This window comes from Bradyrhizobium sp. HKCCYLRH3073 (assembly GCF_051167995.1).
Lineage (GTDB): Bacteria > Pseudomonadota > Alphaproteobacteria > Rhizobiales > Xanthobacteraceae > Bradyrhizobium.
The window spans coordinates 114,078-169,840 of sequence record NZ_JBNPUD010000001.1 but is presented as its reverse complement, the minus strand read 5'-3'; the positions used below and the strand labels follow the sequence as shown (position 1 = coordinate 169,840).

54 protein-coding genes (2 of these 54 cut by a window edge) are annotated in these 55,763 nt (G+C 65.3%); 24 read left to right on the top strand and 30 right to left on the bottom strand.

Features of this window, described 5'->3' with window-relative positions:
- Positions 1-891 carry the 5' portion of an NAD-dependent epimerase/dehydratase family protein gene (locus ACQR1X_RS00765; protein WP_434892938.1) on the bottom strand. It extends 81 nt beyond the left edge of the window, so only the first 891 of its 972 coding nucleotides appear in the window; it begins with the start codon at positions 889-891; its stop codon lies beyond the left edge, outside the window.
- A 175-nt stretch (positions 892-1,066) separates the two neighbouring features.
- Entirely contained in the window at positions 1,067-2,536 is a 1,470-nt protein-coding gene (gene hydA, locus ACQR1X_RS00760) for a dihydropyrimidinase (protein ID WP_434898152.1), read from the bottom strand.
- Between the two features lie 128 nt (positions 2,537-2,664).
- On the opposite strand from hydA, the gene ACQR1X_RS00755 reads away from it, so the two are divergent.
- Positions 2,665-3,324, top strand: coding sequence for an aspartate/glutamate racemase family protein (locus ACQR1X_RS00755; protein ID WP_315804446.1), 660 nt, complete (start codon positions 2,665-2,667; stop codon positions 3,322-3,324).
- 224 nt (positions 3,325-3,548) lie between these two features.
- Here the strand turns inward: ACQR1X_RS00755 and ACQR1X_RS00750 are convergent, their stop codons facing one another.
- Both ACQR1X_RS00750 and ACQR1X_RS00745 read right to left on the bottom strand, forming a co-directional pair.
- Positions 3,549-4,475: an N-carbamoyl-D-amino-acid hydrolase gene (locus tag ACQR1X_RS00750; protein ID WP_315804445.1), complete on the bottom strand. Its 927-nt coding sequence runs from the start codon at positions 4,473-4,475 to the stop codon at positions 3,549-3,551.
- 279 nt (positions 4,476-4,754) lie between these two features.
- The gene (locus tag ACQR1X_RS00745) at positions 4,755-5,984 is read right to left on the bottom strand and encodes an amidohydrolase family protein (RefSeq protein WP_434898151.1); all 1,230 of its coding nucleotides are present in this window, start codon (positions 5,982-5,984) and stop codon (positions 4,755-4,757) included.
- Positions 5,985-6,242: 258 nt separating this feature from the next.
- Between ACQR1X_RS00745 and ACQR1X_RS00740 the strand changes: the two genes are divergently transcribed.
- The 3 genes from ACQR1X_RS00740 (at position 6,243) to upp (ending at position 9,582) form a co-directional block, all read left to right on the top strand.
- Positions 6,243-7,499 carry a GTP cyclohydrolase II gene (locus ACQR1X_RS00740; protein WP_315804443.1) on the top strand — a complete coding sequence of 419 codons (1,257 nt, stop codon included), beginning with the start codon at positions 6,243-6,245 and terminating at the stop codon, positions 7,497-7,499.
- Between the two features lie 15 nt (positions 7,500-7,514).
- Complete coding sequence (locus ACQR1X_RS00735) at positions 7,515-8,729, top strand: URC4/urg3 family protein (protein WP_434898150.1); 1,215 nt, start codon at positions 7,515-7,517, stop codon at positions 8,727-8,729.
- A gap of 223 nt (positions 8,730-8,952) precedes the next feature.
- Positions 8,953-9,582: a uracil phosphoribosyltransferase gene (upp, locus tag ACQR1X_RS00730; protein ID WP_316238412.1), complete on the top strand. Its 630-nt coding sequence runs from the start codon at positions 8,953-8,955 to the stop codon at positions 9,580-9,582.
- Positions 9,583-10,670: 1,088 nt separating this feature from the next.
- Here the strand turns inward: upp and ACQR1X_RS00725 are convergent.
- The 7 genes from ACQR1X_RS00725 to ACQR1X_RS00695 are packed head-to-tail and all read right to left on the bottom strand — an operon-like array spanning position 10,671 to position 17,182.
- Positions 10,671-12,044 carry an amidohydrolase family protein gene (locus tag ACQR1X_RS00725; protein WP_434898149.1) on the bottom strand — a complete coding sequence of 458 codons (1,374 nt, stop codon included), beginning with the start codon at positions 12,042-12,044 and terminating at the stop codon, positions 10,671-10,673.
- A complete protein-coding gene (locus ACQR1X_RS00720) occupies positions 12,041-12,934 on the bottom strand; it encodes a polysaccharide deacetylase family protein (protein ID WP_434839161.1) in 894 nt (297 codons plus the stop codon). Before ACQR1X_RS00720 ends, ACQR1X_RS00725 begins: the two co-directional genes overlap by 4 nt.
- Entirely contained in the window at positions 12,921-13,739 is an 819-nt protein-coding gene (locus tag ACQR1X_RS00715; RefSeq protein ID WP_315804439.1) for an ABC transporter substrate-binding protein, read from the bottom strand. The genes ACQR1X_RS00720 and ACQR1X_RS00715 overlap by 14 nt, the downstream gene beginning before the upstream one ends.
- Before the next feature lie 4 nt (positions 13,740-13,743).
- A complete protein-coding gene (locus ACQR1X_RS00710; RefSeq protein ID WP_316217686.1) occupies positions 13,744-14,511 on the bottom strand; it encodes an amino acid ABC transporter ATP-binding protein in 768 nt (255 codons plus the stop codon).
- Positions 14,508-15,365, bottom strand: coding sequence for an amino acid ABC transporter permease (locus ACQR1X_RS00705; RefSeq protein ID WP_315804438.1), 858 nt, complete (start codon positions 15,363-15,365; stop codon positions 14,508-14,510). The genes ACQR1X_RS00710 and ACQR1X_RS00705 overlap by 4 nt, the downstream gene beginning before the upstream one ends.
- The gene (locus ACQR1X_RS00700; protein ID WP_434898148.1) at positions 15,362-16,183 is read right to left on the bottom strand and encodes an ABC transporter substrate-binding protein; all 822 of its coding nucleotides are present in this window, start codon (positions 16,181-16,183) and stop codon (positions 15,362-15,364) included. The genes ACQR1X_RS00705 and ACQR1X_RS00700 overlap by 4 nt, the downstream gene beginning before the upstream one ends.
- 24 nt (positions 16,184-16,207) lie before the next feature.
- A complete protein-coding gene (locus tag ACQR1X_RS00695; protein ID WP_434898147.1) occupies positions 16,208-17,182 on the bottom strand; it encodes an N-carbamoyl-D-amino-acid hydrolase in 975 nt (324 codons plus the stop codon).
- Positions 17,183-17,332: 150 nt separating this feature from the next.
- Between ACQR1X_RS00695 and ACQR1X_RS00690 the strand changes: the two genes are divergently transcribed.
- Complete coding sequence (locus ACQR1X_RS00690) at positions 17,333-18,268, top strand: LysR family transcriptional regulator (protein WP_434898146.1); 936 nt, start codon at positions 17,333-17,335, stop codon at positions 18,266-18,268.
- A 110-nt stretch (positions 18,269-18,378) separates the two neighbouring features.
- On the opposite strand, the gene ACQR1X_RS00685 is transcribed toward ACQR1X_RS00690, so the two are convergent.
- The 6 genes from ACQR1X_RS00685 to ACQR1X_RS00660 all read right to left on the bottom strand — a co-directional run bounded on the left by ACQR1X_RS00685 (position 18,379) and on the right by ACQR1X_RS00660 (position 23,621).
- Positions 18,379-19,176, bottom strand: a complete 798-nt coding sequence (locus ACQR1X_RS00685) for a creatininase family protein (RefSeq protein WP_434898145.1) — start codon at positions 19,174-19,176, stop codon at positions 18,379-18,381.
- A 301-nt stretch (positions 19,177-19,477) separates the two neighbouring features.
- Complete coding sequence (locus ACQR1X_RS00680) at positions 19,478-19,819, bottom strand: hypothetical protein (protein ID WP_410051440.1); 342 nt, start codon at positions 19,817-19,819, stop codon at positions 19,478-19,480.
- A 165-nt stretch (positions 19,820-19,984) separates the two neighbouring features.
- Positions 19,985-20,740 (bottom strand): hypothetical protein, encoded by a 756-nt coding sequence (locus tag ACQR1X_RS00675; protein ID WP_434898144.1) that lies wholly within the window; start codon positions 20,738-20,740, stop codon positions 19,985-19,987.
- A gap of 2 nt (positions 20,741-20,742) precedes the next feature.
- Entirely contained in the window at positions 20,743-21,489 is a 747-nt protein-coding gene (locus tag ACQR1X_RS00670) for a hypothetical protein (protein ID WP_434898143.1), read from the bottom strand.
- Positions 21,482-23,344 (bottom strand): hypothetical protein, encoded by a 1,863-nt coding sequence (locus ACQR1X_RS00665; protein ID WP_434898142.1) that lies wholly within the window; start codon positions 23,342-23,344, stop codon positions 21,482-21,484. Before ACQR1X_RS00665 ends, ACQR1X_RS00670 begins: the two co-directional genes overlap by 8 nt.
- Before the next feature lie 22 nt (positions 23,345-23,366).
- Complete coding sequence (locus ACQR1X_RS00660) at positions 23,367-23,621, bottom strand: hypothetical protein (protein ID WP_434898141.1); 255 nt, start codon at positions 23,619-23,621, stop codon at positions 23,367-23,369.
- Between the two features lie 127 nt (positions 23,622-23,748).
- Between ACQR1X_RS00660 and ACQR1X_RS00655 the strand changes: the two genes are divergently transcribed.
- From ACQR1X_RS00655 to ACQR1X_RS00645, 3 genes are all read left to right on the top strand, one after another.
- On the top strand, positions 23,749-24,255 hold the full coding sequence (locus ACQR1X_RS00655) for a very short patch repair endonuclease (RefSeq protein WP_434898140.1): 507 nt from the start codon (positions 23,749-23,751) through the stop codon (positions 24,253-24,255).
- Positions 24,164-25,690, top strand: coding sequence for a DNA cytosine methyltransferase (locus ACQR1X_RS00650; protein ID WP_434898139.1), 1,527 nt, complete (start codon positions 24,164-24,166; stop codon positions 25,688-25,690). The genes ACQR1X_RS00655 and ACQR1X_RS00650 overlap by 92 nt, the downstream gene beginning before the upstream one ends.
- Before the next feature lie 911 nt (positions 25,691-26,601).
- Positions 26,602-27,036 carry a DUF2267 domain-containing protein gene (locus tag ACQR1X_RS00645; protein WP_316217564.1) on the top strand — a complete coding sequence of 145 codons (435 nt, stop codon included), beginning with the start codon at positions 26,602-26,604 and terminating at the stop codon, positions 27,034-27,036.
- Between the two features lie 3 nt (positions 27,037-27,039).
- Here the strand turns inward: ACQR1X_RS00645 and ACQR1X_RS00640 are convergent, their stop codons facing one another.
- From ACQR1X_RS00640 to ACQR1X_RS00615, 6 genes are all read right to left on the bottom strand, one after another.
- Entirely contained in the window at positions 27,040-28,953 is a 1,914-nt protein-coding gene (locus ACQR1X_RS00640) for a nitric oxide reductase activation protein NorD (RefSeq protein ID WP_434898138.1), read from the bottom strand.
- Positions 28,954-28,956: 3 nt separating this feature from the next.
- Positions 28,957-29,766: a CbbQ/NirQ/NorQ/GpvN family protein gene (locus ACQR1X_RS00635; RefSeq protein WP_315804430.1), complete on the bottom strand. Its 810-nt coding sequence runs from the start codon at positions 29,764-29,766 to the stop codon at positions 28,957-28,959.
- 60 nt (positions 29,767-29,826) lie between these two features.
- Complete coding sequence (locus ACQR1X_RS00630) at positions 29,827-31,173, bottom strand: cbb3-type cytochrome c oxidase subunit I (protein ID WP_315804429.1); 1,347 nt, start codon at positions 31,171-31,173, stop codon at positions 29,827-29,829.
- Between the two features lie 37 nt (positions 31,174-31,210).
- Positions 31,211-31,663, bottom strand: coding sequence for a c-type cytochrome (locus ACQR1X_RS00625; RefSeq protein ID WP_315804428.1), 453 nt, complete (start codon positions 31,661-31,663; stop codon positions 31,211-31,213).
- A gap of 100 nt (positions 31,664-31,763) precedes the next feature.
- Entirely contained in the window at positions 31,764-32,027 is a 264-nt protein-coding gene (locus tag ACQR1X_RS00620; RefSeq protein WP_316177915.1) for a cytochrome C oxidase subunit IV family protein, read from the bottom strand.
- Positions 32,028-32,030: 3 nt separating this feature from the next.
- Positions 32,031-32,609 (bottom strand): cytochrome c oxidase subunit 3 family protein, encoded by a 579-nt coding sequence (locus ACQR1X_RS00615; protein WP_315804426.1) that lies wholly within the window; start codon positions 32,607-32,609, stop codon positions 32,031-32,033.
- Between the two features lie 116 nt (positions 32,610-32,725).
- On the opposite strand from ACQR1X_RS00615, the gene ACQR1X_RS00610 reads away from it, so the two are divergent.
- On the top strand, positions 32,726-32,881 hold the full coding sequence (locus ACQR1X_RS00610) for a hypothetical protein (protein WP_315717764.1): 156 nt from the start codon (positions 32,726-32,728) through the stop codon (positions 32,879-32,881).
- A gap of 53 nt (positions 32,882-32,934) precedes the next feature.
- Positions 32,935-33,123: a hypothetical protein gene (locus tag ACQR1X_RS00605; protein ID WP_315804425.1), complete on the top strand. Its 189-nt coding sequence runs from the start codon at positions 32,935-32,937 to the stop codon at positions 33,121-33,123.
- Positions 33,124-33,129: 6 nt separating this feature from the next.
- On the opposite strand, the gene ACQR1X_RS00600 is transcribed toward ACQR1X_RS00605, so the two are convergent.
- Positions 33,130-33,375, bottom strand: coding sequence for a hypothetical protein (locus tag ACQR1X_RS00600; protein WP_434839166.1), 246 nt, complete (start codon positions 33,373-33,375; stop codon positions 33,130-33,132).
- Positions 33,376-33,673: 298 nt separating this feature from the next.
- Between ACQR1X_RS00600 and ACQR1X_RS00595 the strand changes: the two genes are divergently transcribed.
- The 8 genes from ACQR1X_RS00595 (at position 33,674) to ACQR1X_RS00560 (ending at position 41,611) form a co-directional block, all read left to right on the top strand.
- Positions 33,674-35,092 (top strand): M20 family metallopeptidase, encoded by a 1,419-nt coding sequence (locus ACQR1X_RS00595; RefSeq protein WP_434898137.1) that lies wholly within the window; start codon positions 33,674-33,676, stop codon positions 35,090-35,092.
- A gap of 22 nt (positions 35,093-35,114) precedes the next feature.
- Positions 35,115-36,680, top strand: a complete 1,566-nt coding sequence (locus ACQR1X_RS00590) for an amidase family protein (RefSeq protein ID WP_434898136.1) — start codon at positions 35,115-35,117, stop codon at positions 36,678-36,680.
- 263 nt (positions 36,681-36,943) lie between these two features.
- The gene (modA, locus tag ACQR1X_RS00585; RefSeq protein ID WP_315804421.1) at positions 36,944-37,711 is read left to right on the top strand and encodes a molybdate ABC transporter substrate-binding protein; all 768 of its coding nucleotides are present in this window, start codon (positions 36,944-36,946) and stop codon (positions 37,709-37,711) included.
- A gap of 26 nt (positions 37,712-37,737) precedes the next feature.
- Positions 37,738-38,427, top strand: coding sequence for a molybdate ABC transporter permease subunit (gene modB, locus ACQR1X_RS00580; RefSeq protein ID WP_316177910.1), 690 nt, complete (start codon positions 37,738-37,740; stop codon positions 38,425-38,427).
- A complete protein-coding gene (modC, locus tag ACQR1X_RS00575) occupies positions 38,424-39,518 on the top strand; it encodes a molybdenum ABC transporter ATP-binding protein (RefSeq protein ID WP_316217571.1) in 1,095 nt (364 codons plus the stop codon). The genes modB and modC overlap by 4 nt, the downstream gene beginning before the upstream one ends.
- Before the next feature lie 208 nt (positions 39,519-39,726).
- Positions 39,727-40,590, top strand: a complete 864-nt coding sequence (locus ACQR1X_RS00570) for a xanthine dehydrogenase (protein ID WP_316217572.1) — start codon at positions 39,727-39,729, stop codon at positions 40,588-40,590.
- 11 nt (positions 40,591-40,601) lie between these two features.
- Positions 40,602-41,192: a DUF2478 domain-containing protein gene (locus ACQR1X_RS00565; protein ID WP_316217574.1), complete on the top strand. Its 591-nt coding sequence runs from the start codon at positions 40,602-40,604 to the stop codon at positions 41,190-41,192.
- Positions 41,189-41,611 carry a winged helix-turn-helix domain-containing protein gene (locus ACQR1X_RS00560; protein ID WP_434892929.1) on the top strand — a complete coding sequence of 141 codons (423 nt, stop codon included), beginning with the start codon at positions 41,189-41,191 and terminating at the stop codon, positions 41,609-41,611. The genes ACQR1X_RS00565 and ACQR1X_RS00560 overlap by 4 nt, the downstream gene beginning before the upstream one ends.
- Here the strand turns inward: ACQR1X_RS00560 and ACQR1X_RS00555 are convergent.
- Both ACQR1X_RS00555 and serA read right to left on the bottom strand, forming a co-directional pair.
- Positions 41,520-41,999 (bottom strand): TOBE domain-containing protein, encoded by a 480-nt coding sequence (locus ACQR1X_RS00555; RefSeq protein WP_434898135.1) that lies wholly within the window; start codon positions 41,997-41,999, stop codon positions 41,520-41,522. The two genes, ACQR1X_RS00560 and ACQR1X_RS00555, sit on opposite strands and share 92 nt — an antisense overlap.
- Positions 42,000-42,020: 21 nt before the next feature.
- Positions 42,021-43,268 carry a phosphoglycerate dehydrogenase gene (gene serA / locus ACQR1X_RS00550; RefSeq protein WP_315804414.1) on the bottom strand — a complete coding sequence of 416 codons (1,248 nt, stop codon included), beginning with the start codon at positions 43,266-43,268 and terminating at the stop codon, positions 42,021-42,023.
- 289 nt (positions 43,269-43,557) lie between these two features.
- Between serA and ACQR1X_RS00545 the strand changes: the two genes are divergently transcribed.
- The gene (locus ACQR1X_RS00545) at positions 43,558-46,212 is read left to right on the top strand and encodes an alpha/beta hydrolase fold domain-containing protein (protein WP_434898134.1); all 2,655 of its coding nucleotides are present in this window, start codon (positions 43,558-43,560) and stop codon (positions 46,210-46,212) included.
- A 190-nt stretch (positions 46,213-46,402) separates the two neighbouring features.
- On the opposite strand, the gene ACQR1X_RS00540 is transcribed toward ACQR1X_RS00545, so the two are convergent.
- Together ACQR1X_RS00540 and ACQR1X_RS00535 are read right to left on the bottom strand one after the other, a co-directional pair.
- Positions 46,403-47,044, bottom strand: coding sequence for a 2-dehydro-3-deoxy-6-phosphogalactonate aldolase (locus ACQR1X_RS00540; protein ID WP_315804412.1), 642 nt, complete (start codon positions 47,042-47,044; stop codon positions 46,403-46,405).
- Complete coding sequence (locus ACQR1X_RS00535) at positions 47,041-47,979, bottom strand: 2-dehydro-3-deoxygalactonokinase (protein ID WP_434898133.1); 939 nt, start codon at positions 47,977-47,979, stop codon at positions 47,041-47,043. The genes ACQR1X_RS00540 and ACQR1X_RS00535 overlap by 4 nt, the downstream gene beginning before the upstream one ends.
- A 122-nt stretch (positions 47,980-48,101) precedes the next feature.
- Between ACQR1X_RS00535 and ACQR1X_RS00530 the strand changes: the two genes are divergently transcribed.
- Positions 48,102-48,875: a DeoR/GlpR family DNA-binding transcription regulator gene (locus ACQR1X_RS00530; protein ID WP_434898132.1), complete on the top strand. Its 774-nt coding sequence runs from the start codon at positions 48,102-48,104 to the stop codon at positions 48,873-48,875.
- Between the two features lie 32 nt (positions 48,876-48,907).
- Positions 48,908-50,044 carry an MFS transporter gene (locus ACQR1X_RS00525; protein WP_434887344.1) on the top strand — a complete coding sequence of 379 codons (1,137 nt, stop codon included), beginning with the start codon at positions 48,908-48,910 and terminating at the stop codon, positions 50,042-50,044.
- A 90-nt stretch (positions 50,045-50,134) separates the two neighbouring features.
- Here the strand turns inward: ACQR1X_RS00525 and ACQR1X_RS00520 are convergent, their stop codons facing one another.
- Positions 50,135-51,097, bottom strand: coding sequence for a cation diffusion facilitator family transporter (locus ACQR1X_RS00520; RefSeq protein ID WP_434898131.1), 963 nt, complete (start codon positions 51,095-51,097; stop codon positions 50,135-50,137).
- A 124-nt stretch (positions 51,098-51,221) separates the two neighbouring features.
- On the opposite strand from ACQR1X_RS00520, the gene ACQR1X_RS00515 reads away from it, so the two are divergent.
- Positions 51,222-51,743 (top strand): nucleoside deaminase, encoded by a 522-nt coding sequence (locus tag ACQR1X_RS00515; RefSeq protein ID WP_434898130.1) that lies wholly within the window; start codon positions 51,222-51,224, stop codon positions 51,741-51,743.
- 52 nt (positions 51,744-51,795) lie between these two features.
- Here ACQR1X_RS00515 and ACQR1X_RS00510 read toward each other — a convergent pair whose 3' ends face one another.
- A complete protein-coding gene (locus tag ACQR1X_RS00510) occupies positions 51,796-52,917 on the bottom strand; it encodes a hypothetical protein (protein ID WP_315804406.1) in 1,122 nt (373 codons plus the stop codon).
- A 580-nt stretch (positions 52,918-53,497) separates the two neighbouring features.
- Here ACQR1X_RS00510 and ACQR1X_RS00505 point away from each other — a divergent pair.
- Together ACQR1X_RS00505 and ACQR1X_RS00500 are read left to right on the top strand one after the other, a co-directional pair.
- Positions 53,498-55,063 carry an ABC transporter ATP-binding protein gene (locus tag ACQR1X_RS00505; protein ID WP_316177892.1) on the top strand — a complete coding sequence of 522 codons (1,566 nt, stop codon included), beginning with the start codon at positions 53,498-53,500 and terminating at the stop codon, positions 55,061-55,063.
- A protein-coding gene (locus ACQR1X_RS00500; RefSeq protein ID WP_316177891.1) for an ABC transporter permease crosses the window boundary here: on the top strand, positions 55,047-55,763 show its 5' portion. The gene runs 375 nt beyond the window's last position; the window shows 717 of its 1,092 coding nt (coding positions 1-717); its start codon is at positions 55,047-55,049; its stop codon lies off the right edge, out of view. Before ACQR1X_RS00505 ends, ACQR1X_RS00500 begins: the two co-directional genes overlap by 17 nt.

Below are 55,763 nucleotides of genomic sequence, written 5' to 3'. Positions count from 1 at the left end.
CTCCTCGGCCAGCCGCGTCGTCGACAGCCGGCCGCGATTGGGCGCGAACACCGGCACCGTCGGCGTTTCCCCCTGCTCCTTGAGCCGGCAGGTGAATCCAGCTCGACCGGTCGCGAAGGCGCGGCCCCAGGTTTCGGCTGTGAACGTCGCCGCGTTGGAGATGTTGTAGAGCGCGTGCTGCGGCTTCTCAGCCTCCAACAGCAGACAGACAGCATCCGCGACGTCGACCGCGTAAACCCAGTCCTTGTCGCCCGGCTCGCTCAGCAGCGCAGGCTCGTTGCGCGCGCAGCAGGCGGCGATGAGCGCCTGCGGCGAGGGCGTGTCGCGCACGCCGCCGCCGCGCTCGTACGGGCCGAACACGGCGGACAGGCGCACGCTGATGACATCCGTCTTCCACAGATCGCTCAGCCGCGCGGCGACGCGCTCGGAGGCGAACTTGCTGATCGCATAGAGCGACACCGGCTCGCACGGCGTGGTCTCCTCCAGCACGGCAAAGCGCTGACCGCTCGCGCCATAGGACGCCGCCGAGGACAGGTTGATGACCCGGCGGATGCCGCTGCCGCGCGCCGCCCGCAGGATCGGCACCTGCGCCAGCAGATTGACCGCGAGGATGCGCTCGGGGTCGGCGGCATCGCGCTCGACTCCGGCGGTGATCGCAGCGCCCATCACGACGGCATCGCAGCCTTTGCCGATCGCGGCCGCCACAGCGCTCGCATCGGTGACGTCGCCCTGCACCTGGTGCAGACGCTCGCGATAGGGTTCAAACGCACGCTGCGCCGCCGCGGGCAGACCTGTTGCGTCGAAGATCGTCACGGCATGGCCGCGCTCCAGCAGGCCTTGCGCGATGTTGAGGCCGACGAAGCCGGCCCCGCCGAAGATCAGGACATGCATGCGAAACACGCCTCCCCGAGGGCCTCATGGTTCGAGACGGCTGCTGACGCAGCCTCCTCACCATGAGGGGACACGGCTCGCGCGCCGCGAACCTCGCCCTCGCTCCTCATGCTGAGGAGGGCGCGTAGCGCCCGTCTCGAAGCACGAGGCCACCGGCCGACGTGTGCTCGCGCCCTCACAACAGCGTCGCCCCGAAATTCTGCTCGGGGTCCATGTCCGCTACTAGCCGCCCCGTCGGCTTCGCCGCCTCGCCGCCGCTGCGGGCGAGGAACTGGCCCGAGCCGGGCTGCACCGACAGCTTGCCGTCATCGACGATGACGCGGCCGCGCGACAGCACGGTCACCGGCCAGCCCTGCACGCTGCGGCCGGCGAACGGCGTGTAGCCGGCAAGGTCGTGCATCGCGGCATCGGTGATCGTCACGCGCTTGTCGGGATCCCACAGCGCGATGTCGGCATCGGCGCCGATCGCGATCGCGCCCTTGCGCGGATGCAGATTGTAGATCTTCGCCGGCGCCGTCGCCGTCAGCTCGACGAACTTGTTGAGGCCGAGCCGGCCCTTCGACACCATCGCGTCGAACAGCAGCGGCAGCCGCAGCTCCAGGCCCGGCAGGCCGTTGGCGATCTGCTTGAAGTTCGGGTTCGGACCGGCGCGCAGCTTGCCGGTCTCGTCGAAGCGATACGGCGCGTGGTCCGAGGAGATCGTCTGCAGGTCGCCGAGCGACAGCGCCTGCCACAGCGCCTCCTGGTCGGGCGCGCGGCGCGGCGGCGGACTGCACATCCACTTCGCGCCCTCGATGCCGGGCTTGTCGAGATCATCAGCCGTCATGAACAGATATTGCGGGCAGGTTTCCGCGAACACCTTCAGCCCCTGCCCGCGCGCGTCGCGGATCACCTTGGCGCCTTCCGCGGTCGAGACGTGGAAGATCATGATCGGCTGATCGACCAGCGCCGCCATGCCGATCAGGCGGTTGAACGCCTCGGCCTCGGAAAAGCGCGCATGGCTGATGGCGTGATATTTCGGCGCGGTGTAGCCGCGTGCCAGCAGCCGCTTCACCATCCACGAAATGATGCCGTGATTCTCGGCGTGCGCGCACAGCATCGCGCCGCCCTCGCGCGCGGCGACGAGAATGTCGAGCAGCGGCTCGTCGTCGATCTTGAGCCGGTCATAGGTCATGAAGATCTTGATCGAACCGTGCCCCTGCCGGATCAGCGCCGGCAGGTCGCGCTCCAAGGTCTCCTTGGTCGGATCGGCAATGATCATGTGGAACGCGTAGTCGATCACCGCACCCTTGCGCGCCAGCGCGTGGTAGTCCTCGAGCACCTGCGGCAGCTGCATACCGACATGCTGCGCGGCGAACGAGATCACGCTGGTGGTGCCGCCGAACGCGGCGGAGGTCGTCGCGCTCTCGAACGTGTCGGCATTGACGATGCCGGCAGCCGAGAGCTGCTCGATGTGGCAATGGCTATCGACGCCGCCGGGAAGAACGTATTTGCCGCGCGCGTCGATCTCGCGCCTGGCGGGCCCGAGCGCGCGGCCGATCGCCGCGATGGTCTCGCCTGAAATAGCGACGTCGGCCTCGAACGTATCGGTGGTGGTGGCGACGCGCCCGCCTCGGATGATCAGGTCGTAGGCCGGCTCGGTCATCGCGATCTCCTAGTTCTGTCAAATGGAACGCCGTCGACGCGAGATGGCCGCATCGGCCCCATTGCGTCAGCCGTGGCATAGTGATTGCCTGTCACGCGCCGTCAACACTGAAGAAGCAGGTAGCTCCCATGTCCCGCCCGCGCATCACCGTGATCAACCCGAACTCCAACCAGGTGGTCACCGACGGTCTCGCGGCGGCGCTCAAGCCGCTGATGTTCGCGGAGGGGCCCGAGATCGTCTGCGAGACACTGAAGGAAGGCCCCTACGGCATCGAGAGCCAGAAGGACGCGGACAGCGTCACTCTGCCGCTGCGACGCTTCGTCGAGGGCGACAACGCCTCCAGCGCCTTCGTGATCGCCTGCTACAGCGACCCTGGGCTGCATGTCTGCCGCGAGGCCACGGCACGGCCGGTGCTCGGCATCGCCGAATGCGGCGTGCTCACCGCGCTGACCCGCGCCGATACGTTCGGCGTGCTCGCCATCGCGCAGCGCTCGATCCGCCGCCACATCCGCTATCTCCGCCAGATGGGGCTGATGGACCGCCTCGCCGCCGAGCGTCCGCTCGACATGACGGTGGCCGAGACGGCATCTGGTGAAGGCACCTTGGCGAAGATGATCGCGGTCGGCCGCGCGCTGAAGGAGGAGGACGGCGCCGGCGCCATCGTGATGGGTTGCGCCGGCATGGCGCGGCATCGCAAGAACCTGGAGGACGCGCTGGGCATCCCGGTGATCGATCCGACCCAGGCTGCGGTGACCATGGCTCTGGGCGCGGTGGCGTTTGCCAGCTGAGCGCATTGTTTGGTGGCAACACTCGCGCGGCGACCTCGGTGCACCTCGCCCCGCTTGCGGGGAGAGGTCGGATTGCATCGTCAGATGCAATCCGGGTGAGGGGGACTCTCCGCACGGTCGGTGCGCGTGGCTGCCCCTCACCCCAACCCTCTCCCCGTAAGAACGGGGAGAGGGAGCGCACCGAGATCCGCGCGAGGATTTCGCCTACAAACTACAACATTGGGTCACTCCGGCGGCACTGCGCCGGTGCGGCTGGTGATGAGCCCGTAATGCTCGACCCGGCGATGCCGCCCGAAGTCGAAGATCGTCTCCTTGCCGAACCGTGTCGCATCGAGATCGCAAGGTACGACCAGCACCTCGTCGCCCTCCGTCAGCGCTTCCGCGACGATCTCGCCGTCGGGATTGACGATCAGGCTGCCGCCGATCAGGTGATGACCGTCCTCGACGCCAGCCTTCGCGACCGCCACGACCCAGCACGAGTTCTGATAGGCGCCGGCCTGCGCGGACAGCCGGTTGTGGAACAGGCGCTGCTGCAGTCCCTCCGCTGACTTCAGCGAATTCACCGACGGCGTGTTGTAGCCGATCAGCACCAGTTCGACGTCCTGCAGGCCCATGACCCGATAAGTCTCCGGCCAGCGGCGGTCGTTGCAGATCGCCATACCGATGATGCCGCCGAGATTGCGCCAGACGGGAAAGCCGAGATCGCCCGGCTCGAAATAGCGCTTCTCCAGATGCTGGTGGCTGCGCTCCGGTTCAAACTCCTCGTGGCCGGGCAGATGTACCTTGCGATACTTGCCGACGATGTTGCCGGCGCGGTCGGTGAGAACTGCCGTGTTGTAGTGATGCCCATCCGGCGTCAGCTCGGCATAGCCGAGATACATCGCGATGCCGTGCTGCGCTGCGCGGTCGAACAGCGGCTGCACCGCGGCGTTGGGCATCTCGCGCTCGAACCAGGCATCGACATCGGCCTGATCCTCCATGTACCAGCGCGGAAAGAACGTGGTGAGCGCCAGCTCCGGATAGACGATGAGATCAGCGCCCCTGCGCTTGGCCTCGTCCAGCAGCGCGATCATGCGCGTGACGACGGCCTCGCGGCTGTCAGCGCGCTGGATCGGCCCCATCTGGGCCGCGGCAACGTTGATGATGCGCATGATGGAACTCCACAATCAGTTCGTATATGCGCCCTCTCCCCTTGTGGGAGAGGGCATGTATGACGTCTCGGCAAGCTCGGTTGGGTGAGGGGTCTGTCTCCACGAGCGGCACTCGTCGAACGAGACCCCTCACCCGACCGCGTACGCGGATGGCCGTACATGCCCTCTCCCACAAGGGGAGAGGGCGCTGCATCGGACAGCGCTGAGATGACCGGCGGCACCGAACCGATATCGAGAGAGCGGCGTGTGCCACTATGCCGAAAGTACCTGGTGCCGCCATCATCCCGGCCGATGCAGCACCGGGCGCGTGCGCGAGAACGACGGCCGCCCCCGCTTCAGGCCCCACAGCGGTTGCGCCAGCGTTACGACCGCCTCGGTCGGATCGGCGGCATCGATGCAGACGAGATCGGCCGGCGCGCCGACGGTGATGCCGTAGTTGCCGAGCCGCATCAGCTTCGCCGCATCATGGGTCACCATGTCGAGGCAGCCGGCGAGATGGTCAGGGCGCGAGACGTGGCAGACATTGGCGTAGAGGTTGGCCATCCGGATCAGCGAGCCGTCGCCATAGGGCGTGAACGGGTTGAGCACGTTGTTGGTCGAGAGCGAGCAGGTCACGCCCCTCTCGCGCAACGGCTCCAGCGGGACCACGCCGCGCGGGATCGCATGATCCTGCCGCCGTCCCATCAGATGCAGGTCGGTCGAGGGCAGCACGGTCACGGCGACACCGGCATTGGCGAGCTGCGCGGCGATCGCGTTGAAGCGTTCCGGCGGCAGCAGCGACAGCTGCGTGACATGGCCGACAGCGACGCGCCCGCCCCACTTGTACTCCTCGGTCTTGCGGCAGACATATTCGATCTGCATGTGGTCGAGCGTCTCGGCGAGATCGAGATGCATGTCGATGTCGACGTCGTGTTCGCGCGCGATCGCGAAGATGCGGTCGATCTGCGCCGGCGGGTTGGTGTCGAAATACGGGGCGGCGCCGATGGTGCGCGCGCCACGACGCAGTCCTTCGATCAGCAGCTCCTCGGTGCCCGGATAGTTCGTCAGGCCTTCCTGCGGGAACACGCAGATCTCGAGATCGAGCGCCCAGGCGTAGTCGCGCGCGAGCTGTTGGATGGCTTCGAACGCGATGAAGCCGATGCCGGGATCGAGCTCGACATGGGTGCGCATCCGCATCGTGCCATGGCTGACGCAGCGCTCAACGGTCTGCTTCGACCTGGCATAGACATCCTCCGGCGTGAAGTTGCGCTTGGCCGCCGCGGTCTCCCGCACCGCCTCGGCGACTGTCCCCTCCCGGATGCTGCAGCGGTCGAGGATGCAGGTCTTGTCGAGGTGGATATGGGTCTCGATGAAGCCGGGCACGACGAGACAATGTTCGGCGTCGCGCTCCTCCACCTCGGCCGGCAGCGCGGACTCGATGGCGGCGATGCGGCCTTTGGAAATTCCGATATCGGCGCGGCGCAGCTCGCCCTGCTGCGCCAGCACCGCGTTGCGAATGATCAGGTCCATGCCGCCTTTGCCGCCGAAGACTCCCTACGCGCGCCAAGCTGGCGGCGTCGCGTCCAAAAGGCAAGCGCCATGCCAGCGGGCGAGGCCGCGCTGCATTGCAAGCCGGCCGTCGTCACCATTCGTTTACAAATAGATGCCGCCCGGGATACCCTTGTTTGCTGCAGAAAAACTGCTATATTGATGCATGGAAAACGTGAACGCGTTCTGCTCAGGCCCGTCGTCAAGGCGGGCCGTTGCCGTTTTGGGGGTGGCTGTCCGATGACTCGCTCCAACCGCACGGATCATATCCGCCTGACCTCGCACCCGGTGCCAGGCGCCAAGCATAATTTCCCGCTCCACTGGGGCGCCGAGACCGCGCGCGAGCGCGGGCCGATCATCGGCACCGTGTCGCGGCCGCAGGACCGCAACGTGATCGGCAGCCATGGTGGCTCCTACACGGTCTACCGCGCGCTCGCGGTATCATCCGGTGCGCTCGATCCGATCCGCCGCCCCGATCTCACCAACACCCATCCCGCCGCCACGATCGGCCCGTTCGCGCAGTGGCGCGATCCGGCGAAGATCGTCGCGCTCGATCCCTGGGGCCATCTGGTGGCCGAGAATTTCGGCGGCGAGATCGCGGAAGGAATCGATATCCGACCGACCATCGCCGTGACCAAGGCGCGGATCGAGCTCCCTGAGCTGCATGCAGCGCTCGCGGCCAAGCGCCTCGTCCATGACGGCGACGTCGTGCATGCCAATGGCAGCGTCTCGGTGGTGAAGGTCGCGATCGACCCGGTGTGGTACCTGCCCGGCGTCGCCGCGCGCTTCGGCACCAGCGAGACCAGTCTGCGCCGCGGCCTGTTCGAGCAGACCGGCGGCATGTATCCGGAGCTGGTGACCCGGCCCGATCTGCAGGTGTTCCTGCCGCCGATCGGCGGCACCACGGTCTATCTGTTCGGCGACGTCACCAAGCTGAACGACGGCCGAACGAAGATCACGTGCCGCGTACACGACGAGTGCAACGGCTCCGACGTGTTCGGCTCCGACATCTGCACCTGCCGCCCCTATCTGATCCACGGTATCGAGGAATGCGTTGCGGCCGGGCAGAACGGCGGGCTCGGCATCATCGTCTACAACCGCAAGGAAGGCCGCGCGCTCGGCGAGGTGACGAAATTCCTGGTCTACAATGCGCGCAAGCGCCAGGAGGACGGCGACGCCGCAGCGGCCTATTTCGAGCGCACCGAATGCGTCGCCGGCGTGCAGGACGCCCGGTTCCAGCAGTTGATGCCCGACGTCATCCACTGGCTCGGCATCAAACGCATCGACCGCTTCATCTCGATGAGCGACATGAAGCACGACGCGCTGGTGGGCCAAGGCGTCGACATCGTCGAGCGCGTGCCGATCCCGGACGAGCTGATTCCCGCCGACGCCCATGTCGAGATCGCGGCCAAGAAGGCGGCCGGCTATTTCTCGCTGGAGCCGCAGAAACCCGAGGCGCTCGGCGACACCGTCGGCCGCCCGCTCGAGAAGTACTGAGCGCAGCAGCAGATCATGGACGACGTCTCATATCTCCTGTCGGCCCGCGCCGTGCGCGAGCGGTCGCATCAGCTGCTTGCGCTCGGTCTCGCCGACAAGCTGCCGCATTTCCGCATCGACATCGCCCGGCTCGACGCGATCGCCGAAGTCGTGCTTGATGTGACCCGCAAGGCCTATCCCGACGGCGAGGTGCCGTTCCACTCGCGCTGGCGGCATTTCGTGGTCGGTGGTGTCGATCGCTGGGCCGCGATCGCCGACAAAGTGAATTGGCCGAATGCGGCGTCGCGGGCGCGCGCCGAGTTCGATCTCGCCATCGCGAGCGTGCTGCTCGACGCCGGCGCCGGCGCGGCGTGGCGCTATCATGACGAAGCCAGCGGCTTCAGCGTCGGCCGCTCCGAGGGGCTGGCGCTGGCCAGCCTCGAGATGTTCGCAAGCGGCGCGTTCTCGTCCAATGCGAGCGATCCGCTGCGGGCCGATGCGGCGAGGCTCAGGCAGCTCACGGTCGCGGATCTCGAACGCGGTTTTCAGGTCGGTGCCGACAATCCGCTGGTCGGGCTCGAGGGGCGCGTGGAGTTGCTGCGGCGGCTAGGCGCCGTCGTGGCGGCAAGTCCCGAGGTCTTCGGTGCGAAGGACGGTCCGCGGCCGGGTGGCCTGTTCGATCGGTTGGCTGCTGGCGGCCGCATCGAGGCCCCTTCGATTTTGCAGCAGGTGCTGCGTCAGCTCGGCCCGATCTGGCCGTCACGCCTGACGCTGCACGGCACGGCGCTCGGCGATTGCTGGCGGCATCCATCATTGATCACCGATGACGCGACCACCGGTCTCGTCCCGCTGCACAAGTTGTCGCAATGGCTGAGCTATTCGCTGATCGAACCGCTGCAGCGCGCCGGCCTCGTGGTGGACAACATCGACGGCCTCACCGGCCTCGCCGAATACCGCAACGGCGGCCTGTTCGTCGACGGCGGCGTGCTGAGCTTGCGCGATCCCGCCGATGCCGCGCGCGTGCATGAGGTCGATTCTCCGCTGGTGGTGGAATGGCGCGCGTTGACCGTCGCCCTGCTCGACCGGCTGGCCGAACTGATCCGCCGGCGCACCGGCCAGACCGCGGAGCAGCTACCGCTGGCGCGCATCCTCGAAGGCGGCAGCTGGGCCGCGGGCCGCAAGCTCGCCTTCGCCCGCCGCCCGGACGGTTCGCCGCCGCTGACCATCCTCACCGACGGCACGGTGTTTTAAGGGGTTTGGGCCTGAGGTCGCCGACCTCGCGGTTCCGTCATTGCGAGCAAAGCGGGAAGGACGTCTGGATTGCTTCGTCGCTTCGTTCCTCGCCATGACGAAACTGATCAGTTGCGCGTACGGTGGGCAAAGCGCAGCGTGCCCACCATTCCAAGCTGAGCTAAGATCGCGGTGGGCACGGCGCGTCGCGCCTTTGCCCCCCACCGCTTCGGAGATGAAAGCCATGGAAGGCGTCACGGTCGTCGATCATCCGCTGGTGCAGCACAAGCTGACCCTGATCCGCGACAAGTCGATCTCGACCAAGTCGTTCCGCGAGCTCTTGAAGGAGATCGGCATGCTCCTCTGCTACGAGGTCACGCGCGACCTGCCGTTGACCGAGGTCGAGGTCGAGACGCCGCTGGCGCGGATGCAGTCGGCCAAGATCGCCGGCAAGAAGCTGGTGTTCGTGCCCGTGCTGCGCGCCGGCGTCACCTTCGTCGACGGCATGCTCGATCTGGTGCCGACCGCACGCGTCGCCCATATCGGCCTCTACCGCGAGCCGCAGACCTTCACCGCCGTCGAGTACTTCTTCAAGGCGCCGTCCGACCTGCAGGAGCGCCTCGCGGTCGTGGTGACCCCGGTGCTGGCAACCGGCAACAGCGCGGTCGCCGCGGTCGACCGGCTCAAGGAGCGCGGCGCCAAGGACATCCGCATGGTGTGCATGATCGCCGCCCCCGAAGGCGTCGAGCGCGTCCGCGGCCTGCATCCCGACGTCGCGCTCTGGACCGCAGCGATCGACGAAGGCCTCGACGACGACGCCTTCATCGTCCCCGGCCTCGGCGACGCCGGCGACCGCGCCTACGGGACGCGGTAGGGGCATTGGTTGGTAGACACCCATCCAAGGTCGAATCGCGCGACCTGAGTTTTACGCCACACCCTCTCCCTCCGTCATGGCCGGGCTTGTCCCGGCCATCCACGTCGTTCAGCGTCCTCGGATCGACGTGGATGCCCGGGACAAGCCCGGGCATGACGACGCGGAGAGATCCGGGTTCGATAATGACGACCGGAAGATCTCCAGGATTTGTCCTGAGCACGACTGTCACTCCTCATGGTGCGGGGCGCCCCGAGCCCAATCGAGCCATCGCCAACAGCCAGTATGGCAACGCATCTCCGGACGATGCTACGCATCGCCGGGGGAACCATGAGGCCAACGTCCGGGCCTCGCCCTTCGAGACGCCCGCCAAAACGGGCGGGCTCCTCAGAGGATGAGGGGATGAAGCGGTTCGGAAAAGCACCGAGCACCAAGATCGAATCGAGCGCTGCAACAAAGACAGTGATTTGGCCGACGGGCATGGATCTGCCGCTCCATGGTGCAAAATTCCTCGCTTCGCCGCAGATTGTCACGTGCGCGAAACCACGATCTTCGTCAGCAAGATCAATGAACAGCGCGACTTCAAGAGCCTCCACGAAAATAAACCGCTTCCGTAAATCAGAATACCTGTCCTATCCTCTGGGCGTTCCGGTCCGGATGAGGGGCGTACGCGTCGTCACGAAACGTTGGATCGGCAATGCGGTGGACGTGAGAGCATCGAAAAGCGCTTGCGCGGACGAGCGGTGCTGCACGGACGGCGAAGTCGCGTGGTCCTGATACCCCGAAGCTGGTATCAAGCCGGCCGATGTGACGCATCGGACGATGACGGTGGCCAACAAGCCGGGCACCGGGGAGATCGCGTATAAGCCGTAAACCATCGCGCAGGGAAGGCCGGATGCTCCGGTCCGTACCTGTGGTTCTGCCGCGTGCTTTTTTCTGCACGCGGACCATGGGTGCGACCGGCACCCGGCCTTCCCTGCGCCCTCATCACTTGCAGAGGGCACCGACTGCGGCATCACCCGGGCGCTATCAGCGCCGCGGTAGCGATGCAGCCTGCCCTGCTGTTTGACAGAGTTCAATGAGACGAGACATCAGCCGGCGAAGGCGGCCTGCGCCTCCGGCAGCGCCCAGATCTTCTCGATCGCGGCCGCGCCTGCCTTGGTGATCGCGGCCTCGTCACCGTGGAGATAGCGGCCGTCGTGGATCAGCAGCCGGCCGTCGATCATCACCTGGTCGATGTTGGCGCGGTTGGCGAGCGCGATCAGGCCGCGGCGCGGGTCGTGTAGCGGCCGAAGATGTGGATGCGTCATGTCGACGACGGTGAGGTCGGCGGTCGCCCCCGCCGCGATGACGCCGAGATCGTCGCGCTTGATCATGGCGGCGGCCGTCGTGGTGACGGCGTCGATCAATTCCGGCGCGCTCGCCGTCTCGGCGCTTCCCAGCGCGATCTTCGAGATCATCGACGCCGCGTTGAGCTCGCCGAGCAGATCCATGTTGTAGCCGTCGGTGCCGACCGCGGTGCGTATGCCGTGCGCGGCGAAGCGGCCGAAGGCGGCGGTGACTCCGGCGCGCGCGAACACGCGCGGGCAGTTCAGCACGCCGGCGCCGCGCGCCGCCATCAGCGCGAGGTCGGCATCGGTCGAGGCATGGCAGTGCGCGGCCAGCAGATCGGGACCGAGCAGGCCGAGCCAGTCGAGATATTCGGCCGGCGTGCGGCCGCCATGGCGCTGCGCAATCGTCGCGACTTCGCCTGGGCTCTGCGCCATGTGCGTCGTGATGGGAACGTCGAGCTCGCGCGCCCGGCTCGCGGCCGCGCGCAAGAGATCCGGCCCGCAGGTATCCGTCGCGTGCGGACTCATCGCGAGCCGGATGCGGCCGTCGCCCTGGCCGTGCCAGCGCTGATGCAGCGCGTTCCAGGTCGCCATGTCGGCTTCGCCGTCGTCACCGGCATAGTGCACGGTGCCCGAGGCATCCGCCTTGGCGTCCGAGGTCGAGAACAGATAGGGCGCGCCGTAGAAGCGCAGGCCCATCTCGAATGCCGCATCGAACAGCTCCGGGATGGCGTTGCGGAACGGCTCCATCACCGTGGTCGCGCCGCCCTTCAGGAGCTGCAGCACGCCCATGCGGCCGATCGCCAAGCGCTCCTCCGCGGTGAGGATCTCCGCGCCGCGCTTGGACAGCGGCAGCAGCACCGTATAGACGATGCTCTTGTTGTTGCGGCGGCCGTTGCCGTCCTCGGTCAGCGTCCGCGCGATCGCCTCGCTGAAGATGTGGTTGTGCAGGTTCAACAGCCCCGGCAGCACGAATCGGCCCGGACGATCGAACACCTCGTCCGCCGCCGGCCTGTCGCGCGTCACGGCCGCGATGCGCCTGCCCTCGACCAGCACCCAGTGATCGCGCAGCACGTCCTGCGCGCCGTCCCTGCGCGTCAGCACATAGCTGCCGAAGATCGCGGTCGTGCTCATGCGCTCTTCGCTTCCGCCGCCTCGTGACGCTGGTAGTTCGCGGCGATCTCGGCGCCGGTCGTGATCCAGACGTCCTGGCACGATTTGGCGTAGGTCAGGAACTCGCGCAGCAGGCGGAAGCGCATCGGCCGGCCCGAGACCTGCGGATGCAGCACGGTCGTCACCATCGCGCCCCAATCGCGGACTTCGTCCAGCTCATCCTTCCACATCGACAGCACATGCTCCTTCGGAAAGATCGAGCGCGGCGAGAACCGCGCCGACAGGCCGTGCATCCAATCGTCATAGCTCGCGGTCACCGGGATCTCGATCGTGCCCGGCCTGCCGTCGGCGAGGCAATGGCGATAGGGCCTGACGTCGTCGCGGAACGACGACGTGTAGACGATTCCCTGGCGCACCAGCGCTATCCGCAGCTCCTCGCAGAACTCGCCGAACGGCGCGCGGTAGCCGATCGGGCGGATGCCGAGCCGGCGCTGGATCGCCTCGAAGCCGCGCTCGATCTCCTCGACGATGAAGGGATCGCCCGGATCGGGCAGCAGATGGTGATAGCCGTGATGGCCGATCTCGTGGCCCGCCTTCAGCACGGCCTCCGCCATCGCCGGATGCGCATCGACCGCCCATCCCGTGATGAAGAACGTCGCCTTGAGATCGAGCTCGGCGAGCAGCTCGAGCAGCTTCGGCGTGCCGACACGCGCCTCGTATCCGCCGAAGCTCATCGTGACCAGGCGCGCGGCGTGCGCCGGATCCTTCGACGTCCAGGCGCTCTCGGCGTCGATGTCGAACGACAGGAACATCGCCGCTCTGTACGGCGCAGGCCATGGATAGTCCGGCGCCGGCGGCGCAGTGTTGGCGGGAACGACCGGGATCCCCGCGAGCGCCTTACTGTCCAGCATTGATCAGCACCTTCTCGATTCCGTTGTCGCTGAGCTTCCACTTCGCCAGAAGCGCCTTGTAGCTGCCGTCGGCGATCAGGCCCTCCAGCGCAGCGTGCAGCGCGCCACGGAGCTCGTCCGCCTTCACCGGCGTCGCGAGTCCGGTATATTGCAGCGCGATCATCTCGCCGACCGGCGCGTAGGCGTTCGGCTCGAGGTCCATGATGTAGGGCAAGGTCTCGTTGCCCTGCACGGCGGCATCGATGCGGCCCTGCTTCAATTGCGTCCGCGCGTCGGCCGAGCCTTCAGTGCCGACGAACTGGATCGGGCTTGATCCGCAGTTCTTCTCGCTCCAGGCCGCGATCTGGTCCGGAAACTTGGTGCGCCTGGAGGCGCCGACCTTCCTGCCGCACAGCGCGGTCGGCTCCTTGAGCTCGGCCGCGCGCGACGCCTGCACGAAGAAGCGCGGGCCGCTGCGCAGATAATCGATGAAGGTCGCGGTGTCCTGCCGGCTCTTGTAGTCGGTCATGCCGGTCAGGATGATGTCGAAACGCTGCGTGGCGAGGCCCGGCATCAACTGGTCGAAGCTCGTCTCCTGCCAGACAGCCTTGACGCCGAGCTTCTTGGCCAGCGCCTCGCCGAGCTCGACATCGAAGCCGGTCAGGGTCGATGTGGCCGGATCCTTGAACTCCATCGGCGGATAGTTCGGCACCACCGCGATGCGCAGGCCGTTCTGATTGATCTCGGCCGGCAGTTCGGCGGCGAGAGCCGTGCCCGCCACGGCGGCGCTCATGAGTCCAGCCAACACGATCCACTTCAAATCCATCACCTCACCCCACTTCCGCTGCCAGAAACGCTCTTGTTCTCGCCTCGCGCGGCGCGCGCAGCACCTCGCGGGCCGGGCCGCTCTCCACGATCACGCCCTGGTCCATGTAGACCACCCGGTCGGCGACCTCGCGCGCAAAGCCGAGCTCATGCGTCACCACCAGCATGGTCATGCCGGATGTCGCGAGCTCCTTCATCACGGCAAGCACCTCGCCGACCAGCTCCGGATCGAGCGCCGAGGTCGGCTCGTCGAACAGCACCAGCCGCGGCTTCATCGCAAGCGCCCGCGCAATCGCGACGCGCTGCTGCTGGCCGCCCGACAATTGTGACGGATAGGAGCCCGCCTTGTCGGCGAGGCCGACCCGGCGCAGCAGCGCCATCGCCTCGTCCTTCGCCTCGGCCGGCCTGCGCCTCTGCACCTGCACCGGCCCCTCGATCACGTTCTCCAGCGCCGTCAGGTGCGGAAACAGGTTGAAGCGCTGGAACACCATGCCGCAGGCGAGCCGCTGCCGCGCGATCTCGCGCTCCGACAGCCGGTGCAGCCGGCCGTCCTGCTCGCGGAAGCCGAGCAGCGCGCCGTCGAGCCAGATGCCGCCGCTGTCGGCCGTGGTCAACTGGTTGACGCAGCGGAGCAAGGTGGTCTTGCCGGAACCGGATTGCCCGATCAGGCAAACCACCTCGCCCTCGAAGACGTCGAGCGAGACCTGCTTCAGCGCCTGAAATTCACCGAAGCGCTTGCTCAGTTGGCGGATGGCGACCAGCGGCCTCATCAGCGGCCGCCTCGCGCGATGCCGCGGGCAAAGCGGCGTTCGAGCAGCATCTGCAGCGGCGTGAGGATCGAGACCACGAGCAGATACCACAGGCCGGCGACGATCAGGAGCTCGATGACGCGCGAATTGGCGTAGTAGATGTTCTCGGCCGAGTGCAGCACCTCCGGATACTGGATCACGCTGGCGAGCGAGGTCGCCTTGACCAGGCCGATGAACTCGTTGCCGAGCGGCGGGATCACCACGCGCATCGCCTGCGGCAGAATGATCCGGCGCAGCGCCTGCAATCGTCCCATGCCGATCGCCTGCGCCGCCTCGTATTGCCCGATATCGACCGACAGCAGGCCCGCGCGCATCACCTCGGACGTGTAGGCGCCCTGGTTGATGCCGAGCCCGAGCAGCGCGGCCAGGAACGGCGTCATCACATCGACCGCGCGCGCGCTCCACAGGCCGGGAATGCCGATGGTCGGAAACACCAGCGCCAGATTGAACCACAACAACAACTGGAGGATCAGCGGCGTGCCGCGGAACAGCCAGGTGTAGCCGGCGGCGACCGACCGCAGCACCGGATTGGGCGACAGCCGCATGATCGCAACGACGACGCCGAGCGCGATTCCGAGCATCATCGCCAGGACCGCCATGACCATCGTGTTGACGATGCCGCGCAGGATCACCGGCGCCGTCAGGAAGCGTTCGACGAACACCCACTCGATCTGCCCCTTGGCGAAGGCCCGCCCGATCGCGACGAGGACGACGACGATGACCGCGGCCGCGAGCCAGCGGCCCCAATGCGCCTGCCGCGCAATCCCGTGTCCGGACAGATCCGGGAAGCCGTCGGCCAGGGCCTCGCTGCGGCTCATTGCGGCGCCGCGTTGAGCATGGGCTCGCGGACCGCATTGGCCCCGAGCCCCCATGTGTCCAGGATGGCCTTGTAGCTGCCGTCGGCGATCATCGCCTTGAGCTGCTCGGTCACCACTTCACGCAGCGCGGCATCGTCCTTGCGGAGCATGATGCCCTGGTAGCCGAAGGCGATGGGCTCACCGACGATGCGATACTTGCCGGCCTCCTGCGACTGCGCATAGGGCAAGGTCTCGCTGCCCTGCACGGCGGCATCGATGCGGCTCTGCTTGAGCTGATTGCGGACATCGATCGAGTTCTCCCCCGGCACATATTGCGCGGCAGGCTTGCCTGCGGCCTCGCAATTGGCCTTGCTCCATTTCTCGATCTCCTGCGGGAAACTCGTCGAGCGCGTGGTGCCGATCTTCCGGCCGCACAGATCGGCCGCGACCCTGGCATCGCTCTCCGCCAGCACGAAGAACTGCGGGCCGGTGACGAGATAGTCGACGAAGTCGGCGGTCTCGCGCCGCGAGGCACGGTCGGAGATGCCCGAGATGATGAAGTCGGCGCGCCGGGTCTGCAGCGAGGGAATGAGTTCGGCGAACGGCGTCTCGCTCCACACGATCTTGACGCCGAGCCGCTTCGCCAGTTCGTTGGCGAGATCGATGTCGAGCCCCTTCAGCTCGTTGGTGGCGGGGTCGTGATATTCCATCGGCGCGTAGGTCGAGTTGACCGTGAGCTTGAGCACGCCGGCCTGCTTGATCTCAGCGGGCAGCTCCGCGGCCCCCGCCGGAGCAAGCGAGGCGATGATGACGAAACCTGCGAACAGCGAACGGCGCATCCTGCAACTCCCCCACGTGAACGGCTAATCGACCACGACCGGCTCGACGGCGCCGGCGCGCTCGGTTATGAGCCTGTACTGATCCGGCCGGCGATGCGCCGCGAAGTTGAACATCTTGTCCTTGCCCTGGCGGCACAGATCGAGGTCGATGTCGGCGACGACGACCTCGTCAGCGAGCGTCTTCGCCCGCGCCACGATGCAGCCATTGGGATCGACGATACAGGAGCCGCCGATCAGCCCGCTGCCGTCCTCATCGCCCGCCTTTGCGACCGCGATCGCCCACGTGGCATTCATGTAGGCGTTGGCCTGCGCCACCAGGGTCGAATGGAAGGTGCGCAGCGACGCATCCTCGGTGTTGCCGCCATTCGGATCATAGGCCGCGGAATTGTAGCCGACGCAGACCAGCTCGACGCCCTGCAGCCCGAGCACGCGCCACGATTCCGGCCAGCGCCGGTCGTTGCAGATCATCATGCCCATGATGGCGCCGCCCCACTCGCGGCCGGCGCGCACGGCCGGAAAGCCGAGATCGCCATAGCTGAAATAGCGCTTCTCCAACTGCTGATACTTGGCGCTCAGGCGCGGCTCGACGGAGCCGGGCAGATGCACCTTGCGATATTTGCTGATGATCTCGCCGTCGGGATCGACCAGGATTGAGCTGTTGAAGCGGCGTCCGTCCGGCGTCAGCTCGGCATAGCCGACATAGAAGCCGACGCGAAGCGCCCGCGCCCGGTCGAACAGCGCGGCAACGGACGGATTCGGCATCGCGCGCTCGAAGTGGCCGTCGAGCGCCTCGCCTTCGAGGATCCAGCGCGGGAAGAAGGTCGTGAATGCGAGTTCGGGGAAGACCACCAGCTTCGCGCCCTCGCTGGCGGCCTGATCCAGCAGCGCGATCATGCGGGACAGCGTGTGCGTCCGGCTGTCGGCGCGCTGGGTCGGTCCCATCTGGGCCGCGGCGGCGCGGAAGATACGGCTCAATAGTGCCTCCAATCTGTGCGTCATGCCGAACGATCAGGCGGAACGCCGCCTGAATGCGCGCACTGAAAGAAGGGATCATTTGGCGAAAGCGGCGCGGGATTTGCAATCTGCCCACACGGCCGCGCGCTATGATATTTTGGCCGAGACCATAACCGGGGCTTATAGGGCGTTCACATGAACCTGCGCCAGCTGGAGATCCTGCGGGCGGTCATCCGCCACCACACCACGGTCGCCGCCGCCGAGGAGCTGGCGCTGTCGCAGCCCGCGATCAGCAATGCGCTGAAGGCGATGGAGGCGCAGGCCGGCTTCACGCTGTTCGAGCGCGTCAACAACCGGCTGTTCCCGACGCCCGAGGCGATGACGCTCTATGAGGAGAGCGAGGCGATCTTCACCTTGCATGCCCGGCTGGAAAGCCGCGTGCGTGACCTGCGCGAGCAGAAGACGGGTCATCTGTCGATCGTCGCCACGCCGCCGCTCGCCTACAGCATCATCCCGCCGACCTTGTCAGGCTTCCTGCGGCGCCGGCCGCAGACGCGGATGTTCTTCGACGTGCGCCGCTACGAGGGCATCATCGAGGGCGTGCTCGGAAACGTCGCCGAGCTCGGTTTCGCGCTCGGCCTGTCTGACCATCCCGGTATCGCGCACGAGGTCGTGCACACCGGCGAGATGGTGTGCGTGATGCCGGCCCGGCATCCGCTTGCGGAACGCGACATGATTTCAGCGCGGGACCTTGCCGGGTTCCCGCTGATCGGCCTCGAACGCGGCACACGCCTCGGCGAAGCCGTGCGCGAGAGCTTCCGGCAAGCCGACGCCGACTTCCAGCCGACGGTCGAAGTGCGTTACTGCAACACGGCCTGCGTGCTGGCTTCGACCGGCGTCGGCGTCGCCGTGGTCGATCCATTCTCGTCGCGCCAGGGCGGGCATGATCTCGTGGTACGGCCGTTCACGCCGAGCACCAAAGTCTCGGCCTATGTGTTGTGGTCGGAGGCGCGGCCGCTGTCGAACCTGGCGAAGACGTTTCGCAGCGAGGTGCGAAACGCGAGCCGCAGTCTCGCGGATGGCCTCGACGCGGCGGCTCCGAGTCTCGCCGCTTCCGCGGAACGCGGCTGATTGCCGATCGGCACGACGCGTCCGATAGACCCGTGGACGTATCGTTTGCGGTCCATCATCCGAAATGCCTGCCTGCGGCGGGCTTCTCGCGATGATGCTCTGCGCCTCCGTCATCTTGCGGCTGGCGGCGGAATGGTTGCAGGAGACATTGTGGACCATGGCTCGCCCGCCCGCAATCGCGCCGCCAGCGCCGCCGCGCAGCCGACGAGCAGCTTCTCGCCCTTTGCAGCAGATGCCTTGCGCGCATCGCCTGCGACGCCGGAGGTGGTGATGTCGGCGAACGATCTGAACATTTTCAGCGACGGCACCATCGAGCCCATGATGTCGAAGCTCGGCCCGAAGGCCGCGTCGAGCCTCGCCGCATCGACGAGGCTCGGATGAGCCGCCATCATCATCGACGTCTCGGCTTCGCAGGCGTGCATCACACCGTCCTGATCCTCGAGGACCTCGGCCATCGTCTCCCGCCCTTCCATGAAATAGGTCGTGGTCGCGATCGGGGCATTGAACTCGCGCGTCAGTTCGCCGATGAGGGCGGCCAGCGCCTGGATGTTGCCGCCATGGCCGTTGACGATCACGATGCGGCGGAAGCCGGCATTCAGGATCGAGCGGCAAAGGTCCCTGAGCACAGCGTGGTAGGTGGAGAGACTGAGGGTAAAGGTGCCGCCGAATGGAACGTGATGGTCGGCGAGCCCGCACCAGACAGTCGGCGCGACCACGATGGGATGGTCTGGAGCCAGCTCCAGCGCGGTGCGGCGGCAGACCTCGCTGCACAGGAAGTCGTCGACTCCCGTCGGCAGATGCGGGCCGTGCTGCTCGGTCGAGGCCACCGGCAACAGCACGAGCGCGTCACGGGCCGCGAGCGCGCGAAGCGCTGCGGCGGAAAGTCTATTCCAGGCGGTTTCGGTCATGATGGCTGCTCGCGTGGTCGGAGATGAGGCAGATTGGCTCAGATCACGCAGCGACCGCAACAGCCCATCTCGGCGTCTCTTGCGCGCAAGCCGACAGTGGCCTGCGTGCAGCCAGGCCTGCACGCCACTGCGCGATACAGCGGCCTCTCACAAGGGTGACGGCGCGGCAACCCAGACCGCACCCTCAGCTACATCAGGAGCATGCTCTCCATACGCTCAAACATCGACAGCGATTTCGACCTCGAAAAGGTGCAACGGCCCTGCGTCCTCACAACACCACGGCTCGCGCGGCGGGCCAGTCTCACGCCCGCGTCAATTCGATGTCGTGGGTCTGCTTCGTCTCCGCGTCGTACACCCTGATCTGCAACATCGGAAACCGGCGCTTGAGGTCATGCGCGCCGTTGTGTGCGCCATCCTTGGTCTTGAATTCGGTCTTGATCTGACCATCGACCACGACGGCATAGCCGGTCAGCGGAAGGTCTTTGCCGGATTTGTCTTGAGCAGGCTTGTTGTGAACAGACTTCTCTTGGGCAGACTTGAGCATTGCGAGCCGACGTCGATTCGTGAGTTGAAGGGGTGCCGAGCGCGCGATCTCTCCGCCTCGGACGACTCCGATGTAAGGTGAGTCTGTCGCGACGAGCAAGCGAAGACGTGTTCTTCACAAGCAGGACAACTACGGTTCAACCGAAAGGCGCAATGTCGATCGAAAACGACCCTAAGATACCGAGCCGGCATTGGTTCAAGCACGACGGCAATTGACCGTCATCAAAGCAGGTCTATAGTTCTGATCGTCGAGGAGCACCATCCCTCAAGTGATCGCGTTCGCCGAAGCATGCACATCGTCGGAACGCTGTGCGCGCTTAGAAGACGACAAGCTCCAGCGATCGAATTCTCGTGGCAGAGCATTAAACAGTTCTTCAACTGTCATTTCAGGAGGATCGTAGGTCCGTCTCAGCTGCCGTATGAACCGCACAAGTCGCCGTGGTGTTCCATCTTTTTTCCCTTGAGCACCACGCTTCAGCCCACCACGCTCGCTATCCCAATAAAGGCGGTCTGCCAGACCAACGACAGGGATCGCCCCAAATGCTTCCTGCTGGCCACCAATCTGCTCCAGCGTCTCAGGTTGCTTGTCAATCGGGAAGGCGAGCATGACGCGCGCAGCGAGACCATGGTCTTTTACCGCCATCCAGCTCATACGCACAATGTGCCTGCTCCAGAGGCGATTCCTGAGTTCGCACGAATAGCGGAACACCTGTTTCACCTGCCTCTTTCCGGATGAGTCAGGCGGAAGTAATTCGTCAATGTAGAACAGTGACAACCAGTCCCAAAGCCCCTCATCGAACCGGATGGAGGCAGGAAGCTCGGTGAGAAGTGCCACTAGATACGCGCCCAGCTCCAGACGGGAACTAAAACTTCGATGCTCAATAAAAACAGAATGATCGAATTGCTCTGAAGCTCCTGGATCTGTAAGCAAGCTCGCAGGAGACGGCGATGGGGCGCCGTTCTGCAACCAATTGCGAAACCGCTCTCGACCCTCAGAATTCAGCCGCCGCACCTCGGGCATGATTAGTCCTCTGTCCTGATCAGGTCCAGCATGCCGTGGTGACGGCAGAACGCGGCGCAAACATCGTCAATCCATTTGGTCGCTTCAGTCGTTTCGGACCAATCCGGCTTCTCACGCCCCGTAAGATTCTGAGCAAACCTGATCCAATCAGTGGTCCAATTTCCCTCATCTTCCTCATCACCGTCTTCAGCCTGACGATCAAGCTGTAGCATCATGAGCACTTGTCTAAGTGCAGCGGGAAGTATCAGTGCTTGGAATACTGGATCACGCTGAAAGCGGCTAACGGCTCCCGGAATCTGATTGTTGATGATAAGTGCGGGCTTTTGATCGTCATCATAAATCTCAGTTTTCCAAGGCTCCTGCCCAAGATCACGCTCGACAACCTTTAGCAGTTCGTGACGCCCAGCCTCAGCGTCTTCGTCTGCGCCAAGACGATCTCCCCGGGCAAGAACGCGGCCACTATCCGGCTCGACGACCTTAATGCGGAACTTCACCGAGGTCGGATCAAGCTCGCGTAAGATGGGGGGGTCTAAAGGGGAAATGGCTTTGACCGTACCAAAAGGAAATCGTTCATGGAGACTCTGACGATACGCCTCCACAATCACATGTGACTGGGGTGGGAGTTTAAGCGAGGAAAGGTCAATTTCGGCATTGAACTCAGCAGTTCCATCGGCACGCTGCGTTACTACGAAAGTCGCCATCCCGGAATCGATCTTCTGGCGGCCCGTACTGTTGATCCTGCTACGCATCAACGGGCTCCTTTCCGCGAACCAGATTATAGTCAACGACCAGATCTCTGCGTAGATCGAAGCCCTCGACCGCCAGTTCGAATTGCGGCTCTTCGATGGTCAACAGAATAATATTGTCGCTGGCTTCATGCTCCGCACCAGTCGTGCTCATACTAAGAGCGGCATCGGCAAAATCGAAATCAAGGCGGTCCCATTTCGGCTTGCCATACTCGACGTCGTAACAAACCGCAACTCTGACCACGGCAGGAAGCATCACCTCGATGAAGCCCGGCCCCGGCTTTATCGAAAATCCACCTTTGCGCTTCTGCAACACGAGTTTACGGTTTGCGGCCGGAAGCGGCGGCGGTCTAGCCGCATCTGGCTTTTCTTCTTGCTTCTTTTTCCGCCCCTTACCCAGAACCTTTTCCGGCGGGCGCGAAGTATCCTCAATCCAGAAAAAACCTCTCAGCGCCGCCTCATGGACACGATCTTGACCAGTCGCTAGAAATCGATGAAGGGTGCCAGGAGCATATCTGATCTGACCAAGGGTCTGGCGAGGATAGGACCAATTCTGCTTAACTCTCGCAGCTGTTGCAGCCCACTTGGTGTGAGCAGGATTCTCGGCATCTGCGAGGAACTCGCTTATTGCCTCCTCCTGTGCGACAAGCATCGCAAAGCAGCCCTGCCCGTTGAATGCAGCAGCTTCGTCTGGGACTGTAATATCGCCACGCACGTATAGAGCGGCTTGCTCCTGCCCCTGCGATGCGGCCTGGAAGAATACGGTGAACCCGGACTCGGCCACTTCGCCCTTCTTACGTGCTAGCGAAATTGGGACCTGAAAGCCGATGGTTTCCCCTTTAGAATACTGATCTCTCAAAGCTGAAATATCGGCGCCAATCATACTTTCGACAATACGCTCCTCGGAGCCGCGTGGGCGTGCACTCACCTTAACGAGCTTCGCGGAATCGAAATCATGGGCTGCATCGATGAATCCGATAAGACCTGCAGGTAAAACATCCTTCGCAATTCGCCGAACGCTCTCCGAATCGACCTTCTCGTCAAGAACATCAATTACGAGGCGCCCGGTTAGGATAGGATATGCGTAGTTCTTAACCACGAAACGCAGCAAATGATCGAGGTCTGTTTCACCCACTGGGAAGGGTACGACGACTGATAGTCCTGGCTCGGCGCATCGGGTAATTCCAAATGCCTTGCTAAATATACTGATGTTCTGTGAGTCGCGAATGGGTTGCAGACGGTCGCTACTCCAATCCCCAAAGTGCCCATGGGGAGCATAGCGTACACCATCGATAGAATGGGTACGGAGGACAGCCTGCCCCAGCAATAGCGGTGCCTCCTCCCCTTCACGCTTCGTGAGTCCAAACAGACAGCGGCTAGCCGACATCATCGGGTACACAAGCTTACCTAGTCCCCATCGCCCGTTCTTACTCCCATGCTTAAAAGAACGTCCGTGACGGAACCAAAAGGAACGAAAATTGCCGAGGTCATTTTCGTCGTCGATTTTCCCCGTTAGCCCCTCTGTCCCAAAATCTTCAATTATCAAGGCTGACGGGGCTGCGAGCATGTTCTCTGGAACACTAAAACGACTTGCTTCAAGGTGCGGCGTCAGGTCCGAAACCAACGCCCTCATGTAGTCATCGTTCAGACCGTTTCCGGCATCGACCCTCGCAAAACGGAGCCGCACCGGCTCCCTTGAGCCTACACGCCGCGCATCCTGAGAGTTCTGCGTAGCTTCCCGGACCAGCGCTTCTGTCTCTGGCACAGTCTCCGTGTTGAATTGGTCACCTTCCGTGACCTCTTGCTCAACGTCGTTGAAGCCACGTTCTGAAAATTTCCAACGATTCGCCAGAGCCATTAGGACCTCTCAGAGGCACAAACTAGAGCTTAAAATCTATGTCGTCGCTATCGCGCTGCTTGCTCTCAAACTTATTTCGCGCGAGCTTTAACTCCCTATCGAGCACACGAAAAATCTTGTCGATCTCCTCTTGGCTGTAGTCGTAATTGTTCCGGTTACTCAGGTTTGAGATTAGCCGGATGTCCTTGATGGCGCGAACCACCCTTTTCTCTGCAAGACGACGAAACCGCTGGTTCGGAGATTCACCGGCACGCCGTTCGCCCTCATCGACTATCACTCGATTTCTCATATGTCAGCAGGAACACTGTCCCACGACGGGATAGACTTCATATTCGACCATGTCAATATATTTTCACTTTGAACTCTACATTTTTGAAATGTAGTGCACACCAGACGAGACCCGAATGGCGGACACGATTACTCGAGAGCGTCGCAGCGCCAATATGGCTGCGATAAAAGGCTCAGACACCAAGCCCGAACTGGCGGTCCGCAGACTGCTCTGGGACATGGGGGTCGGATATCGGCTTCATGTCAAAGGTCTGCCTGCACGCCCCGACATCGTGATGAAGGGGCGCCGCAAGATCATTCTTGTGCATGGCTGCTTCTGGCACCGTCATAAGAACTGTCCATTCGCCTATACTCCAAGATCCCAAACAGCATTCTGGGAAGAGAAGTTTGCTAAGAACGTGGAGCGGGATGAACGCAATTGTTCTGCACTAAAGGCATTGGGATGGGACGTAATGATTGTATGGGAATGCGAGTTGGCGGACGCTAACTTGCTTCGTAAGCGAATCATTCTTTTTCTCGACAGGAAGCCCAATGCGTGGAATGGCCGCACAAAGTCGAAACAGCGGCCCGGTCGTAGAAAAGCTGGCCCGACTCGCAAAAGGAGGGTGCCCACGGGTACTTGATCTGTTCTCCGGCTGCGGCGGAATCTCGCTGGGCTTCGAGCGAGCAGGATTCGAAATTGCTGCAGCAATGGAGGTCGACAGGCATGCCGCCGCGACACATGCCTTCAATTTTTTCAAAGACAGTAATCCGAAATCAGCTTCACTTCATGCCAAACCTCGCGACATCCTCGAGGTCGAACCGGATGAGTTTACAAGTGAACTCGGATTAGGGGCTGCCGAAGAGGCCTTTGATGTCGTCGTCGGCGGCCCCCCATGCCAAGCATATACGCGCATCGGCAGGGCCAAACTTCGCGAGATTGCAGCCCATCCAAATGCTTATAAGATTGATCCACGCGCCAATCTTTATCTTCGTTACCTCGAATACGTTTCCGTCACAAAACCTCTCGCAATCCTTATCGAGAATGTTCCCGATGCACTGAATTTCGGTGGCCACAACGTCATGGCTGAGATCGCTGAGGCGCTCGCGGAACTCGGCTACGACGCGAAATATTCTTTATTGAATGCAGCATTTTACGGCGTACCACAGATGCGCGAGCGCGCGTTTCTTATCGCCTATCACCATTCGATCAGAGTGCCTATCAGCTTTCCCAAACCAACTCGCTATATGAATCTCCCACAAGGATATCGTGGCGTAAGGTCGGTTGCCCTAAAACACGTTGATCTCTTCGATGGCGGAAAGTTCGTCGAGGCGGATCGGGGGTCTGCGCAATTACCATTTCCTGTTACTTGCGAGGAAGCGCTCGGTGATCTGCCGCCGATAACACTGCACCTTGAAGGCGCGCTTCGAAGGGGGGCCCGTCGCTTCGATCAGCGTGTCCCGTACGCTTTAAACGGACGAGACGTACGCGGATACGCAAGGCTGATGCGTCGCTGGCCACGATTTGGAGCAAAATTTGGTGTCTGGGATCATGTGATACGTCATCTTCCGCGCGACATCCAAACCTTTTCGGAAATGCCAAATGGAGCTGAATATCCGGCAGCCCACGCTACCGCAGTATCTATTTGGGAGCGGCGTGTAGGACTTGAGCAGAAGCGGTTGGGCCGCGCGCTATCGAAGAAGGAACGAGGGGAACTTCGAGATTCAATAGTACCTCCCTATCCGCTTGGAACGTTCCCGAACCGATGGTGGAAGTTGCTGCCTGATTTTCCCTCGCGGACCTTAATGGCTCATCTCGGCAAAGATACTTATAGCCATATTCATTATGACTCTAAACAGGCCCGCGTGATAAGTGTGCGCGAAGCGGCACGTCTTCAATCTTTTCCGGATGGTTTCCGCTTCGTCGGCACTATGAACCCTGCTTACAAACAGATCGGGAATGCTGTACCACCACTACTCGCCTGGGCCATTGCAAACGAAATTATGAAGAATCTCAGGATGGGAAGTGGTTATGAGGCTGGTGCAACTTCTGACATCGTCGCGGAAGCTGCTGAGTAAACGCTAAACCGAATAATCCGAGTAGCGCCTTAAGCTTTGGTCCAATCCCACTTGGTCGCATGACCGCCATGCGCGAATTGCCCGTCGTGCCAGTCTGCCGCAGATAAACCGCTTGCGCCGTCGGGCAAATCACCTGCACAGTTCCGCGCATCCCGCCTCATGAAGAGGGGCGTGTCGCGAACGTCACGAGACGTGGAGTGCGGGATGCGATGGACGCGACGTGTCGCAGCGGGTGTCATGCCTGCGGACGAACGGCACGGTGCGGACGGCGAAATCGCATGGTCCTGGCGCCGCGACGCTGGCGTCAAGCTCGCGACGAGGTTTCAGCCTCGCGCGGGTGACGGTGGCAAGACAGCCCGTTCACCGGGGAGAGTGCGTATAAGCCGTAACACCGTCGCGCAGGGAAGGCCGGGATGTCTCGGCCGAACCTGTGGTTCCTGCCCCGTGCATTCTTTCCGCACGGGGGCCATGGGGGCGGCGAGCTCCCGGCCTTCCCTGCGCCCTCTCCCTTGAAGAGGGTTCCGTCAAGCAAGACTCGGGCGCGATCCGCGCCGCGAGATCGCGACGTGCTGATTTGTAGACGTTCTGTTTGTCGATGGCTGTTTGTCAGAGTGAACTGCTGACCAATGTTGCGTGCCGTGCACGGGGGCACGACGATCTCCGTAAGATGACGGATGGGCTTGCCGACCGCCGGTGCCGCTCCGGCAGCCAGGGATCGTAAACGGCTGGGCAGACCGTTGACCCGCCATTTACCTCACGGTCCGACCACGACATCGTGATTTGATGCAGGTCAACATGCCCGGCCCGGACGCACCACCTACTGACAAGGCGTTCAAGCGAATCAGGCCTTGCCGTTACCTCGTTCGGCGTCCCTCGAACGGTCCTGTGCACTTGTCATCATGGAGAACCACATGAGCGAGATCGGCGTGACCGCCCTGGATCACACCGTCCAGGAAACCAACATCTGGCTGAAGGCCATCGAGCAGCGCCTCGCGCTGGCGAGCCGGCAGCAGGCCTACAATGCACTGCGTGCCGTGCTCCATGTGCTGCGCGACCGCATGCCCCTGGCCGTCGCCGTGAATTTCGGCGTCCAGTTGCCGATGCTCATTCGCGGGATCTACTACGAGGGCTGGCACCACGCGGCAACCCCGACCAAGGACCGCCATCTCGAATATTTCGTCGATGACATCTTCCGCCAACTGCCGCCGCAATTCCCGGTCGATCCGCTCACGGCGGCGCGCGGCATCTTCGAGATTCTCTGGGAGAAGCTCGATCCCGGCGAGTTCGACAAGCTGATGGCCCACCTGCCCGTGTCGCTGCGCAATCTGCGCGAGCCGGCGACGTAAGCGTCAGTGCGCCAACTGCCGGTACAGCGCCGGCAGTGCGGCCGGTAGTCGCCGGATGTTGCCGACGATGGCGTAGCCGCCGCGACCGAACAGGGTTGGAAAATACGACTGCGCCGACGCATCGATGGTCACGCCGAACACCGCGACGCCGCCGCGTCGCGCTTCCTGCACCGCCTTGCGCGTGTCCTCGATCGCGAACCGTCCCTCATAGTGATCGACGTCGTTCGGCTTGCCGTCGGTCAGCACCAGCAGCAGGCGCTTGCGCTCGGATCGCTCGGCGAGCTCGCCGGCGGCGTGACGCACCGCCGTGCCGATACGCGTGTAGTAGCCGGGCCTGAGCGCGCCGATGCGGCGCTCGACCCGCCCGCTCATCGGCTCGCCGAATGCCTTCACGGTCTCCAGGCGGACCCACGAGTTGCGCCGCGACGTGAAGGTGAGAATGCTGTGGCTGTCGCCGCAGGCCGACAGCCCATGCGCCAGCACCAGCAGCGCCTCCTTCTCGACGTCGAGGACGCGCACGCCATCGATCCATGCATCGGTCGACAGGGACACGTCGACCAGGAGAGTCACCGCGAGATCATGCGCCAGCGGGCGCATCGCGAGGTGCACGCGGTCGATGCCGCCATGGCCGGCATTGAGATCGCTGCGCGCGCGCACCAGCGCGTCGATGTCGAGGTCGTGGCCGTCGGCCTGCGCGCGCATGATCTCGTGGCGCGGTCGCAAGGTCTCGAACCTGCGCCGGACGCTGCGGATCCGCCGGCGCATCGCATCGTCCGGAGCCCACGCCTCGCCCGCTTCGGCGGCGTCGCCGGTCACGACGCGGCAATGATCCGGCAGATAGGCGCCGCTGCGATAATTCCATTCGGGATACAGCCGGCCGCTGTCGAGCCTCGCGGTGTCGACCGCCTCGGGCGGCAGATCGAGGTCGAACTTCAGCTTGCTCGCCGGCCGCCCCTTGCGCCTGGCGATCGCAAGCTCGTCGAGATCGTCGGCGGCCTTGCGGGCGTCGTCATCGTCGGTATCGTCGGACGGACGATCGACATTGACCATCTCCGCCATCGCGAGGATCTTCTCGAAGCGGTTGAGAATGAATGGATCGCGCTTGGCCGTGTCGTCGCGCTCGCGCCGCGCGAATCGCTTGCGGGTGTCGGGTGCCCCCTCCTGCTCTGCGGGCGTCTGCGTCTCGTCGTCGTCGCGCGCCGCGGCAACGGCATCGCGACCCCAGCAATCGCCCCACAGCGGACACGGCAGCATCGGCCGATAGCCGGGCGGGGCGGCCTGCGGCAACGGGCCGCCGGCGATGACCGCATTCCACAGCGCGCCTTTGGGCGGCGCGCCCACGCCGAGCAGCGCCATGACGATGTGCTCGACCTGCTGCTCGAGCCGAGGCAGCGGCCGCCGCGGCCGCGCCGTAGCCAGCGCTTCGGCGAGTTGCGCATGCGGACGCGCCAGTCCCGGGAAGCGCGCCAGCACCAGCGCGGTCGTCTCACAGGCCCGGCGCAGCGCCAGCAGATCACGCCGCAGCGGATCGCGCTCCGCGATCGGCTCGACCGCCATGGTCGCGAACCACGCCGCGAGCCAGTGATAGAGCTGCGCATTGAGCGCGCGATCCGGCAGCAGCGCGATGGTCTCCGGCAGGAACACGGTGGCGCCGTCGCGCCCGGCCTGGTCGAGGCATTCGTCGCCGAGGCCAATGCGCTGGCGCCAGCCGAGCCGATGGCCCGATTTGCGCGCCTTGGCTCCGGCGACCTGCACGCCGCTCTCGCCGCCCAGCGCGCGGAACATGACGGCGATGCGGCCGCTGATCTCGTTCAGGGCGACGGCCTGGTCCGGATGGACCGGATAGCTCGAGGTCGTGCCGACCATGCGATGCCAGGCACGGCCGACGGTCTCCTCCAGTTCGAGGAAGTCGAGCATGGCTCACCCGATCACGGCATGCGCGACCTCGCGCAGCGCGGCCTTGACGTCGGCGTCGTCGGTGAGCGGCTCGATCATCGCAGCGAGCACGGCGTCCGCGATGGATGCTCCGGCGGCGACGAGCGTCGCGCAATAGACCAGGAGCCGCGTCGAGACGCCCTCCTCCAGGTCATGGCCCTGCAGCGCGCGCAGCCGATGCGCGAGCGCCACCAGCGGCCGAACGCGCTCCGGCGCCAGCCCGCTCTCGGCGGCAACCACCACGATCTCCTGCTCGGCCGGCAGGAAGCCGAATTCGATGGCGATGAAGCGCTGCCGTGTCGACGGCTTGAGCGCCTTGTGCAGCGACTGGTAGCCGGGATTGTAGGAGACCACGAGCATGAAGCCGTCGGGCGCGATCAGCTCCTCGCCGGTGCGCTCCAAGGGCAGGATCCGGCGGTCGTCGGTGAGGGGATGCAGCACGACGGTGACGTCCTTGCGGGCCTCGACGACCTCGTCCAGATAGCAGATTCCGCCCTCGCGCACCGCGCGGGTCAGCGGGCCGTCGGTCCACACGGTGTCGCCGCCCTTGAGCAGATAGCGCCCGGTGAGGTCGGCGGCGGTGAGGTCGTCGTGACAGGCGACCGTGTGCAGCGGCAGGCCCAGTCGCGCCGCCATGTGCGCGACGAAGCGGGTCTTGCCGCAGCCGGTCGGCCCCTTCAGCAGCACCGGCAGGCGATGTCGGAACGCATGCTCGAACAGCGCGCATTCATGGCCGGTCGGCGTGTACGAGGGGAACGACGGGGCGGTATGGATCGCGTGCAGCGCGGGCTTCATGACAACTCTCCGTATCAGGGGGATGCAGGCGGCGGCATCGAGGCTGCCGCCTGCGGGATTTCACTCCGCCGGCTGCAGCGCGCCGGGCAGCGCAGCCTCCTTGGTGCGGCCGGGCACCAGCACGGCCCAGACGAACATCAGCGCCGCGATCGCCACGAACACGCCGGAGCCGAGCCGCACCCAGTAGAACATCGCGAGCTGGTCCTGCACGTCCATGTAGCTCTGGCCGAGCACGCGCTGCAGATGCACCTGGATGATACCGGCGAAGGTCAGTGCAAAGGTCATCGTCATCATCGCCGTGCACATGATCCAGAAGCTCGCCATCGAGAGCCACTGGTTATACGGCGCACGCTGGCGCAGCTGCGGCACCGCATAGGCCATGACGGCGAGGTTGAGCATCACATAGGCGCCGAAGAAGGCGAGATGGCCGTGTGCCGCCGTGACCTGGGTGCCGTGGGTGTAGTAGTTCACGCTGGACAGCGTGTGCAGGAAGCCCCACACGCCGGCGCCGAGGAACGCCATCACGGAGCAGCCGACCGACCACAGCAGCGCGGCGCGGTTCGGATGCTTGCGGCCGGCCTTGAGCGTCATCTGCACCGTGAAGATCACCATGGTGAAGAACGGCGCGACCTCGAGGGTCGAGAACAGCGAGCCGATCCACTGCCAGTAGCCGGGGGCGCCGATCCAGTAGAAATGATGGCCGGTGCCGAGGATGCCGGAGAACAGCGCAAGGCCAATGATGACGTAGAGCCACTTCTCGACCACCTCGCGATCGATGCCGTTGAGCTTGATCATCAGGAAGGCCAGGATCGAGGCCATGATCAGCTCCCAGACGCCTTCGACCCAGAGATGGACGATGTACCACCAGTACATCTTGTCGACGGCGAGATTGGCCGGATTGTAGAAGGCGAACAGGAAGAAGATCGCCACGCCCCACAGCCCGAACAGCAGGATGTTGGTCACCGTGGTCTTGCGACCCTTGAGCGCCGTCATCGTGACGTTGAACAGGAACATCAGGCAGACGACGACGATGCCGACCTTGATGATGAAGGGCTGCTCGAGAAACTCTCGGCCCTCATGGTAGTGGAAGAGATAACCGACGACGGCAGCCCCCGCGGCGCCGAAGAACATCCAGAACTGAATCTTGGCGAGCAGCGGGCTGTAGAGCTCGGTCTCGGTCTCCTCGGGCAGCAGGAAGTAGGTGGCGCCCATGAAGCCGATCAGCGACCACACGATCAGCGCGTTGGTGTGGATCATGCGGACGATGTTGAAGGGCAGCAGGACCGACAGCGTGTTCGGCAGCACGTAGATCGTGCCGGCGAGCAGGCCGAAGATGACCTGAGCGAGGAAGAGCGTCAGCGCGCCGTAGAAATACAGCATCGCGACCTTCTGGGTCTCATATCTCATCGCGGATCTCTCTCATGACGGGGGGCGGGATGCCGGCTCAGCCGGCCTTGTTCGGCGGCCAGTCCTGGCGCTTGATCGTGTCGGTCCATTGCAGGAAGTCCGCGAGATCGTTGAGCTCCTGGTCGGACAGGTTGAACTGCGGCATCTGCCGGCGGCCGGGCGCGCCGGAGGGTTGCGACTGCATCCAGGACTTCAGCATCTCGCGCGCGGCGGCCGGGTCCTGCCTGCCGCCCCAGCGGTCCCAGACATTGCCGACCTCTGGCGCGAAATAGGCGCCCTCGCCGAGCAGCGTGTGGCAGTTGATGCAGGAGTTTTTCTCCCAGACGTGCTTGCCGCGAGCGACGCCGTCGGACAGCGTCGACGCACTGGTCGAGGTCGTGACCATGTAGTAGTGGCTGTGCGCTGTGAGCCCGAGGAAGATCGCAAAGAAGAAGGCCGAACCGCCGTAGAAGACGTTCCGTGCGGCCGACTTGGTCAGGCGTTCCGCCATGACACGTCCTTTCCGTTTGGTGAAGGTCGATGGTGAAGGCAATCTACCGGCACTGCCGGAAGTCTCTTTGTCGCGGCGCAAGCAGCATGGCGATGGCGCGTCAGACCAGTGCGCGGATAGCCACCGCGAGCCCGGCGAGCGCGACCAGGCCTAGGAGCCACGATGTGAGCAGGCCCCGCCACAGCGCGGGCGCATGGCGCAGGCCGAGAAAATCCAGCACGATCACCCTGCCCTTGGCCAATGCGAGCACGAGCACGAGAGCATCGGCGAGCCAGCGATTCGGCAGCAGCAGCGAGGCCGCGAGCGTGGCGGTGGCGAGGCTCAGCAATTGAAGCCAGGCGAGCGTGAGGCGATCGCGGACCATGACTCATCCCACCAGATAGAGGATCGGGAACATCACGATCCAGACCAGGTCGACCATGTGCCAGAACGCCGTCCCGGTCTCGACGCTGTCGGGCGCGGCATGACGACCGACGCCTCCCAGGATGACCATCCCGAGCACGACGTGGAGCAGATGGAAGCCCGTGAGCAGAAAATAGAGCGTGAAAAACGGCGACGTCTCCAGACCTGCGCCGGCGGCAATCTCCCTGCCATACTCGGTCAGCTTGACGGCAATGAAGGCCGCGCCGAGCAGGATCGCCAGCATGATCCAACGCCGTGCGGTGGGCGGCGATGCGCCTCTCGCCGCGGCCGCCGCGCGCGCCGCAGCCCACCCGCTCGTCACAAGCACGATTGTGTTCAATGCGGCGAGAGGTCCGTCCAGCATGGCCTGCCCGGCCGCGAACACGACTGGATTGACTGCGCGCGCCACGACGAAAGCGCCGAGCAGCAGGCCGAAAGCGACGAGCTCGCTGAGGATCAGGACCCACATCATGGGGTCGCCCGGCAACCCGTCGAGCACGCCCCAGCGCTCCGTTGGTTCCGGTTCGTATGTGAGTGCCGACACCGCCACCTCCGATCAGATGTCGGCAAAGCTAGTCGGGGCGGCAGACATGCTCTTTGTCGGCGCACAAACAGCACGGCGCCTGGATGCGCTACGGGATCGGCATCAGGAGCATGTCCATGACCGAAGCGCAGCTCGGCCTCGTCACCGCCACCCCGATCATCATCGTGTTTGCAGCGGCGCTGCGGCGCATGGGCGTGCTGTCGACCACGGGGACGGTGTCCGCGATCGCGCTCTCCGTTGCGATTGCGGTTGTCCTGTTCACCACGCAGTAACCGGGCCTGGAACCTTTGCCGCTCTCGGGCGTCAGATCGTCCGGAGGTGCCGCATGGACGACAACCGGTTCGCAGAGCTGCTCGGAAGCGCCGCCATCGGCGTCTGGGGCGACATGCCGCGCGACATCCAGGAGGCGCTGTTCGAGACGGCGATGCGCGGTCACGACGATCTGAGGCACGAACTCGCCAAGCTGCTTCACGACCGGCATCCGCGGACACAGCATCCGCCGCGCCCGGCGTGAGCGGTCTCAGTCGCGATGATCATCAGCCCCGAACTGTGATGGTTCGTCGTAGCCCTTGCGGCTGCTGTAGAACAACAGCACCATCAGCCCGATCCCCACGATGAGCGAAAACACCACGCCGAGCGTGAGCGCGATCCAGCCCCCGGCCGGCATCGGATCACCAGGCAGGGTCATGCCCTGATAGGCGAAGATGACGGCGGCTGCGAGAATCAGCAGCAATGCAACGATGATGGTGATCGGTCCTGCACGCATGGTGGTCGCACTCCAGACACGAGAACAGGACGCGACCACGATCGTTCCAGGATGGGCGCGGTAACGGCGCACGGCGGCAGTTCCGAAATTCGAGGACGGAGTCCCGACCCTTCTCGCTGCGCCGCCGAAAGCATCGCGCTGCATCCAACCGCAGCATCATCTGCTCAAAGGATGACGCGCGCGCCTCCGCGCCTTGCCGCGGGCCGCATGGCTGCTCTCGCGGCGGATCGCTAGGCGTCGGGGAACTTAGCTGATAACCATACCGGCTTCCTATCGGCAGCAGAGGACAAGACCGGAGATGGACAACCGCAGCGAGATCTGGCGCGGCGTCGACGCGATCAAGACCCGTTTCATCGAGCTCAGCGACCGGGTGTGGAGCATGCCCGAGGTCTGCTACACCGAAGCCCGCTCCTCCGCCGAACACCTCACCGAGTTGAAGCACCAGGGTTTTCGGATCATCGAAAAGGTGGCGGGCATCCCGACCGCGCTGATGGGCGAATGGGGCGAAGGCGGTCCGGTCATCGCCTTCATGGGCGAATACGACGCCCTGCCCGGCCTCAGCCAGGAAGCGGGAGTTGCCGAGCATCGTCCGATCGAGACCGGCGGCCACGGCCATGGCTGCGGCCACAATCTGCTGGGCTCGGCGGCGCTGCTCGCGGCCACCGCCGTCAAGGACTGGCTCGCCGCCAACAAGGTCCCGGGACGCGTGCGCTACTACGGCTGCCCTGCCGAGGAAGGCGGCGCCGCAAAGGCCTTCATGGTGCGCTCAGGCGCGTTCGAGGATGCCGACATCGCGATCACCTGGCATCCGTCGAGCTTCTGGGAAGTGGTGATGACGCCCTCGCTCGCCAACACGCGCGCGGACTTCATCTTCACCGGACGCACCTCGCATGCGGCCGCCTCGCCGCATCTCGGCCGCAGCGCGCTCGACGCGGTGGAATTGATGAATGTCGGCGTCAACTACATGCGCGAGCACATGCCGAGCGACGCCCGCGTGCATTACGCGCTGCTCGACACCGGCGGCATCGCACCCAACGTCGTGCAGGCGCATGCGCGCGTGCGCTACTCCATCCGCGCGCGCGACCTGCCCGGCATGAACGAGCTGGTCGGGCGCGTGCACAAGATCGCGCAAGGTGCCGCGATGATGACCGAGACCAAGGTCGAGATGAAGATCATCTCGGCGGTCTCCAACATCCTGCCCAACACGCCGCTCGAAGAGGCGCTGCACGGGATCATGGAAGAGCTCGGGCCGCCGTATTTCGACACGACCGACAAGGATTTCGCCGGGCAGATCCAGGCGACCCTGACCGACAAGGACATCGAATCCGTCTACTACAGCATCGGCATGGACCCGACCGACAAGCCGCTGGCCGACTTCCTGGTGCCGCTGAACGCCAAGCGCAATCCGCAGATCGGCTCGACCGATGTCGGCGACGTCAGCTGGGTGGTGCCAACGGTGCAGGTGCACGCGCCGACGGTGGCGATCGGCACGCCGTTCCACACCTGGCAGGTCGTTGCGCAAGGCAAGACGCCGGCCGCGCACAAGGCGATGGTGCAGGCCGCGAAGGCCATGGCCGGTCTCGGCATCAAGGCGCTCAATGAGCCGGCGCTGATCGCAGCCGCCAAGGCCGACCTGAAGAAGCGGACACAGCGCACGCCCTATGTCAGCCCGCTGCCCGCCGAGGTCGAGCCGCCGCTGACCATGTCGGTCGTTTGAGAGATAAACTGGGGGGAACACGATGGCAAAGACAGCGACAAAGAAGAAGCCGGCGGCGAAGACCGCCAAGCCGGCTCCGAAGCGCGCGGCCGTGCGCGCCACGGCCAACAGGAAGCCCGCAAAGGCGAAGCCGCAGGCCAGACCACAGGCGAAGGCAGCCGCGCCAAAGCCGCGGCTGCCGAAAGGACCAGTCTGGCAGTGGTCGGCGCTCGACACCGCCGCTGCGATCCGCTCCGGCGCGGTCTCCTCGGTCGAGGTGACCGAGGCCCATCTCGCGCGCATGCATGAGGTCAATCCGAAGCTGAACGCGGTCGTCGTCGATCTGTCCGAAGAAGCCTTGAAAGCTGCGCGCGCCGCGGACAAGGCGCGCAACAAGGACGGCCTGCTGCATGGCGTGCCCGTCACGATCAAGGAGAACGTCGACTACGAGGGACGGCCAAACCCCAACGGCGTTCCGGCGCAGATGGGGATCATCGCGCCGTCGGACGCGCCGGTCGTGCGCAACCTCAAGAAGGCGGGCGCGATCGTGCTCGGCCTCACCAACACGCCGGAATTCTCATTCCGCGGCTTCACGGACAACCCGCTGCACGGGCTGACCTTGAACCCGTGGGATCCCGAGATCACCTGTGGCGGCTCGTCGGGCGGCGCCGGAGCCGCGGTCGCCGCCGGCATCGGCACCATCGCGCATGGCAACGACATCGGCGGCTCGCTGCGCTGGCCGGCGCATTGCAACGGCGTGGTCACGATCAAGCCGACGCAGGGGCGCATCCCGGCCTATAATGAAAGCGCCGCGGCCGAGCGGCCGATGCTCGCGCATCTGATGTCGTCGCAGGGGCCGCTGGCGCGCAGCGTCGCCGACGTCAGGCTGGCGCTGGAGGTGATGAGCCGGCGCGATCCGCGCGATCCCTGGTGGGTGCCGGCCCCGCTCGAGGGCGAGACGCCCAAGCGGCCGATCAAGGTCGCGCTCGCCAAGATTCCTGATGACATGGACGTCGATCCCTCGGTGCAGGCCGCGCTCCGGCAGGCCGCGGATCATCTGGAGCGCTCCGGCTACCGGGTCAGCGAGGTCGAGGTCCCCGACATCTCCGGCGTCTGGCAGACCTGGTGCGACGTCATCACCACCGAGGTGGTCGTGATGCAGGAAGCCAAGATGCTCGCCGTCACCTCCGAAGACTTCCACAAGGCGTGGGGCGGGATGCGGGCCAAGGCCGAGATCCTCGACCTCGCAGGCTGGATGAACGCGACGGCGCAGCGCTCCACCCATATCCGCGCCTGGCAGATGTTCTTCGAGGAGTATCCGGTGGTGCTGGCGCCAACGACGGTCAAGCCGACGCCGGGCCCGCGCGAGGACACGGTAAGCCCGGAGCGCGTGCGTGATATCTTCTTCAACGAGATCCGCTTCATCTCGGCCATCAACGTGCTCGGGCTGCCCGGCGCGGTGGTGCCGGTGGCGGTTCACAATGGCCAGCCGATCGGCGTGCAGCTGATCGCCGGCCGCTATCGCGAGGACCTCGCGCTCGATGCCGCCGCGGCAATCGAGAAGCGCGCGGGCATGCTGGTGCGGCAGCTCTGGGAGCGGATGGCTTAGTCTCGCGCCGGCCCGAGGACCCCTGGTTCTCGGGCCGTCACGTTTCCGACATCGCTTCAGCCTCGATTGTCGAAAGTCGAACACTGACGCCCATCGCGTTTGCCCGAGGGAGCCCCTCGGGTTGACGGGACGTCGCCGACCTGTCTATTTTGATGTATACGAATGAATATAGCACGGCATCGGCACGGGCCGCTGCGCCGGAACGGGACTTGCAATTCATCGAAGCGAACCCGTCTCTGTCGATATGAACGAGGACAATTGTGATGAGATCGATGCGCTTCGTCGCCGCTGCTCTGTGCGCGGCTGCCGCTCTCCTGACCGGGGCAAACGCGTTTGCCGGCAGCGCCAACATCGCCGTGGCCGCCAACTTCACCGAGCCGGCGAAGGAGATCGCCGGCCTGTTCAAGGCCAAGACGGGGCACGAATTGGTGCTGAGCTTCGGCGCGTCCGGACAGTTCTACACCCAGATCAAGGAGAACGCGCCGTTCGCGATCCTGCTCTCCGCCGACGACGAACGGCCTAAGAAGCTGGTCGACGAGGGCCTCGGCGTCGCCGAGAGCCGCTTCACCTACGCCATCGGCAAGCTCGTGCTGTGGAGCAAGGATCCGAAGGCGGTGAAGGGCGAGGAAACGCTGAAGGCGAACGCGTTCAACAAGCTGTCGATCGCCAATCCCACCGCCGCGCCCTATGGCGCGGCCGCAGTGGAGACGCTGAAGGCGCTCAAGCTCTATGAAGCGATCCAGCCCAAGATCGTGCAGGGCAACACGATCTCGCAGGCGTTCCAGTTCGTCGATACCGGCAATGCCGAGGTGGGCTTCGTCGCGCTGTCGCAGCTGATGCCGAATGCCGGCGGGTCGCGCTGGCTGGTGCCGCAGACCCTCTACACCGAGATCCGCCAGGATGCCGTGCTGCTGAAGGCATCCGCCGGCAACGAGGCGGCGACTGCGTTCCTGACCTTCCTCAAGACTCCGGAAGCCCGTGCGGTCATCGAGAAGTTCGGCTATGCTCTGGACCCGAAGTCCGGCAGCTGAGCGCCCACGTCGATGAACTTCCAGGGATGAACTTGCACGTCTCGGCCGATATCTGGCAACCGGTCAGCCTGACCCTCGAATTGGCAGCGATCACGACCGTCATTCTGATGATCGTGGGAACACCGATCGCATGGTGGCTGGCGCGGTCGCAGGCGTGGTGGAAAGAGGCGGTCGCAGCCCTGGTGGCGATTCCACTGGTGCTGCCGCCGACCGTGCTCGGCTTCTATCTGCTGGTCGCGCTCGGCCCGAGCGGTCCGGGCGGGGCACTGGCTTCCTTGTGGGGCGCACGCACCCTCGCCTTCACTTTCCCGGGCCTCGTGATCGGCTCGGTGCTGTTCTCGATGCCGTTCGTGGTGCAGCCGATCCGCAACGCCTTCGAGGCCATGGGCGAGAAGCCCCTGGAAGCAGCCGCCACGCTGCGGGCCTCGCCCTGGCGCGCGTTCTGGACGATCGCCGTGCCGCTGGCGAGCCCCGGCTTCCTCACCGGCGCGATCCTCGGCTTTGCCCACACTGTCGGCGAGTTCGGCGTCGTGCTGATGATCGGCGGCAACATTCCCGGCAGGACGAAGGTGCTGTCGGTCGCGATCTACGACTACGTCGAGACCTCGCAATGGACCGAAGCCTCCGTGCTGGCGCTCGGCATGGTCGTGTTCTCGTTCGGCGTCATTCTGACGATGATGCTGATCGAGAAGAAGATGACGCGACGGGCGTCATGAGCACCGTCAAGGTCGATTTCCGCGGTACGCTCGGGCGCTTTGAGCTGAACGCGCGGTTCGAGGTTCCGGCGCGCGGCGTCACCGCGATCTTCGGCCCGTCCGGCTGTGGCAAGACCGCCGTCATGCGCAGCATCGCCGGCCTCAACCGCCTGGACGGACGATGCTCCGTCGCCGGCGACGTCTGGCAGGACGAGAAGACCTTCCGCCCGGTGCACCGGCGCCCGATCGGCTACGTGTTCCAGGAAGCCAATCTGTTTCCGCATCTCTCCGTCCGCCGCAACCTCATGTACGGCCATCCCGGCCCGTCCGGCCCCACCGCCATCGGCTTCGATGAGGTCGTGTCGCTGCTCGGCATCGCCAAGCTGCTGGAGCGCTCGCCGCGCCATCTGTCCGGCGGCGAGCGGCAGCGCGTGGCGATCGGCCGCGCTCTGCTCAGCCAGCCGAAGCTGCTGCTGATGGACGAGCCGCTGTCGGCGCTCGACCAGATGACCAAGGACGAGATCCTGCCCTATCTGGAGCGCCTGCATGCCGCGCTCGACCTGCCGATCCTCTACATCAGCCACGATATCGCGGAGGTCGAGCGGCTCGCCGATCAGCTGGTGCTGATGCGCAATGGCAGCGTCCTGGCTTCGGGCCCGCTGTCCGTGCTCCAAGCCGACCTGACACTGCCGCTCGCGCTCTCCCGCGATGCTGCGGTGAGTCTCGACGCCACCGTTCTGAAGCACGACGCCATCGACGGCATGGTGACGCTTGCGGTGCCCGGCGGGCATTTCGTGCTGCCGGCCGAGCCGCTTGCGTCCGGAACACGCCGCCGCCTGCGCGTGCTGGCCGATGACGTCAGCCTCGCCGTGGAAACGCCGAGCCGCAGCACCATCGTCAACGTGCTGCGCGCGAAGATCCTGGAAATCCGCAGCCAATCGGACCACCGCGTCACTGCCCTGCTCGGCCTCGGCGAGGACGGTGAGGGCGCGCGATTGCTGTCGCGGGTCACCCAACGCTCGTGGAACGAGCTCGGCCTGCAGGCGGGGCTTGCCGTCTACGCCCAGGTCAAGGGCGTCGCGCTGGTTCGGCGCGAAGAGCCCATCGTCTGATCGGCACGCGCCGACCCTCCCCCCACCATCGCAACACATGTTGTATAAACGACAATATAGCGTCCGATGTTATATCCTAAACAATATAGCTTTGGATCGCAACACCGAAGCCTGCCTGCTTTTCCTCAATGCAATGAACAAGTTGGTCGGCGCCTGACGATCTGGCCCGCGGCTTGCTCATTCGATCTCGCAACACGAGGTCATCAGCATGAAAGCCGCCGCCGTCACCTGGCATCCGAACGCGCCCAAGCCGCTCGCGCTGGTGCTGGGCACCAACGAGATCGCCTCCGCGATCGCGGCCAAGCTCAACCAGGCGTGCTTCGCGCTCGTCCTTTGTCACGACGCCTTTCCGCCGGTGATCCGACGCGGCATGGCCTTTCACGACGTCCTGTATGGTGAGACGTGCGACATCGACGGCGTGATCGGCTGCCGGGCCGAGGGCATCGCGGACGTCGTGCGCATTCATCGCGAGCCAGGCCGGGTCGCCGTCACCGGGATGCATCTTACCGACATCATCGCGTTCCGCTATCCCGCAGTCATCGTCGATGCACGGATGCAGAAGCATCTGGCGACGCCGGATCTGCGCGGCGTCGCCGGCATCGCCGTCGGCATTGGGCCGCGCTTTGCGGTCGGGCACAATTGCGACATCGCGGTCGAGACACATCCTTGCGAGACCGGCGCGATCGTGGCGCACGGCACGACGCGCGATGCGGACGGCAAGGCACGCGATCTCGGCGGCGCAGGCCGCGAGCGCTTCGTCTATTCCGATCAGGATGCCGTCTGGCATACGCCGCTCGACATCGGCACCCGCGTCTACAAAGGACTGCAGCTCGGATCGCTCGGCGGCACGCCGGTGCTGGCGCCGCTCGATGGCGCACTGCGCGGCATCGCGCGCGACGGTCTGCGCGTGCCGGCCAACGTCAAGCTGCTGGAGATCGATCCGCGCGGCCGCCACGCCGCATGGACCGGCATGGACGACCGCGGGCGATCGATCGCCGCGAGCGTCGTCTCGGCTGTCCAAGAGATCATGCGAACCGGTCGGAAGGCGGGCCGCGTCTCCGCCAATGCGTGAGGAGGACTGCCATGGGTGTCGCTGAGGTCGGGACATGTCAGATCGTGGCGCTGCAGGGCGCTGCGTCCACCGTCATCCAGGAGTTACTCGATGAGTTCGCCACGCGGCTCGCAGGCATGGGGCTGCGCGTCTCCGGCGTGATCGAGAGCAGCGTCGACAAGACCAGGCCGTGCAAGGCCATGATGCTGCGCAGCCTCGACGACAACCGCATGTTCTCGATCTCGCAGGATCTCGGCCCGGGATCGCAGGCCTGCAATCTCGATCCCGAAGGATTGGTGCTGGCCTGCGCCGCCGTGCAGCAGTCGATCGCGCGTGGCACGGATGTCGTGATCCTCAGCAAGTTCGGCAAGCAGGAGGCGGCGGGAGGTGGCCTCGCCGACGCCTTCGGCTCGGCGATGTCAGCCGGGCTTCCGATCATCACGGCGGTATCGCCTGCGATGATGGAGGCGTGGACGCGCTTCGCCGGCGTGTTCGCCGAATGCGTCCCGGTCGAAGTCGCGCGCCGTGCCGGCTGGATCGAAGCGTGGTCCGGCCGCATGGTGACAGCGCAGAGCCCGCGTGACATGATCGGCTCACAACGCGAGCGGATCGGAATAGGATGAAGCGCGAAGCTCAGATCGCATTGACCATCACTTTCGGCAACGGCGGAAGTCTGTCGCCCGAGGATCTGCTGCTGATCGACTTCATCCGCCGGGAGCGCTCGATCCTGGGCGCCGCGCGCGCGAGCGGCATCTCCTACCGCAAATGCTGGCTGATGGTCGATGCGCTCAACCGCACCTTCGAGACGCCGGTGTTCGAGACCCATCCCGGCCGCCGCGGCGGCGGCGCCGAGATCACGCCGTTCGGCGAGCGGCTGATCGCGCTGTATCGCTCGATGGAGCGGCGCACCCGCACGGCCACCGCTGCGGCGCTCGTCGAGCTGCAGAAGGCTACCGATCCGCGCTATCAGAAGCGGGCCAGCGGCGCGGCCGAGGTAGCTCCGAAGGCCGAACCGCGCCGGGTCCGATCGCGACGCTCTTGATCATCGCCCAGGCCGATAGATCCGGCTCCAACGCCAGCCGCTCGACCGATTCCAAGGTCACGAGCGCGTGGAGCCTGGTCGCACCGAGATCGAACGTCACGCGCACATAGGGCGGATCGAGCGGCAGGATCTCCTCGATCCGGCCCGGCAGCCGGTTGGTGATCGACACATCCATCGGCCGCGACAGCGCGATCGAGACGTCGCGGGCCTCGATGGTCACGGAGACGCCGGCGTCAACAGCCGCATCGACCATCGGCACGCGCAGCTCGCCGTCGGCGAAGAACAATGTCGACATGCCGTATTGCGGATCATGGCGCAGCACGCGCGCCGGCACCGTCGTGCTGAGAATGACGGACGAGGCTGAAGACGATGCAGACGAGCCGGTCATCGCGCGGCAGCCTCCACAGCCTCAGGGCCGGTCGTGATCGTACAGGACGCGCACGCGGATCGTGCCCTCCACCGCGCGCAGCTCCGACAGCAGCGCCTCGCCCTCACCGCCGACCACGTCGGTCTCGAGCACGACATAGCCGACCTCGGGATCGGTCTGCAGATATTGCGCGAGGATGTTGATGTTGTGCCGCGACACCGCATCGTTGACCTGGCGCAGCACGCCCGGCACGTTCCGGTGGACATGGATGAAGCGCGTGCCGGTCGGGCGCGCCGGCAACTGCACCTGCGGGAAGTTCACGGCGCCGAAGGTCGAGCCGACATCGGAATAGTCGATCAGCTTGCGCGCAACCTCGCCGCCGATGCGGTCCTGCGCCTCCTCGGTGGAGCCGCCGACATGCGGGGTCAGGATCACGTTGGGCAGGCCCTGCAGCGGCGAGACGAACGGATCGGCGTTCGAGGCCGGCTCGACCGGAAACACGTCGACGGCGGCGCCTGAGAGCTTGCCCTCGCGCAACGCGCTGGCCAGCGCCTCGATGTCGACTACCGTGCCGCGCGAATTGTTGATCAGATAGGCGCCGTCCTTCATGTGACGGATCTGGCGCTCGCCGATCATGTTGGCGGTCGCCGGCGTCTCCGGGACATGCAGCGACACGACGTCGCTGATCGCCAGGAGCTCGTCGAGGCTCTCGACGGGCTCGGTGTTGCCGTGGCGGAGCTTGTCGGTGAGATCGAAGAAGATCACCCGCATGCCCATGGCCTCGGCGAGGTTCGACAGCTGCGAGCCGATGTTGCCGTAGCCGACAATGCCGAGCGTCTTTCCGCGCACCTCTCGGCTGCCATTGGCGGACTTGTCCCAGCCGCCCGCATGCGCCGACACCGAGCGCGGGAAGATGCGGCGCATCAGCATCACGACCTCGGCGATCGTCAGCTCGGCGACGCTGCGGGTGTTCGAATAGGGCGCATTGAACACGGGGATGCCGAGCCGCTTCGCGGCATCGAGATCAACCTGGTTGGTGCCGACGGAGAAACAGCCGACCACCATCAGCCGATCGGCGGCCTGCAGCACTTCCTCGGTCAGATGCGTGCGCGAGCGAATGCCAAGCATGTGCACGCCCGACAGCATACGTTTCAACTCCGCCGAACCGAGCGCCTTCGGCAGCCGTTCGATTTCCGTATAGCCGTTGGCCTCGAACATGCGGACGGCCGAGTCGTTCACGCCCTCGAGGAGCAGAACGCGGATCTTTTGCTTGGGCAGCGATAGCGGCATGGGCCTGGCCTGATTCAGTCGTGGAGGTGGCGTAGTGTAGCGGTTGTTACAGTCGCGATGCGTTGAAACTTGGTGAATGCGACGCGGCAGGGTGGCTTTCTGTCGCTTTCTCAGGGTCTTGTCCACTCCGTCGCGGCCTTTTGACCGGCGATGCAAAATCAGCGCCTGGCATACCTGCCGCGCTGCACGGTCCGCACTGCAACAACCGCAGATCGTTGTTTTGGCTGCTGACAAACCATGCGAGCAGAGCTAGCCTTTCCGCCAATCACAAAATCATCGGGAGGTCAGCATGTCAGACGGGATTGTCGAGACACGCGCGTCGGAGGTGTCGGGCGGTGAAACGCAGACGGTCGATGTCGCCGTCGTGGGGGCCGGATTTGCGGGGCTTTATCTGCTGCACCGCCTGCGCAAGGCGGGCTTCTCGACCGTGGCTCTGGATACGGCCAACGACGTCGGCGGCACCTGGTACTGGAACCGCTATCCCGGCGCGCGCTGCGACATCCAGACCGTCGACTACAGCTACACCTTCGATCCCGAGCTCGAAAAGGCCTGGCAGTGGTCGGAGAAATACGCCACCCAGCCGGAGATCCTGCGCTATCTCGGCTTCGTCGCCGATCGCTACGATCTACGCCGCGACATCCGCTTCGGCACCCGCGTGCTCGGCGCCGCCTGGGATGAGGCCAGGGAGCGCTGGCTGCTGACGACCGACAACGGCCCTGCCGTGTCCTGTCGCCACTACATCATGGCGACCGGATGCCTGTCGCAGCCGAAGCCGCCGGAGATCGACGGCGTGCACGACTTCAACGGCGAGATCTACTTCACCAGCCGCTGGCCGCATGATGGCGTGGACCTCCGCGGCAAGCGCGTGGCCGTGATCGGCACCGGCTCGTCGGGCATCCAGTCGATCCCGATCATCGCCGAGCAGGCCGCGCAGCTCACGGTGTTCCAGCGCACGCCGAATTTCGCGCTGCCGGCGCATAACGGTCCGCTCCCGGCCGATCGCGCCGCGCAGCTCGCGGAGGATCGCAAGGGGCTGCGCGAGCAGGCACGCTGGTCGATGACCGGCGTGCCGATCCCGCCGGCCACCGAATTCAGCTGGGCGCTGAGCGAGGCCGAGCGCCGCGAGCGCTTCGAGAAGATGTGGGCCTCCGGCGATCTCGTCGGCATGCTGACGCAGCTCTGGGCCGACCAGGGCGTCGACGCCGACGGCAACGCGCTGCTCGCCGATCTCATCCGCGAGAAGATCCGCGAGATCGTCAAGGATCCCGAGACGGCCGAGGCGCTCACGCCGCACGATCACCCGTTCGGCGCCAAGCGGCCGTGCCTGGACACGAACTACTACGCGACGTTCAACCGTCCGAACGTGACGCTGGTGAACCTGCGCAAGGAGCCGATCGCATCCATCACATCCAATGGCATCAAGACCGACAAGCGCAGCTTCGACATCGACGTCATCGTGTTCGCGACCGGCTTCGATGCCATGACCGGCGCGATCCGCGCGGTGCATCCGATCAAGGGCCGTGGCGGCAAGTCGCTCGACGACAGCTGGGCTGATGGCCCGGAGAGCTATCTTGGATTGACGGTCGCCGGCTTCCCCAACCTGTTCCTGATCACCGGTCCCGGTAGTCCATCGGTGCTGTCGAACATGGCGGTGTCGATCGAGCAGCACGTCGACTTCGTGGTCGATCGTCTCGCCGCGATGCGCGACGCCGGCTTCACCACCATCGAGCCGACCGAGACCGCGCAGGCCGGCTGGATGCGCCACATGGCGGACTGCTCGACGGTCACGCTGCACCGGCTCGCCAACACCTGGTACACAGGCGCCAACGTGCCGGGCAAGCCGCAGACGCTGATGCCATACACCGGCGGCGTCGGGCCCTATCGCGGCATCTGCAACGAGGTCGTCAGCCGCGGCATGCTCGGCTTCAAGCTCACGGGCCCGAACGGTGCGAGCCAGTGCAACGACGGCGAGATCGTGAAGCTGCAGCCGGATGTGCGGCTGGTGCTGAACATGCTCACCGAGATGAACCTGCCGCCGATCGAATCGATGGGCGCGCAAGGCGCACGCGACTTCGTCGCCGAATTCAACAAGGCCCGACCGCCGGGCCGCCCCGTGGGCGAGGTCAAGGACGGCACTCTGCAAGGCGCCGAGGGCCCTCTTGCCTACCGCCTCTACCGTCCGGCCACGCCCGGGCCGCATCCGATCGTCGTGTATTTCCATGGCGGCGGCTGGGTGCTCGGCGACGAGCAGTCGGACGATCCGTTCTGCCGCGACATGTGCCGCCGCTCCAACATGATCTTCGTCAGCGTGAACTACCGCCACGCGCCCGAGCACCGCTTCCCTGCGGCGGCCGAGGACGGCTATGCAGCGGCGCGCTGGGTCGCCGAGCACGCCGCCGAGCTCGGCGGACGCGACGGACCGGTGCTGGTGGCCGGCTGGAGCGCCGGCGGCAACATCGCAGCCGTCACCTGCCAGCTCGCTCGGGATCGCGGCGGGCCTGCGATCGGCGGTCAGCTGCTGGTGTGCCCGGTCACCGACTGCAGCTTCGATCGTCCCTCCTACACCGATAATGCGGCCGGCTACTTCCTGACGCGCGGCCTGATGTACTGGTTCTGGGACATCTACTGCTCGCCGGCGGATCGCACCGATCCGCGCGCGTCGCCGTTGCGGGGCAAGCTGCAGGGCCTGCCGCCGGCCTACATCGTCACCTGCGAGTTCGATCCGCTGCGCGACGAGGGTGTCGCCTATGCGGAAGCGCTCGCCGCCGCCGGCGTGCCGGTCGGGCAACTCAAGGCCCACGGCCACTTCCACTCGTCGTTCACGATGGTCGACGTCGTCATCACCGGCGTCGGCGGCCGCATGCAGATGGCGGAGGCGCTGCAGGCGTTCACGCAGTCTGCGGAGGAAGGCGAATCGCCCGAGATCAACGCCGCCGCCAGCTGACCAGCGGAGGCCGCCGCCGAGCGTTGTCGCAACGACCCGCAGCTTTGCGGGCCGTTGCCGTGACGCGCAGCTTGCGCCGGATCGTCCACGCCGTCACCGAGACAACGAGCCAGCCGGTCGTTGCGGTGACGAAGGCGGTCGCGACGCTCGTCCGACAACATCACGAGACCGTCATGGAGTGTGGACGCACTCAGCTCGCCGCTGCGATGGCCTCGTCATAGGCACGAACCGAAGCGGCCGCGGTCTGCCGTACATCGCTCGCGCTCATGCCCGGCTTGTACAGGCTCGAGCCCAGTCCGAAGGCCCGCACGCCGACTGCAGCATAGGAGGCGAGATTGCTGTCCGACACGCCGCCGACGGCGCCGACCACGACGCCCTTCGGCAGGACGGCAAGCTGCGCGGCAATTCCCGACGGACCGAGCACTGAGGCAGGAAAAAATTTCAGGGCCGAGGCGCCGCAACGCAGCGCGAGAAACGCTTCGCTCGGCGTGAACACCCCGGGCATGGTCACCATGTCATAGGCCTGCGCGGTCGCCAGCACTTCGACGTCGACGTTGGGGCTGACCATCAGACGCCCGCCGGCCTCCGCGACCCGCACGCAATCTGCGGCATTGACGACCGTCCCTGCACCGATCAGGCAGTGCTTGCCGAACCGGGCGGCGAGACGCTCGATCGAGGCGAACGGTTCCGGCGAGTTGAGCGGAACCTCGATCAGCTCGAAACCGGCTTCGATCAGGACATCGACGACGGCCTCGGACTCGTCGGGTTTGATGCCGCGCAGGATCGCGACGAGCGACCGCTTGACGTGCGGCCAGGCAACGGACTTTGTCATGGTCGGAAACGCGCTCCCCAGATCTGCCGCGCGGCCTTGACCAGGCCGCGCCGGGACGCCTGCTCGGCATCACATTCGTTCACGTCGAAATCAGCAGCTGCCAGCGCCGCGCAGTAGAGACGGCCGAGCCGGCCCGCTCCGATCAACCGCAGCGGAAGCTCGGCGCCGAACCGCACCCGCGCGTCGGCGATCTCGCTGCCGATCAGAAGCCCGGAGAGCCTCGCAGCCCCGTCGGACCGCTGCTCGAAATTGAGGAGCTGGGCTGCGCGGAGCCGGAACAGCGCATTGGTCAGTGACGTCGGCGCGGCAAGCGCCGCCGCAAGGCTCTCGCGGAATGCCGCGTCGTGCGCGACGGTCGAGGCTTCCGGTTCGACGGCGTGCATCAAAATGCTATGCTGAGAGACGACAGCGAACAGCTCGCCAGTCATGTAGGTGGCAAAATCGATCACAGCGCCGGCATCGATCCGGATCCATTTGCTGTGCGTGCCCGGAATACAGACGATCCCGGTGAAGTCCGGCTCGGTGACGCCGAGCAGCTGGGTTTCCTCGCCGCGCATCACGTCCGGCTGATTCGCCCGCGCCTGCGCCAGTCCCGGCAGGATTCTGACGTCGCCATCCGTGTCGACGCCGATCGCGCCGGCATGCAACGCCTCCAGCCGGGTCGGCGTGTGCAGATACGGCGCCTCGACCCAGCCTTGCCGGGCGCCGGCCATGCCGCAGATCAGCACCGGAACATCGGCCGGCGCGCCGAGTTGCGCCAGATGATCGCGCAGCACCGGCGCAAAGCCCGATGTCGCGCAATGCAGCATGCCCTCGCCACCACGGCTCTCCGCCTGCTCCGTGCCGTCTCCTGCCATCAGCCAGGCACGGAAACTGGAGGTGCCCCAGTCGACGGCGACAAAGGCCGGCGTTGCTGACGAATCGACGGCGGTCACGTCCTGCTCCCGAACAGTTCGACATCTGGCAATGACATGCCCGGCTGGCCGCGCAAACAACAAATTGCATCGTGCACGATTATGCACGTTGTTATTCTTGTTCCTGCCTGATATGAGGAGGCATGTCAGACCTTCCACTGGCGCGTCGCGACCAGATCGCCGGCCGCCTCGCTACAGGGCACGCGGTCATCGCGGCCGCCCTGGCCCATGAATTCGGCGTCTCCGAGGATGCGATCCGGCGCGATCTTCGCGCGCTTGCCGCCGAAGGACGCTGCCGCCGGGTGTACGGCGGCGCATTGCCGATCGCCGGCGGCATGACCCCGATGGCGGCGCGGATCGGGCAGGATCGCGAACGCAAGCTGGCGCTCGCCCGGACGGCCGCCCGCGGCATCGCGCGTGGCGAATTTCTTTTCCTCGATAGTGGCAGCACCAACCTCGCGCTCGCTGAGGTCCTGCCCGATGATTTCGATCTCACCGTCGCAACGAACGCCATCGACATTGCCGCAACCGTGCTGCATCGGCAGGACCTGCAACTGATCATGATCGGCGGCTCCGTTCACCCCGCAGTCGGCGGCTGTATCGACGCCGACGCCCTCATGCAGATGCAGCGCTTGAACATCGACCGCTGCTTCATCGGCGCCTGCGCCGTGTCGGCGCAAGGCGGCATCAGCGCGATTGATCCGACCGACGCAGCGTTCAAGCGGACGCTGCTGTCGCTGAGCCGCGTCAGCGTCGCAATGGTCACCAACGAGAAGCTCGAGACCCGAGCGCCTCACCGTGTCGCCGGCGCCAAGACGATCAGCCAGCTCACCGTCGAGCATGATGCGCCGGCGGCTCGACTTGCCCTGCTCAAACGGGCGGGAGCGACCATCGTGACGGCCGCTCCGCCGGTGTGACAGCGCCTTTCAGAAAGTCAGGAATCCTCCAAATGAGTTCTGATCACAGCGCGGCGCGGCTCGCGACCCGCCTGGCCTTTTTCGTCGCCGGCTTCGGCATCGCCTGCTGGGCACCGCTGGTGCCGTTTGCCAAGCAGCGGCTCGGCGTCGACGATGCGACGCTCGGCCTGCTGCTGCTCTCGCTCGGCGTGGGCTCGGTCGCATCGATGCTGGCCGCCGGACTGCTGAGCGCCCGCTATGGCAGCAAGCCTGTCGTCGTCGTCAGCGGCATCGCTCTCGCGCTGTTCCTGCCGCTGCTGGCGATCGCCGCAACGCCAGCGACGCTTGCGCTCGCATTGTTCGCCTTCGGAGCGGCGCTGGGCTCGCTCGACGTCGCCGTGAACATCCAGGCGATCGACGTCGAGCGGCTGAGCGAGCGTCCGCTGATGTCGGGTTTCCATGCCCAGTTCAGCATCGGCGGCTTCGCGGGCTCCGGCGTCATGACCGCGCTGCTTGCGTTCGACGTCGCGCCGCTGCTCGGCACGCTGGCCTGCTGCGCACTCGCCTTGGCCGCGATGATCGTCGCTGCCCCACGACTGATGGCGAGCAAGCCCGCGCAAACGGGGCCTCTGCTCGTGCTTCCCCATGGCGCGGTGCTGCTGCTGGCGGCGCTCGCGGCGATCATGTTCCTGGTCGAAGGCGCGATGCTCGACTGGAGCGCGCTGCTGCTCGCCGGTTCCGGGCGCCTGCCGGCCGCACAGGCCGGACTGGGCTACATCATGTTCTCGATCGCAATGACCGCCGGGCGCCTCGTCGGGGATGCCGTGGTTGCCCGGATCGGTGATCGCGCAACGCTGCTGGGGGGCAGCGCGATCGCGATCGCCGGCTTCGTCCTGCTGCTCACGGCTCCCTTGGTTGCTGCTGCCATGGCGGGCTTTGCGCTGATCGGCCTGGGCGCGTCGAACCTCGTCCCGGTGCTGTTCCGCCGGGCCGGGGCGCAGACCGCGATGCCGGTCGGGCTGGCCGTCGCTGCCGTCACCACCGCAGGCTACTCCGGCGTGCTGCTCGGACCGGCCGGCATCGGCTTCGTCGCCGCGGCCACGAGCCTCCCGGCCGCGTTCTGGATGTTGGCCGCGCTGCTGGTGATCGTGCTCGCGAGCGCGCCGTTGGCCGCGCGGACACCGCCCTAGGAGCGCTGTGCGCGGCTCAGGCTCCAGCATCTCATGGCTCGACCATTCGCCTGCACGAAACGGCGGCGTCTGACCGCTGAGCCGCCAATCTCACGCCGAAGCCGAACCATCTTGCAGCAGGCTCTCACGCATTTCCTGATAGCGGGCGCCGGTCTGCGGCTTGACGAACAGCGCTGCGACGATCGGATGCCGCGCCCTCAGCTCGCTTTCGATTGCCACGACGGCCCGCTCGATATCGTCGGCGCGCTGATCGTCCGCAAACTCGATGCTCAGCGCGACGACGACCTGCTGCGGCGACAGCTGCACCGTGAGCAGCCCGTTGGCCGACTTGACGCTTTGCCTCCTGCGCGCGATGTCGAGGATCGAACGCGCCAGCTCGGGATCCGCGGGCTCGCCGATCAGGAGGCTCTTGCTCTCCCGCGCGAGCACCATCGAGGTCACCGCAAGCAGCACGCCGATCAGGATGGACCCGATGCCGTCCCATGCCGGCTGATCGAAGGCGACGGCCGCGGCCATGGCAGCAGCAGCGATGACGATGCCGATCAGGGCCGCGGTGTCTTCGAACACGACCATGAAGGCCGGCGGGTCCTTGCTGCGCCTGAATGCCTCAAGGTAGGAGAGACCCGGGGCAGCCGCACGAAAGCGTCGCACCGCCACCCACCAGGACCCAGCCTCGAAGACGAATGAGAGCGCGAGCACGATGTAGTTCACCGTCGGGTCTTCGATCGGCAGCGGATGCATCAGATGCGCGACGCCTTCGTACAGCGAGACGCCGGCGCCGAGCGCGAACAAGAGCAGCGCAACGATGAAGCTCCAGAAGTAGAGCTCACGACCATGCCCGAGCGGATGCCGTCGGTCGGGCGGACGGCTCGCGCGATGAAAGCCGTAGAGCAGCAGGAGCTCGTTCGAGGTGTCGACGACGGAGTGGATCGCCTCGCTCATCATGGCCGAGCTGCCGGTCCAGACCGCCGCGGCGATCTTGGTGCAGGCCACGAGCAGATTGCCGGCAAGCGCCGCATAGACGGCCACCCTGGAATCCGCGTTTGCCGCCATGTCGCCTGCCCGCTCTCCGCACTCGTGCGCCGGGAAACGCGAGCCGCGGGCCATCAGTTCCCGCGGTTGCGGACGTCTCCGCGCCGGCGCAGGATCCCCCGACCCGCAACGGAGCAGAGTGGCGATGGGACCGGCAGATCAGGCAAGAGACGGACAGAGGCAGGCCGACGCACAAGACCGGGACGCACATTTCCTGCGCCACAGCTTCGCCATCGCGCGCCGTGCGACGTCCAACGGCAATCATCCGTTCGGAGCCGTGCTCATCGCGGCCGACGGCCGCGTTCTGATCGAGGCCGAGAACGGCTATATGCCGGCACATGACGCCTCGGCGCATGCCGAGCGGCTGGCCGCGACCCAGGCCTGCATTTCGATTGCGCCCGAAATCAGAGCGGCTGCCACCCTGTATTCGTCGGCCGAGCCATGCGCGATGTGCGCGGGCGCGATCTACTGGGCGGGCATCGGACGCGTGGTCTATGGGCTGAGCGAACGGCGGCTGCGCGACCTCACCGGCAACCATCCGGAGAACCCGACCCTCGACCTGCCCTGCCGCGACGTGTTCGCGAGCGGCCAGCGTGCGACCGAAGTCGTCGGCCCCCTGCTGGAGGACGAAGCCGCGACGCTGCATGAGGGAGCCTGGGACAAATGAAGCAGGCGCCGCGACCGGAGGCGCGGCGCCTGCTTGCGTGGCTCGGTCGATATCAGAACTTCACGGTCACGCCTGAATACAGCGACGACTCGGTGCAGGCGCCCGTGGCGACGCGGGTGCCGCCGACGCCGGCGACGGAACAGCCGACCGCGTTGTTGTGGTCGAGGCCGAACTTGTTCTGCCAGTAGCGATAGGCCACCCAGACGTCGATCATGTGGCTCTGCTTCTCGCCCCACATCGCCTTCGACGCGTCGAAGGTCAGGCGGATCGGCTCGGAGTTGAACTCGACCTTCGTCGGATAGACGCCGTTCGCGACGCTCGCCGGGAGCGGCTCGGTGTCGGTGCCCTTCTTGCCGTACCAGCCGGCGCGGCCCGAGATCGAGAAGAACTGCATGCTCTCGGGCAGGAAACCGAGATCCATGTAGTAGTTGGTCTCGACCGCCCAGGTCGGCTTGAACGAGGTATTGCCGTCAGTAATGCAGGGGTTCGACCAGCCGGCGCCGCACTGTGAGAACGAGTTGTGGTTGGCGAACTCCCAATACATCAGGGGAGCGACGTTGAAATAGCCCTTGTAGGGCAGGTTGAACGCGAACTGCAGGCCGGCCACCACGTCGCGCTTGGCGGCGCCGAAATAGCGATTCTCCGTGTTGGCATCCATGCCCACCTCGAACGAGATGTTCTGCAGCGGGCCCATGGTGAAGGCCTTGGTGTTGAATATCTGATTCCAGCCGAAGGTCGAGCGGAACAGGCCGTAGATCTCGGTCGCGCCGGCGCAGCTCGCCGGCGTGAACGCGAAGCCGGCGTTGGGCGAGACGATGCCGCCGGTCTGCGTGCACGGCCCGGCGGGATCGTTGTGGTCCGACTTGAACAGCGAGATCGTGAAGAAGTTGGTGCCGTAGCCCCAGACGTCGAAATGGGTGAACGAGTAGACCTGCTTGGCGGTCTTGGCGTTGAATGTGCCGTTGCCGTTCACGCTCCATGCACCAGGCTGGCTGGCATCGAAGATGTAGGAGTAGCTGACGCGATTGTCGACGACGAGGAAGAACGGCACCTCGGCTGGGGCCTTTTTCGCGACCGCCTTGGCAGGCAGATCAGCGGCCCCAGCGACACCGATTGACGTCAGTGCGACCGCGCCCAGCGCGACGGCCGCCGCAATTATTTGACGAAACGACATTCCGAACACCCCCAGTTGACAAGCGCAGATTCCCGACTTGCATGCACAGTTGCGCCGTTCCACCGGCCGGAGAAGCCTCAACTTTCTCCAGGACTTGCCCGCAGTTTGATCAAGGTTATGCCGTATTACGGCGTCGACGGTGGCGGTCGCGGGCGCAGCCATGGGACGATTGGTCGCGGCCGCGACGCTCCCGGATCACGATCTTGCTGCTTCACATTGCTGAAGTTTTTCCGAAAAGCGTCGCCTGGCCTCTCGCACGATTTCGCGATCACCCGTGAACGCAAGCGCGCCATTGGACGCGCATTGCATGACGCTGCTCATCCAACGTGCAGCCTGCTGCGACCGGATCGATTTCCCGGCCAGTGTCGCAGAAGTGCCACAGAACGTCATGGGGCGCTGCGCTCGACTCGATTGCGGCCTGCGATGCCTGCAACCGACGGCGCGCTGCATTCGCCGGTCTCCGCGGATGAACCGTTGGACAAGAGTTGGGCAAAGGATGGCGCTTTTCGCCTCTTACGCGCCGCGGCAAATTAGATCACAATTGAGGCAGCTTCATTCCCCCTGCCCCATGACGCAGCAAATGCCTGACCCAGCGCCGGTCGATCCGAAATCTACGCCTCCGCTCCTGCAGACGGTCGGATTGACCAAGCGCTATGGCGACTTCGTTGCCAACGACAAGATCGACATCGAGATCCGGCCACGCGAGATTCACGCCCTGCTCGGCGAGAACGGTGCGGGGAAATCGACCCTGGTGAAGACGATCTATGGACTGGTGCAGCCGAGCGCCGGCGAGTTGCGCTGGCAGGGTGAGCCGGTCCAGCTGTCCGGCCCGGCCGAAGCGCGATCCCTCGGCATCGGCATGGTGTTTCAGCATTTCTCTCTGTTCGACAACCTCACCGTGGCCGAGAACGTGGCGCTCGGGCTCGACGGCAAGGAGCCGTTCAAGGCCATGTCGGCGCGGCTCGCGGATGTCGCGCGCGATTATGGCCTGCCGCTGGATCCGAAGCGCGAGGTATGGCAATTGTCGGTCGGCGAGCGGCAGCGCATCGAGATCGTGCGCGCGCTGATGCAGAATCCGAAATTCCTGATCCTGGACGAGCCCACCGCCGTGCTGACGCCGCAGGAGGCCGACCAACTGTTCGTCGTCCTGGAGCGCCTGAAAGCGGAAGGCCGCGCTGTTCTCTACATCAGCCACAAGCTGGAAGAGGTGAAGCGGCTGTGCGACACCGCCACCATCCTTCGCGGCGGCCGGAAGGTCGCGACCTGCAATCCGAAGCTGGAGACGGCTGCCTCGCTGGCCCGCATGATGGTGGGCACCGAGATCAAGGAGGTGAAGCCGCCGGCCGAGCGGCACACCACCGTGCCGCGTCTGGTCGTCAATGATCTCACCCTCGCCCCGGGCGAGCTTCATGGCGTGGCTCTCAAGAACATTTCCTTCGAGCTGAAGGGCGGAGAGATCCTCGGCATCGCCGGTGTCGCCGGCAACGGCCAGGACGAGCTGTTCGCTGCGCTGTCCGGCGAACGCCTCGTCAAGGAGCCCGGCACGATCATCATCGACGGCCTCGCCTGCGGGAATCTCTCGATCACCCAACGGCGCAAGATGGGCGCGGCGTTCGTGCCGGAGGAGCGGCTGGGGCACGGCACCGCGCCGCGGATGCGGCTGTCCGAGAACGCGCTGCTGACCGGACACGCCGCGAGCGACATGGTCCGGCACGGCTTCATCAACGCGGCCGCGACGTTGCGGACGGTCGATCTGACGACCGAGACATTCGACGTCCGCAAGGCCAAGCGGGATCCGGAAGCGGCGAGCCTGTCCGGCGGCAACCTGCAGAAGTTCGTCGTCGGCCGCGAGATCCTGCGCACGCCGGCGGTGCTGGTCGTCAACCAGCCGACCTGGGGCGTCGACGCCGGCGCCGCCGCGATCATCCGCCAGGCGCTGATCGATCTCGCCAGCGCCGGCGCTGCCGTCCTCGTCACCAGCCAGGACCTCGACGAACTGATCGAGATCGCCGACCGCATCGCGGTGATGTTTCATGGACACTTGTCGGAGGCGCTGCCGCGCGCCGAGGCCACGCGGGAGAGGCTCGGCCTGTTGATGGGCGGCGCCAGTCTCGAGAAGGAGGCGGCGCATGCAGCTCGTGCTTGAGAAGCGCGCCGAGCGTTCGCGCACCATCGCGCTGGTTTCGCCGCTGATCGCGATCGGACTGACACTCGTCACGATGAGCGTGCTGTTCGCCGTGCTCGGCAAGAACCCGATCACCGCGCTCGGCGTCTACTTCGTCGCGCCGCTCACCGACGGCTATTCGCTGCAGGAGATCGCGGTGAAAGCGACGCCATTGGTGATGATCGCGATCGGTCTGTCGCTGTGCTACCTCGCCAACGCCTGGAACATCGGCGCCGAAGGCCAGTTCCTGATCGGCGCCGTTGCCGGCAGCTGGATCGCGGTCAAGACGCAAGGCACCGAGGCCGGACATTGGGTGCTGCCGGCGATGCTGGTCGCAGGCGCCGCAGCCGGCGCCCTCTACGCGCTGATCCCGGCGCTGTGCCGCGTCAAGTTCGGCGCCAGCGAGATCCTCACAAGCCTGATGCTGGTCTACGTCGCCGATCTCCTGCTCGACTATCTCGTCCGCGGCCCCTGGCGCGATCCTGCCGGCTTCAACTTCCCCACCACGGCGGAGTTCGACCCGGTCGCCACCGTGCCGGTGCTGATCGAGGGCGGACGCCTGCATCTCGGCAGCGTCATCGCGCTGCTCGTCGTTGCAGGCGCCTTCGTGCTGCTCGAGCGCACCATCAAGGGGTTCGAGATCCGCGTCGTCGGCGCGGCCCCCCGCGCGGCACGCTTCGGC

Coding starts and splice junctions, on each gene's coding strand:
- hydA (WP_434898152.1), bottom strand. CDS start 2,536: ATGACCGAGCCGGCCTACGACCTGATCATCCGAGGCGGGCGCGTCGCC.
- ACQR1X_RS00755 (WP_315804446.1), top strand. CDS start 2,665: ATGTCCCGCCCGCGCATCACCGTGATCAACCCGAACTCCAACCAGGTG.
- ACQR1X_RS00750 (WP_315804445.1), bottom strand. CDS start 4,475: ATGCGCATCATCAACGTTGCCGCGGCCCAGATGGGGCCGATCCAGCGC.
- ACQR1X_RS00745 (WP_434898151.1), bottom strand. CDS start 5,984: ATGGACCTGATCATTCGCAACGCGGTGCTGGCGCAGCAGGGCGAGCTG.
- ACQR1X_RS00740 (WP_315804443.1), top strand. CDS start 6,243: ATGACTCGCTCCAACCGCACGGATCATATCCGCCTGACCTCGCACCCG.
- ACQR1X_RS00735 (WP_434898150.1), top strand. CDS start 7,515: ATGGACGACGTCTCATATCTCCTGTCGGCCCGCGCCGTGCGCGAGCGG.
- upp (WP_316238412.1), top strand. CDS start 8,953: ATGGAAGGCGTCACGGTCGTCGATCATCCGCTGGTGCAGCACAAGCTG.
- ACQR1X_RS00725 (WP_434898149.1), bottom strand. CDS start 12,044: ATGAGCACGACCGCGATCTTCGGCAGCTATGTGCTGACGCGCAGGGAC.
- ACQR1X_RS00720 (WP_434839161.1), bottom strand. CDS start 12,934: ATGCTGGACAGTAAGGCGCTCGCGGGGATCCCGGTCGTTCCCGCCAAC.
- ACQR1X_RS00715 (WP_315804439.1), bottom strand. CDS start 13,739: ATGGATTTGAAGTGGATCGTGTTGGCTGGACTCATGAGCGCCGCCGTG.
- ACQR1X_RS00705 (WP_315804438.1), bottom strand. CDS start 15,365: ATGAGCCGCAGCGAGGCCCTGGCCGACGGCTTCCCGGATCTGTCCGGA.
- ACQR1X_RS00700 (WP_434898148.1), bottom strand. CDS start 16,183: ATGCGCCGTTCGCTGTTCGCAGGTTTCGTCATCATCGCCTCGCTTGCT.
- ACQR1X_RS00695 (WP_434898147.1), bottom strand. CDS start 17,182: ATGACGCACAGATTGGAGGCACTATTGAGCCGTATCTTCCGCGCCGCC.
- ACQR1X_RS00690 (WP_434898146.1), top strand. CDS start 17,333: ATGAACCTGCGCCAGCTGGAGATCCTGCGGGCGGTCATCCGCCACCAC.
- ACQR1X_RS00685 (WP_434898145.1), bottom strand. CDS start 19,176: ATGACCGAAACCGCCTGGAATAGACTTTCCGCCGCAGCGCTTCGCGCG.
- ACQR1X_RS00675 (WP_434898144.1), bottom strand. CDS start 20,740: ATGCCCGAGGTGCGGCGGCTGAATTCTGAGGGTCGAGAGCGGTTTCGC.
- ACQR1X_RS00670 (WP_434898143.1), bottom strand. CDS start 21,489: ATGCGTAGCAGGATCAACAGTACGGGCCGCCAGAAGATCGATTCCGGG.
- ACQR1X_RS00665 (WP_434898142.1), bottom strand. CDS start 23,344: ATGGCTCTGGCGAATCGTTGGAAATTTTCAGAACGTGGCTTCAACGAC.
- ACQR1X_RS00655 (WP_434898140.1), top strand. CDS start 23,749: ATGGCGGACACGATTACTCGAGAGCGTCGCAGCGCCAATATGGCTGCG.
- ACQR1X_RS00650 (WP_434898139.1), top strand. CDS start 24,164: ATGCGTGGAATGGCCGCACAAAGTCGAAACAGCGGCCCGGTCGTAGAA.
- ACQR1X_RS00645 (WP_316217564.1), top strand. CDS start 26,602: ATGAGCGAGATCGGCGTGACCGCCCTGGATCACACCGTCCAGGAAACC.
- ACQR1X_RS00640 (WP_434898138.1), bottom strand. CDS start 28,953: ATGCTCGACTTCCTCGAACTGGAGGAGACCGTCGGCCGTGCCTGGCAT.
- ACQR1X_RS00635 (WP_315804430.1), bottom strand. CDS start 29,766: ATGAAGCCCGCGCTGCACGCGATCCATACCGCCCCGTCGTTCCCCTCG.
- ACQR1X_RS00630 (WP_315804429.1), bottom strand. CDS start 31,173: ATGAGATATGAGACCCAGAAGGTCGCGATGCTGTATTTCTACGGCGCG.
- ACQR1X_RS00625 (WP_315804428.1), bottom strand. CDS start 31,663: ATGGCGGAACGCCTGACCAAGTCGGCCGCACGGAACGTCTTCTACGGC.
- ACQR1X_RS00620 (WP_316177915.1), bottom strand. CDS start 32,027: ATGGTCCGCGATCGCCTCACGCTCGCCTGGCTTCAATTGCTGAGCCTC.
- ACQR1X_RS00610 (WP_315717764.1), top strand. CDS start 32,726: ATGACCGAAGCGCAGCTCGGCCTCGTCACCGCCACCCCGATCATCATC.
- ACQR1X_RS00605 (WP_315804425.1), top strand. CDS start 32,935: ATGGACGACAACCGGTTCGCAGAGCTGCTCGGAAGCGCCGCCATCGGC.
- ACQR1X_RS00600 (WP_434839166.1), bottom strand. CDS start 33,375: ATGCGTGCAGGACCGATCACCATCATCGTTGCATTGCTGCTGATTCTC.
- ACQR1X_RS00595 (WP_434898137.1), top strand. CDS start 33,674: ATGGACAACCGCAGCGAGATCTGGCGCGGCGTCGACGCGATCAAGACC.
- ACQR1X_RS00590 (WP_434898136.1), top strand. CDS start 35,115: ATGGCAAAGACAGCGACAAAGAAGAAGCCGGCGGCGAAGACCGCCAAG.
- modA (WP_315804421.1), top strand. CDS start 36,944: ATGAGATCGATGCGCTTCGTCGCCGCTGCTCTGTGCGCGGCTGCCGCT.
- modB (WP_316177910.1), top strand. CDS start 37,738: ATGAACTTGCACGTCTCGGCCGATATCTGGCAACCGGTCAGCCTGACC.
- modC (WP_316217571.1), top strand. CDS start 38,424: ATGAGCACCGTCAAGGTCGATTTCCGCGGTACGCTCGGGCGCTTTGAG.
- ACQR1X_RS00570 (WP_316217572.1), top strand. CDS start 39,727: ATGAAAGCCGCCGCCGTCACCTGGCATCCGAACGCGCCCAAGCCGCTC.
- ACQR1X_RS00565 (WP_316217574.1), top strand. CDS start 40,602: ATGGGTGTCGCTGAGGTCGGGACATGTCAGATCGTGGCGCTGCAGGGC.
- ACQR1X_RS00560 (WP_434892929.1), top strand. CDS start 41,189: ATGAAGCGCGAAGCTCAGATCGCATTGACCATCACTTTCGGCAACGGC.
- ACQR1X_RS00555 (WP_434898135.1), bottom strand. CDS start 41,999: ATGACCGGCTCGTCTGCATCGTCTTCAGCCTCGTCCGTCATTCTCAGC.
- serA (WP_315804414.1), bottom strand. CDS start 43,268: ATGCCGCTATCGCTGCCCAAGCAAAAGATCCGCGTTCTGCTCCTCGAG.
- ACQR1X_RS00545 (WP_434898134.1), top strand. CDS start 43,558: ATGTCAGACGGGATTGTCGAGACACGCGCGTCGGAGGTGTCGGGCGGT.
- ACQR1X_RS00540 (WP_315804412.1), bottom strand. CDS start 47,044: ATGACAAAGTCCGTTGCCTGGCCGCACGTCAAGCGGTCGCTCGTCGCG.
- ACQR1X_RS00530 (WP_434898132.1), top strand. CDS start 48,102: ATGTCAGACCTTCCACTGGCGCGTCGCGACCAGATCGCCGGCCGCCTC.
- ACQR1X_RS00525 (WP_434887344.1), top strand. CDS start 48,908: ATGAGTTCTGATCACAGCGCGGCGCGGCTCGCGACCCGCCTGGCCTTT.
- ACQR1X_RS00520 (WP_434898131.1), bottom strand. CDS start 51,097: ATGGCGGCAAACGCGGATTCCAGGGTGGCCGTCTATGCGGCGCTTGCC.
- ACQR1X_RS00515 (WP_434898130.1), top strand. CDS start 51,222: ATGGGACCGGCAGATCAGGCAAGAGACGGACAGAGGCAGGCCGACGCA.
- ACQR1X_RS00510 (WP_315804406.1), bottom strand. CDS start 52,917: ATGTCGTTTCGTCAAATAATTGCGGCGGCCGTCGCGCTGGGCGCGGTC.
- ACQR1X_RS00505 (WP_316177892.1), top strand. CDS start 53,498: ATGCCTGACCCAGCGCCGGTCGATCCGAAATCTACGCCTCCGCTCCTG.